The organism is Streptomyces marokkonensis, from assembly GCF_039539045.1.
Classification (GTDB): Bacteria; Actinomycetota; Actinomycetes; order Streptomycetales; family Streptomycetaceae; genus Streptomyces; species Streptomyces marokkonensis.
Genome location: NZ_BAABCQ010000029.1, coordinates 1 through 52,724, shown reverse-complemented (window position 1 = coordinate 52,724; position 52,724 = coordinate 1). Strand labels below are relative to the sequence as shown.

Sequence of the window (52,724 nt, the reverse complement as noted above, 5' to 3'; positions counted from 1 at the left end):
TCTGGCACAGCGAGGCGGAGCCGGTGGGTAGCTCGTACGGGGGCGGGCACGGTGATCTCCTCTACTCGAAGTCGGCGATGCGGACGCCCTGGAGAGGGCCGACCATCGGCTTCGAGGCTCCCGTTGCGGTAGTGGCGTTTCCACGCCGTCGCTACGCCTTTTCCCCGCCGTCTGGACGGCGGAGAAGCGTCGGTCGGACGGCGTGGAGACGCGCTGGAGACAAGCGGAACCTGTGGGTCACACCCTTTCGTACGACCGGAAGAGCGACCGCGATGCTGAACGACTCACGCCCGGCAGTCCACAGTTCTCCCACGCACTGGGCGGCCCTGGCCGGTCGGTGCGAGCCGCTTGCCTCCGCCCGTGACCACGCTCGTACAGTGCTGGCCGGTGTCGTGCCTTGCGTGGACGACGCGGTGCTGGTCGTATCCGAGCTGGTGGGTAACGCAGTGCGACACACGACGGCCGGCCCCGACTGTCTGACCATCGAGATTGACGGAGATCAGATCGTCGTCGCGGTCCACGACCCGGAGCCTGACGACGGTTGTGTGCAACTGCCGGCGACGGCTGCCGATCCGCTTGCCGAGTCTGGCCGTGGGCTGTGGCTGGTGCAGACGCTGGCACGTCGTTGGTACGTGGAGACCACCGCCGTCGGCAAGGCGGTCGTTGCCGTCCTGCCGCGCGGGAAGGCGGCGGTCAGCCGAGCGGCAGGCTCTTGACGACGTCCCACCGATAGGCGCGGTCCTCGCGTCGTAGCTCCACCAACTGCACTTCACGGACGTCCAGATCAACTGGTGCAAGCCTGCGGAGCGGGGTGACGGCCTTGATGACGGGGGCAGCGGGGCGGGGCCGGTTGTTGTAGGCCAGGCTCAGGTGCGGGCGGAACAGCGCGGTCGGCTTGCGGGGAGCCAGTCCCAACGGAGCCATGGACTTGCTGAGGGCCGCGTGCAGCGCCAGTACCGGGCCCCAGGGGGCGACTGTAAGACGTACGGCTCCCCGAGAACCCGCGAGTGGGACCGCCCGCAGGCGGAAGGCCGCCGGGCATAGCGGGGCCGCCGCGCTGATGACGTCATCGAGACGGGGCAGCGGCAGCGCTGCGGTGGAACCGACGCGTGTGAGCGTGATGTGCAACCCGTCGTCGGGGACCGGGTCCAGGCCGAGCGGCGCGAGGTGCTGCTGGCAGCGAAGAGCGAGGTCGGCCAGCGCTGGGCTGTCGGGGAAGGTGAGCATCCAGTAGTACGCCCGGGTCTGTGCCGTCCAGCCGGGGCGGTCCCAGTGATCGACCATGGTCTCCACGGCGTCGAAGGCGGCCTGGTCGTCCGCCGCGATCACCGCCGGGTCACTCAGGTCGGTCGGCGGGTGGGCAGGGAAGGCTGCGGGATCGGCGCTGAGCTGAATGTGCGGCCAAGGCACCCGGCGAACTCCTCCGTGATCACCCCGCCTCGGCAGGCGGGAACTGACGGCCCCAGATGCGGAGCTGTTCGCCATACTCGCGCACCGCCGGCCGAGACCGCCAAGGGGCTGCTCGCTCGTACAAGTCCCGGGAGCGTTGCCGCACCGAGCTGATCGGCAGCGGACTGGCCAGAGTGATCGCCTGTTGCCCGAGGGACATGGCATGCTCCACGTCCGGTGCTCGCTGTTGAAGCACCGCAGTGGCCACGTCGAGGCGGACCAGCGAGCGGCTCCACGCGGAATCGGACTTCTCGACCAGGTCGTCGAGGTCCTCGGCGTCCCGCAACACGTGCCCGGTGTCCTGCAGAGCGACACGGGCGGTCAGCGCATTGGCCAGGGTGCGGGCCCGTCCGTACGGCAAGAAGGAGATGCAGGAGGTCAGGCCGGGGTCAACATCATGTCGGTCGGAGAGCTCCAGCGCCTGTCCGATGGCCCGCTCGGCCTGGTTCCGGTTACTGAGTTTGCCGAGCGCGCGGGCCCTGCCGTTGACCAGGAGCCGGATGGCCTGCGGGTGGTTCGGCGCCCGGTCCACCGCGGCGGCGGCCCGCGCGTCGGCCTCGTCGTAGCGCCCTGCGTAGTACGCCGCGAAGGACTGGGTGCCGCAGGCCCACAGCTCGGTGTCGAGATCGCCGATCGCCCGGCTCAGTTCCAGCGCTTCGGCGCAGTACGCCTCAGCCAGGGGGAACGCGCCGGTGTTCACCGCCATGTAGCCGAGCAGCCCGCCAGCGCGTGCGGTGATCCGGAACAGTTCCCTGCGCGCGGACGGAGGTTGCTGACCGGCGAGCAGGGTGTGCCCAATGCTGCGCAGGCTGCTCGTCTGTCCCCACAGGCCGTCGGGTCCGTCCTTCTCGTACCGCTCGGTGATCACGTTGATCCGGGAGGCGAGAAAAGACAGAGTGGTCTGATCGACGTTGCCGCAGGCCAGCTGGCGGGCTCGGGCGACAATCGCCGCCGGGTCGTCATCGTGGGCCGCCGGGTCGGCCTGAGGAGAAGGTGGAACGTCCGCAGGTAGTGGCTCTGGGGCGGTCGGCGGATAAGCCGAAACCGAAGCGAACAGGTCGCGGGCGGCCCTGCCCAGCAGCTCCTCCAGAATGCGGCACGTGTCGGGGCGGGGAAGCTGCTTCAGTTCCCCACTCATCCACCGGTCGAACTGCCGCGAAGAGACCGCGACCGAGGCCAGCCTAGGGTCACCCGCCTCCTCGGCCAGGTTCCGGGCCGCGCGGGAGAACTGCACCTCGAACGCCGTGTAAGTCGTGAGGTGGCGCTCTTCGAGTAACTGCCGCAGCAGCGTGTTCCGGGGCATGGAAGACCTCCCAACACGTCGGCGGAGCCAAGGACTCCTCGGCGAACGGCACGCACGCCGGACCGTGCGGCGTACGGGATGTCCTACGCAAGAGTGCCGACGCAAAGCGCAACTAGGCAATATGTCTGGCCAAGTTGGCCCGTTCGGGTTGTCCGCCAACGGGTGGATGGACAGACTGCCTCCATGGCACTGAAGAGGAAGCTGGTCCCTCAGTCGGTCTACCGACGCCAGCTTGCCACCCGGCTGCGCGAGTTACGGGAGGCGTCCGGCCTGACCCTCACCGAGGTGTCGGAGCAGATTGAAGTCAACCAGGGGTCCCTCAGCCGGATCGAGACCGGCGAGCGCGGCACCACTCCAGTTCTGGTCCGGGCTCTCCTCGACTGCTACTCCGTCACGGACGCCGAGCTGCGTGACGACATCCTGGACCTGGTGCGTGCCGACAAGGAACAGCAGAAGCCCTGGTGGCGCAAGTACTCCACAGTTCTCACCCCGACCCGCTACGACGGTTACCTCGCCTTGGAGGCAGGTGCCGTCGCGCTGGCCAACTACCAGCCGTTGCTCGTTCCCGGCCTGCTTCAGACGGAGGACTACGCTCGCGCCGTCATCGCCCAGATGCGTCCTGATCTCGGTGCCGATCAGATGGACGCTCTGGTCAAGGTACGCATGGAGCGCCAGGAAAGCTGCTTGTCCGGTGAGCGCCCCGCCGAACTGCGGGCCGTCCTGGACGAAGGCGTCCTCCATCGCGTCATCGGCTCACCCACCGTGATGCGTCAGCAGTTCGCGCGCCTGGTCCAGGTCGGCGAACAACCGAACGTCACCATCCAACTCCTCCCATTCAGCCTTGGCGCCCATCCGGGCCTGTATGGCCCCTTTGTCATCCTCATATTCCCCCAGCCCACAGCTCCGCTGGTCTGGCTGGAGAACCCCAACAACTCCGTGTATCTGGAGTCCCAAAGCGACGTCCAGAACTACACGGACACCTTCGACCAGCTCAGGGCCTCCGCCCTCAGCCCGGCCGAGACCCGAACCCGCCTCATCCGCACTGCCGAGGAGCTCGAACCTTGAGCACGACTTCCACCCGCCGCCCCCACGTCGAGGAACTGCACAACGCGCACTGGCGCAGGAGCTCCTACAGCGGAGGCGCCAACGACTGCGTCGAGATCGCCGACCTCGGTGCGTACGCAGCGGTGCGCGATTCCAAGGCCCTCGACCTCTCACCCGTGATCCTCAGCCGTTCCGCCCTGGGCAATCTGCTGGACCACTACACCGACGGCGAGGCTTGCATCGGTTGAGGCACGGCCCGAGCCGCACATGCGCCGTTTCAGCCGCCAACTGGGAGAGCCCGCGTGAGTGACCAACACGACAAGCCGTTCCTCCAGATCGTGGTCTGCGCGGCCGGGGTCGCCGCCGACGTCGGCCGGCTGATCACCGCCGCGCAGGAACGGCACTGGGACGTCGGCGTCGTAGCCACCCCGCAAGGAGTCGGCTTCCTTGATGTGGAGACGGTCGAGGCCCGGACCGGCCGCCCCATCCGCTCAGCTTGGCGGTCGCCGGGTGAGCCACGCCCGAGCCGGCCTGCGGATGCGATCGCGGTCGCCCCGGCGACCTTCAACACGGTCAACAAGTGGGCCGCCGGGATCTCCGACAACCTCGCGCTGGGCATCCTGTGCGAGGCGCCCGCCATGGGTGTACCGGTCGCCGTGCTGCCGTACCTGAACTCCGCCCAGGCCGCTCATCCTGCATACCGCCGGAGTCTGGATCTGCTGCGAGAGATGGGCGTCCTTATCGGCTCCTACGAGCCCCACCGGCCGAAGGCGGGCGGCGGGGCCGACCACTACCGCTGGGAGGAAGTGTTGGAACTTCTCGCCCCCAGGCTGCCCGCGCGGTCGTGATCAGCGACGGCGTGCTCGCGGCTGCGGGGGTGAGACGGTGGTTACCTCGTGGGCCGAAGTGCCGGGTGTCCCATCGGGCCGTGCTGCGCCGTGGGCCTGTACTGCACGGGCGCGTGCGTTGGGCGTCGGCCGTGCGCTGAAGCGTTGAACTCGCCATGCCAACGTCCCTGCGGGGGAGCGGGCGTCATCCAGGGCACGTTGGTCGGCGGCCTGCCTGAGGAGGCGCTCAGGGTCGTACCCAAGCGCTTCCGCTTCGGCGAGTGCGGCAGTGAGGGCAGCAATCGAGGGATCTGCCAGGACGTGCTCCGAATGCTCGGGTACGGCCCGACGGATGTGGTGGACGTGCCGGTCCACAGTCGGTTGTGGCGGTCGACGCCGGACGAGGGCGGTCAGGGGCGCGGTTGCTGCCTGGTCGTAGGCGGCTTGGAGGTGGAGCAGGGTCTGCTGGGCTGCGGCGACCTGCTGGTCGTGGTGGCGGAGCTGGTGCCAGCGGGAGGCCGCGATGGTGACCAGGATCGCGGCATCGAGGAGCATCGCCAGCGCCGTACCGTCGCTTGGTGCGGGCTCGCGGAGCATCGCACGTGTGGCGCTTCGCAGGGCACGGGCGTGGTGGTGTTCGGCCTCAATGCGGGACCGCGTGGCGCGCTCGAAGGCGTAGATGTGCCTTGGTTGCCTGACGGGAACCCCAGCACACGGCGAGGGGCATCGGCAGATGGTCCGCAGAGCCTGGGTACTCGCCTCGGCATGATGAAGCGCGCGCTGTGGCAGGGACTGGTGGCCGGCACGACCGGGGTACTGGTGATGACGCTCGGCGAGAAGGCGGAGCAACGGCTGACCGGCCGCCGTGACTCCCATGTGCCCGCCCGCACCCTGGAACGCCTCACCGGCATGCGGGAGTATCCCGGCCGTCAGCCTGTGCCGCTGAACCTGGCCATGCACGTGGGGCAGGGCGCCCTCCTCGGCGTGTTGCGGTCGGTGATGGCGCACGCCGGGCTGCGCGGGCCCTGGTCGTCGGGGAAGTTCGCCGTGGTCCGGGTCACCAGTGATCAGATCCTGGAGAACGCCACCGGCGTCGGCGCCCCGCCTCAGACCTGGCCGCGCGGCGAACTGGTCGTCGACCTGCTGCACAAGGCGGTGTACGCCTTCGCGACCGGCGCCGTCGCCGACGCCCTGGCTTCAAGATCGGGCCCAGGTCCTGGACAGCGCCATGCGTCGGTTGGCACCGGGCGACAGGCGGCCATGGGCCCCGTGCCACGCGACCAAGCCCAGGGGCGGTAGCGCCGCCCGAGTACCACTGTCGGTCGTGCCGCCTCGGGGACGACTCCACGGATGCGAAGCACCTTCACAAGGGTTCGTCTCGGTCGAGTGGGCCCCAGCGCCCAGGCTGCTCGGTGATGATGCGGGAGGCTTCCCCGATCACCTGGTCGGCGATCCAGCCGAGGGGTTCGATCTCCGTCACCAGCGGCTCGTTGTCCGGACCGCGTGCCGCCTCCGTGCCGTGCAGGACCCAGGGGCGGGTGCGGGCGTCCTTCACGCGCGGCAGGTGGCAGTAGTCGTACAGACGGCGGGCGACCCAGATGCGTACGGGGCGCTCGCCCCACCAGTCCTCAAGGTCCAGCGGGCTGGCCGACAGGCCCGGCAGTTCGATGCCCGTCAGATCGTCCGTACTGCTCGTCTTCGGCAGGTCGCGCTCCGGCCCGCGGGACCAGCGCACGTAGAGGCCGCGACGGTGGGTGATGAGCCGGGTGAGCTCATCGAGGCTGCTGAACGTCGGCAGGTCGACGGTCTTGGTCATCATTCTGGAGGGACGACGCCGGGGGCAGTCACGTAGCCAGAAGGGAGTCGTCTTCGGCACGCGCTCCGGGCAACTGGTGGCGGGCGGCAACGAGGGCGGTGTCGACATCGCGGGTCCCGGTCGACACGCACAGCGTGTAAGCGACGTCTTCCATACGCCGGCGCGCGTCCTCGGTGCCGGCTTCGGCGTGCAGGGCACGCAGCGTCTCGTACTGCTCGATGAGGTTCTTCAGCACGACGGGGTGTGCCAAGAGCATCGAGAGCCTTCCTTGTCACCATCGCTCACGTGGGTCATACACCGACCCGTGTGCCCCGGCCCCCAGCCGTCATTCCGGTGCGTTCCCGCACCGGCGGCCAGAGGTCAGTAGGGGCCAGTGTCCTGCTCAGTCGGTGGACAGAGCCTGGAGCAGGTCGCCGACCTTGGGGTCGGGCAGGGAGCGGGCGACGTCGGCCTGCGCGACCATGCCGACCAGGTCGTGACCGTCGATCACCGGCAGGCGGCGCACCTTGTGTTCCGTCATGGTGCGCAGGATCTCCTCCACGTCGTCGTCGGCGCCGATGGTCACGGCCTCGCCCTGGGCCAGGTCGCCGGCCGGACAGGTCGCGGGGTCCTTGCCCGCGCCCAGCACCTTCACGACGACGTCCCGGTCGGTCAGCATGCCCTTGAGCTTGTTGTCCGTGCCGCAGATCGGCAGGGCGCCGACGCCGAGGTCCTTCATCTTGCGGGCCGCGTCCAGCACCGTCTCCTCGGCACCGATGCACTCGGCCCCGCCCGTCATGATGTCCCGTGCCTTCGTCATCAGATTCACTCTCCCTGTGTCGTCGGCCGTCCCTGAGCACCGTGTCAGCGGACGATCGCGTTGGGTGGCTGCGGGCGGGGTTCCCCGCGGTCGCCCGCCGTAACGCTTGCCTCGGCGCTGACCTCACCGCCGCTGAAACGGCACGCCGTACCGGCGTGAGCGGTCATCCGCCTCCCGGCACAGGGATGCATGATCACAGGTTGTGACATGCTCCGGTGGGCTGGATGCTGGTACGAAACCGGGGCAGGCGTAAGAAAGCCTCTGCCCGCTGCACACACCGGTGAGCGCCATGACCTCTTCCACGCATCCCAGTCCACAGTCGCTGCCGACAACGACCGATGAGCTGGTGAAGGAGCTGCAGCGGGTGCGGGCGGAGAACAGAGAGCTCAAGCAGGCCCTCGCCTCCCACGCCCTGGTCGACCGGGCCATCGGCGTCCTGACCGTCCTGGGCCAGATCAGCCCCAGTGACGGGTTCACGGTGCTACGGGAAATCTCCCAGCACACCAACGTCAGACTCTCCGTCGTGGCTGAGTACCTCCTCAAGCACGCACAGGGCGCGGCTCTGCCTGCCGTTCTGCTGGGAGAGCTGCACGCGGCCCTGGCCCGCCACGCCGGCCCACGCCCCAGTCCCTGATACAGGTGGCCGGCTGCGACCCGTACGAGGGGCGATGTCAGGCGGCAGCACTTCCGAGGCCGGGTGCGTCCAGGAGGGCTACGCCTACGCTGATGCGTTTGCCGACCGGCTCGCGCCGCGCCTCGAAACTCTGGGCGACAGCCATGACGATCTCCAAACCGTGCTGTCCCACCCGGCCGGCATCCGCGGCGCGGGCCACCGGCAGTACCGGGTCGGAGTCCCACACCGAGACCTCCACCGTCTCCCCCGTGACGCGCAGGGTCATCAGTATCGGGCCCGGTGCGTACTTGCGGGCGTTGGTGACCAGTTCGCTGACCACCAACTGCGTGAGGTCCGTGGCCCGCTGCGACACCGGCAGATCGTGCTCGGCCTGGGCATGGCCGAGGAAGGTCGCGGCCTTGTGACGGGCTTGGGCGATGCACGGTCCGTCAGCCGCCAGCGCCACGGTGAAATGGGCCGATCGGCCGTCCAGCGCTGTCTCGTCTTCCTCCAGCGGATGTGGTCCCGCCACGACTGCCCTCATTTGCTCCCCCGTTCACACTTCTCGCCCTATACCCGGGTTGCCGCAAGCCATGCCACCCGAGTCCTGTCGTCTAAGCCACGCCTCGAAGCGGCCTCTGTCGCGCCGGGCGACGCCTCTGCAGGGTTTGGGTGTGCCAGGATCACTGGCATGGTCGAGGGGAAGAAGACGGGTACTGAACGTGCCGAGAGGGCTGGCCGGTTGTCGGTCGTGGCTACGGCCACCGACGGCATCCACGTGGTGTCACTGGCCGGAGAGATCGATCACGACTCCGGGGACATGCTCCGCCAGGCCCTGGACGCCTGCGATACCCCCTGCCCCCGGATCGTGGTCGACCTGCGTCAGGTCACCTTCATGGACTCCAGTGGCATCAACGTCTTCATTGCCGCTCACCGTAAGGTCGGTGAGGCCGGCGGTTGGCTGCGTCTGGCCGCGCCCGGCGAGGCGGTGATGCGCACGCTGAGCCTCGTGGGCGTCGACGCCGTGATCGACTGCCGCGAAACGCTCCGCCAGGCGCTCCGCGACTGACGTCGTCGGACGCGGGAGTACCACGTTCAGCTCAGGAGTGTTGCACGTATGTCGCGGTGGCCCGGGGTGGAGTCAGGCGCCGAGTTTGTCGACGGCGTCCTGCAAAGACGCCGACAGGCGTGTGACGTCCTCATCGGCGGGTGACGGTGTACCAAGCCGCTCCACGAGCTCTGCGCGGGAAATGAGTACGGCTGCTCCCTGGTACTGCTCACTGGTGAGGGCAGCCTGCTCCACTACCTGAGCACGGCCCTCCAGGAGCACCAGGACGGTGTCGTCCGACGGAGCGTCCAGGAGCTCCCTGATCAGGACCTCGTCGATCTCCATACGCTCTCCCCTTGACAGCGCCGTCCGCAGACCGCGCGCCCCGGGCCCGTGGGCCCGGCCCGGGACGAGGCTGTTGCGGACCTACTTGCCCATGGCCTTGCGGACGGTGTCCTTGGTGCGGTCCATGAGCGCGGCGACCGGCCCGAGGGCCATGTTCTTCGCCCCGGACTCCACGCCCGGGTGGGGGCGAGTGGGCGCCATCGCTTCGGCGGCCTTGATGGCCTTGGCCATCGAGGCGAGGTTGGTGACGTCGGTGCTGCGGCGGATGTGGGTGAACTCGTACCGTTCCTCGGCCCGCGCGTGGGCCTGGACGTCCTTGCGCAGCTTGAGCAGCTGCGGCATGAACTTCGGGTCGTCGGTGTCCAGTTCGTCGAGGGCGGCCAGCGTCTCCTTGGCCGCCTTCTCCTCGGCGAGACGGTCCTTCACCACCTGCTCGCCACCGGGGAAGCCCTTGCGGGCGAAGGGGTGGACGACCTCTTCCTCGGCCGTCTCGTGCACGGCCAGCAACCGCACCAGCCGCCGGAAGGCATCCCGGCGCTCCTCGCCCGTGGCCGCTTCGACCTCGTCGAAGAGGTTGCGGATGTCGCCGTGCTGGCGCATCAGCAGGGAGACGACGTCGTCGTCCTCGGCCATGTCGTCCCCGGCGTGCGGGGTGTGCAGCTCGGACATGTCGGCCTCCCCTACTTCTCGCGCTGCGTGGGGTCGGGGTGCTCGCCCTCGGTCTGGACGCGGTACTCGCGGCCGAACATCTCGTCGTGCTGGGTCATGACCCGGTCGCTGGGAGGCGCCTCGCCACCGTGGATCTGCTCCTGCATCTGCTCGAACCGCTCGTGCGCCTCCCGGACGTATCCGGCACCGAGCGTCGTGAGGTCCATCTGCGTGTCCAGCAGCTCGCGCAGGTAGCCCTTGTTCGGCTCGAAGGTGAGCACGTTGGGCAGCTCGGGGGCCAGCACCGAGGCGGGGTCGCGGCCGTCGTGGCGGCGCATCAGGTCGCAGGCGGCGTGCAGGTGCTCCAGCTCCATGTTCAGGTGCAGCTCCCAGATCGCCTTGACCCTGGGGTCGCTCTCCTGCTCCATGAAGGAGTAGTACAGGTAGCACTCGTTGTACTCGTGGTTGACCAGCTGCTCCCACCACGTCTCCCCCGGGTCCACGAGTGACTCGTAGTGGGTGACGTGCTCCTCCTCGATCAGCCCGATCTCCTGGTAGAGCTGGCGGGCGATCGGCTCCATGTAGGTGGGGCCGGTGTTCATGTAGAAGTTCATGGTCTGCTGTTCCGCCGACATGATCGTCAGCGCGTGCAGCTTGGAGAGCGGGTTCGCCTGGTCCTTGGAGTACGGGTCGCGGACGTTGTCGTACGCGTCCCGGTGGTGGTACCGCGTGGGCCGGCCGGGCATGACCTCGGTCAGGCCGTCGACGATCGACTCCGCCTTGCGGTGCTCGATCATCTCGTACAGGTTCGCGTACCGGTACAGGTGGTCGAAGTCCTCCAGCACACCGAACTGGTACGCCTGCTTCAGGTACGGGTCCGGCTCCATCCGGGCCACCCACGCCGTCAGGTCCACCGCCACCTGCTCGTACGCGATGGTCGTCTCCAGCACCGAGGAGACGCCTGGGAGCAGCCAGTTCACGACCTTCTGCTGCTGCGCCTCGATGTAGCGCACCCGCGCCAGCTGCCGCTTGATCTCGGGGTCGACCGTGTGCCGGGCGAGCTGGTGGCTGAACAGGATCGCCTCCACCTCGATCCCGTTCATCGTGATGATCCGGCAGCGGGTGTACGGGTCGCAGTGGTCCGGGTCGATCGGAGCCACGTTCAGCTCACGCCAGTTGCGAACCTGGCGGTCCAACGGGATACCCCGTTGTTCCAGCGGATTGAACGTCATGGGGCGTGCCTCCTGGGGCCGAGGGGGGACTCGCGCCGCCGGGGTACCCCGTTCTCGGGCGACGAGCGCAGACGTGGCTCCCAGTCTGTTCAGCGTCGGTGCTTTCCAGCCACCGCTCACGCCCGCAGGCCGCATGGTTCCCTCTGGTGGGTCAACCGAGCGAGCGGACCGGCCGCCACCCGGGGCACATCACCCACCCCCAGCAAAACCAATGTGCCCTCAATGTGCCCTGGCCGCCCGACGGCCCCTCCCCGGCAAGCAGAAGGGCGAGGCCCGAAGACCCCGCCCAACCCCTACGAAACCCCAGCTCAGGGCCACACCAGGCAATACGGCTGATGCCCCGCCTCATGCAGCCGGTGCGAGAAGTCCTGCCACTCGTGCAGCAACTGGTAGACGTTGAACGCGTCCCGCGGTCCGCCCCGGTCCGGGACCGTGGACCAGATGAAGGCCGCCGCGCCGACCGACTCCTCGCCGATGCCGCGCAGAGGGTCGACGACCGTCATGGGGAGTTTCACGACCGCGTAGTCGGGGTGCAGGACGACCAGTTCGAGCGGGGGGACCTTGTGCAGGGGCACGCCCTCGATGCCGGTGAGGACCATGGCGGCCATGGTCTCCGGCTTGATCTTGGTGAACATGCCGTTCATCCCGAGCTCGTCGCCGCCGAGCTCCTCGGGGCGCATCGAGATCGGGACGCGGGCCGCGGTCGCGCCGTCGGGCGCGCCGAAGTACTTGTAGGTCACCCCCACCCGACCACCCTTCCCGCTCCCCGTCCCCAGCCGGCCGGCCTGCTCAGCGAACCGGTCGGGTTCGCCGGGAGTGCCGTGTGCCTGACGTGCTTCGGTCGATTCCGCCGCCTCGCGTCGGTGCCTTCCCCGCCGGGCACGTCGAGGACCCAGGTCGTCGGTCCCCTCGCCCAGTCCGCCACCGCGATGCATATCTCCACCCGACTGCTTTTCTAGGACGCGTGGCCCCCGCCGCGCAACCCGATCATCGTGTCAGTGACCTCCCCCGCGGCCGCTCGCCGAAACGTGCGGTGAAACATATGTCCGTCATATGTCCGCAGGACGCCGGCAGCCCTTTCCGCGCCTCCCGCGTGAGCTGCGTGGACGGGTCCCAGTCTGGCAGACGGCACAGCGATCGGGCGGGTTGTCTACCCTGAGGAGGTCACCCTGGGCAACCAGAGGCCGCGCAGGGGCCGAGCAGAGTCCGATACGTCGGAGAAGGTCGAGAAGGTCGGAGAAGTCGCAGGTCATGAGCGAACTGACACATCCATACGAAGCACCGGCCTCGCAGGCTCTGTTCGACCGCGCGTCGGTCGTCACGCCGGGCGGCGTGAACTCCCCGGTGCGGGCCTTCGGCGCCGTGGGCGGCACGCCCCGGTTCATGGTGTCCGGCACCGGTCCGTACCTGACCGACGCGGACGGCCGGGAGTACGTCGACCTCGTCTGCTCCTGGGGGCCGATGATCCTCGGGCACGCCCACCCCGAGGTGATCGCCGCCGTGCAGGAGGCGGTCGCGCGCGGCACGTCGTTCGGCACGCCCGCCGAGGGTGAGGTCGCCCTCGCGGAGGCGATGGTCGAGCGGGTCGCCCCACTGGAGCGGGTACGGCTGGTGTCCAGCGGGACCGAGGCCACCATGTCGGCCATCCGGCTCGCCCGCGGGTTCACCCGGCGGACCAAGGTGATCAAGTTCGCCGGGTGCTACCACGGGCACGTCGACTCACTGCTCGCCGCCGCCGGCTCCGGCGTCGCCACCTTCGCGCTCCCCGACACCCCGGGCGTCACCGGCGCCCAGGCGAGCGACACGATCGTCCTGCCGTACAACGACCTCGACGCCGTGCACGCCGCCTTCGCCGCCCACCCCGGCGAGATCGCCTGCGTGATCACGGAGGCCTCGCCCGGCAACATGGGCGTCGTACCGCCGCTGCCCGGGTTCAACCAGGGGCTGAAGGACGCGTGCGCGGCCAACGGCGCGCTGTTCGTCTCCGACGAGGTCATGACCGGGTTCAGGACCAGCCGCGCCGGCTGGTACGGCGTCGAGGGCGTCGTTCCCGACCTGATGACCTTCGGGAAGGTCATGGGCGGCGGGTTCCCGGCCGCGGCCTTCGGTGGACGTGCGGACGTCATGGCGCACCTTGCCCCCGCCGGGCCCGTCTACCAGGCCGGCACCCTCTCCGGTAACCCCGTCGCCACCGCCGCCGGGCTCGCCCAGCTGCGGTTGCTCGACGACGCCGCGTACGCCAAGGTCAACGCCGTGTCGGAGCAGATCCAGGGGCTCGTCACCGAGGCGCTCGGCAAGGAAGGCGTCGCGCACACGCTGCAGACCGCCTCCAACATGTTCTCCGTGTTCTTCACCGACCGGCCGGTGCGGAACTACGAGGACGCCAAGGCGCAGGAGTCCTTCCGCTTCACCGCCTTCTTCCACTCGCTGCTGGAGAACGGCGTCTACCTGCCGCCGTCCTCCTTCGAGTCCTGGTTCGTGTCGACCGCGCACGACGAGCGCGCCGTCCAACGCATCGCCGACGCGCTCCCGGCGGCGGCCCGCGCGGCAGCGGAGGCGACCGCGTGAGCCACGACACCGACCAGGAGCTGACCGTCGTCCACGTGATGCGGCACGGCGAGGTGGAGAACCCGACCGGTGTCCTCTACGGCCGCCTGCCCGGCTACCACCTCTCCGAGCTGGGCCGGCGCATGGCCGACCGGGTCGCCGAGCACCTCGCCCCCCGCGATGTGACGTACGTCGTGGCCTCCCCGCTGGAGCGGGCGCAGGAGACGGCGACGCCGATCGCCAAGGCGCACGGACTCGACCTCGGCACCGACGCGCGGCTCATCGAGGCCGGCAACGTCTTCCAGGGCAAGACCTTCGGCATCGGCGACGGGGCTCTGCGCCGGCCCGCCAACTGGAGGCACGTGGTCAACCCGTTCAAGCCGTCCTGGGGCGAGCCGTACGTCGACCAGGTCGTGCGCATGATGGGCGCGCTGGACGCCGCGAAGGACCGGGCCCGCGGGCACGAGGCCGTCGTCGTCAGCCATCAGCTGCCGATCTGGACCCTGCGGTCGTACGTCGAGCGGCGTCGGCTGTGGCACGACCCGCGCAAGCGGCAGTGCACGCTGGCCTCGCTGACGACGTTCACGTACCGGGGCGACCGGATCGTCTCCGTCGGCTACACGGAACCCGCCCGAGACCTGGTCCCGGCACATCTCCTCGCGGGAGCGAAGCCGGCCAAGGGTCAGGGCAAGGCCTACGGGGCCTGACGGCCACGTCGGCCTGACGGCCACGCCGCTTTGCCCTGACGCCCGCCGCATACGGTCACGCAACCGGCCGTATGCGGCGCTCGTCACCGAATCCGCACAAATTTCCGGAACCCGAACGTTCGTCGCGTCCTCTGACTGGGTGACCACCCAAGGACGCGACGAACGAGGTTGCGATGCGCACTTCCACCCGCACTCTCACCCGCAGGGGGATGCTCGGACTCGGCGCGGGCGCCGCGGCGGCCGGGCTCGCGGGCTGCGGTACCGGATCCGGCTCATCGTCGGACGGATCCCACCAGGCCGGCGGTTCCGGAGAGCCCTCGCCCTCGGGCAGCGGCAAGGCCCCCGCCCGGCCCATCGGGGACGGCTCCACGTCGTACACCGGCAAGCAGCCGCACCAGCCGGAGGCGCCCGTGCCGCTGGAGCCGGGTCAGACCCCGCCGCAGTTCGTCGTCTTCTCCTGGGACGGCGCCGGGGAGGTCGGCAACGGGCTCTTCCCGCGCTTCCTCGACCTCGCCCGCGAGCACGGGGCGCACATGACCTTCTTCCTCTCGGGCCTGTACCTGCTGCCGGAGTCGAAGAAGCGGCTCTACGACCCGCCGAACAACCCGCGCGGCGCCTCCGACATCGGCTACCTCACCGACGCCCACATCAAGGACACGCTCGAGGGCGTCCGCCGGGCCTGGCTGGACGGCCACGAGATCGGCACCCACTTCAACGGCCACTTCTGCGGCGGCGGCGGCACGGTCGGCAACTGGACGCCGGCGCAGTGGCGCAGCGAGATCGACCAGGCGAGGTCCTTTGTCAAGGAGTGGCGGACCAACACCGGCTGGACCGACCTGCCGTCCCTGCCCTTCGACTACGACAAGGAACTCGTCGGCGGCCGTACGCCCTGCCTGCTCGGCCAGGACAGCCTGCTGCCCACCGCCCGCGAGCTCGGCTGGCGCTACGACGCCTCCTCGCCCGGCGGTCGCCAGGTGTGGCCGGCGAAGAAGGACGGGATCTGGGACCTGCCGTTGCAGCAGATACCTTTCCCCGGACACTCCTTCGAGGTGCTGTCCATGGACTACAACATCCTCGCCAACCAGTCGGTCAACACGACCAAGGCGCCCGCCCACAACTACCCGGGCTGGCGCGAGCAGGCCACCCGGTCGTACATATCGGGCTTCAAGCGGGCCTACGAGTCGAACCGGGCGCCCTTCTTCGTCGGCAACCACTTCGAGGAGTGGAACGGCGGCATCTACATGGACGCCGTCGAGGAGGCCCTGAAGCACATCGCGCGGGAGCGGGAGAAGGGGAAGGGCCAGGACGTCCGGCTCGTCTCCTTCCGTCAGTTCACCGACTGGCTGGACGTGCAGAAGCCCGAGGTGCTCGCCAAGCTCCGTACCGTCGAGGTGGGGCAGCGGCCGCCCGGCGGCTGGAGCGCCTTCCTCGGGGAGACCGGCACGGGTGCCTCGAAGCCCTCGGGGAACGCCGCCTGATATGCGGGTTTCCGCCCGTGAGGGGGGTGCGCAAGATCCCCGGAACGGACATGCGAAACTTTTCACATGAGTGCCGCCAGCCGCGCCCCCCTGCGCTCGAACCTCTCGAACCTCTCGGACCGCTCGGACCGCTCGAACCGCGTCGACGCGACCGCCGGCACCACCGGCCGCGTCCGTCGCCGTGTCGCCCTGACCGCCGGCGCCGCCGCGGTCGTGCTGTTCGCCACCGCCTGCGGCTCCGGCGGAACCTCGGGCGGCGGCGGCCAGACCGGCTTCATCACCGGCTCGGACGGCATCTCCACCGTCAAGGAGGGGGAGCGGGCCGACGCCCCCGACCTGTCCGGCAAGACGGTCGACGGCGGGCAGCTCGACGTCGACGACCACAAGGGCAAGGTCGTCGTCCTCAACGTGTGGGGTTCCTGGTGCCCTCCCTGCCGGGCCGAGGCCAAGAACTTCGAGACGGTCTACCAGGACGTCAAGGACCAGGGCGTCCAGTTCGTCGGCATCAACACCCGGGACACGTCCGTCGGCCCGGCCCGCGCCTTCGAGGAGGAGTTCGGGGTCAGCTACCCGAGCCTGTACGACCCGACCGGCAAGCTGATGCTCCGGTTCGAGAAGGGCACGCTCAACCCGCAGGCCGTCCCCTCCACGCTCATCATCGACCGGGAGGGCAAGGTCGCCGCGCGCACCCTCCAGGCGCTCAGCGAGGAAAAGCTCCGCAAGATGCTCGACCCGTACCTCACGGGCGAGTCGGGGGCGGCGGGCGAGTCGGGCGAGTCGGAGAAGTGACGTGAGCGCACTGTCCACGCTCGCCGCGATGGGCCAGAACGGCACCGTGCTCAACGGCGCCCTGCTGGTGGCCCTTCCCGTCGCACTGCTCGGCGGCCTCGTCTCCTTTTTCTCGCCCTGCGTCCTGCCGCTCGTCCCCGGCTATCTGTCCTACGTGACCGGCGTCACCGGCACCGACCTCGCCGAGGCCCGGCGCGGGCGGATGGTCGCGGGCGCCTCGCTCTTCGTGCTCGGTTTCACCGCCGTTTTCGTCTCCAGCGGTGCGCTGTTCGGCTACTTCGGTCAGACGCTCCAGGAGAGTCAGGGCGTCCTGACCAAGGTGCTGGGCGTGCTCATGATCGTCATGGGCGTCTTCTTCATGGGCCTGATGCCCTGGCTCACCCAGCGCGAGCTCCGCTTCCACAAGAAGCCCGTGAACGGCCTGATCGGTGCCCCCGTGCTGGGCGCGCTGTTCGGCATCGGCTGGACGCCCTGCATCGGCCCGACCCTCTCGTCCGTACTGATGCTCTCCGCCGACCAGGGCACGGCCGGCCGCGGCGCCATACTGACCGTCGCCTACTGCGTCGGCCTCGGACTGCCCTTCGTGCTCGCCGCGGTCGCCTTCCGCAAGGCGCTCGGCGCCTTCGGCTGGGTCAAGCGCCACTATGTGTGGGTGATGCGGATCGGCGGCGTCATGATGATCGCGACCGGACTGCTGCTGCTGACCGGAGTATGGGACAGCATCGTGCAGGACATGCAGACCTGGTCCAACGGCTTCACTGTAGGGATCTGACCGATGAGCAAGACCACCACGGGCAAGACCCCGACGGGCACCCCGACGGGCACCCCGACGGGCACCCCGGCGGGCACCCCGACGGGACCCCCGGAGGGCACCGCGTCCGCTGCCGAGGACCAGGACCTCGGCGCCGCCGGCTCCCAGCTCTCCACCGCCCCAAAGGAGGAGGCACCCAACCTCCCCTCGCTCGGCGTCATCGGTTGGGCCCGCTGGTTCTGGCGGCAGCTCACCTCGATGCGGGTGGCGCTGCTGCTGCTCCTGCTGCTGTCGCTGGGCGCGATCCCCGGCTCGCTGATCCCGCAGAGCGGCGTCGACGAGCTGAAGGTCGAGGAGTTCCGCGAGAACCACGACGTCCTCGGGCCCCTGTACGACAACCTCGGCCTCTTCCACGTCTACAGCTCGGTGTGGTTCTCCGCGATCTACATCCTGCTGTTCGTCTCCCTCATCGGCTGCATCGTCCCGCGCACCTGGCAGTTCGTCGGCCAGCTGCGCGGCCGCCCGCCCGGCGCGCCCCGGCGCCTGACCCGGCTGCCCGCGTACACCACCTGGCGCACCGCGGCAGAGCCCGAGCAGGTCCGTGAGGCCGCGCTCGCCCTGCTGAAGAAGCGCCGCTTCCGCGCCCACACCGTCGGTGACGCCGTCGCCGCCGAGAAGGGCTACGTACGCGAGGCCGGCAACCTGGTCTTCCACATCGCGCTGATCGTGATGCTGATCGCCTTCGCCTGGGGCCAGCTGTTCAAGTACGAGGGCAACAAGCTGATCGTGGAGGGCGACGGCTTCTCCAACACGCTCACCCAGTACGACGACTTCAAGTCCGGCAACCTCTTCGACCCGGACCACGACCTCGCGCCCTTCAGCTTCAGCCTGAAGGACTTCCACGGCACCTACGAGCCGAGCGGCCCCAACCGCGGCACCCCGCGCATCTACGAGGCCAAGGTCGACTACAGCGAAGGCGCCTACGGCGACGAGAAGCCGACCACCATCGAGGTCAACGAGCCCCTGGAGATCGACGGCTCGAAGGTCTACCTCGTCAGCCACGGCTACGCGCCCGTCCTCACCATCAAGGACGCCAAGGGTAACGTCGTCATGGACAAGGAGGCGACCGCCCTGCTGCCGCTGGACTCCAACGTCACCTCCTCCGGCGCCGTCATGGTCCGCGACGGCTACCGCAACGCCGAGGGCGAGAAGGAGCAGCTCGGCTTCAACGCGTTCTTCGTGCCGACCTACGGCGGCGAGGGCAGCGCGATGTACTCGACCTTCCCGGCGCTGCTCAACCCGACGCTCGCGCTCTCCGCCTACCACGGCGACCTCGGCGTCGACGCGGGCTTCGCCAAGAGCATCTACCAGCTCGACAAGACCAACCTGGAGGAGTTCAAGGACTCCGACGGCGAGCTGTTCAAGAAGCTGCTGAAGCCCGGCGAGACCATGACCCTCCCGAACGGCGCGGGCACGGTCACCTTCGACGGCGTGCGGGAGTGGGCCGGCTTCCAGGTCACGGAGCAGCCCGGCAGCGGCTGGGCACTCGCCGGATCCGTCGCCGCCATCCTCGGCCTCGCCGGTTCCCTGTTCATCCAGCGCCGCCGTGTCTGGGTGCGGGCCGTCAAGGGCCCCGACGGGGTGACGGTCGTCGAGATGGCCGGCCTCGGACGCAGCGAGTCCGCGAAGGTCCCCGAAGAGCTCGGCGACCTCGCCGGTGTCCTGTACGAGCAGGCCCCCGACACGCTTGAAATCCCCGACGCGGCGGAAGTGCCCGACGAGGCCGAAGCTCCCGACGCGCCCGACGCGCCCGACGCGCCTCACGACGACGGCGCACCGAAGAACGACGACGGCGCACCGAAGAACGACGACGACACCCCCGATTCCCCCGACACCCACGTCGTACCTGCCGAAGGGGCTGAGAAATGACTCTCGCCGCCGCAACCCATCTGGCCGCCGCGGCCAACGAGGACCTCGCGAACCTCAGCAACACGCTGATCTACTCCGCGATCGCGGTCTACACGTTGGCCTTCCTGGCGTACATCGCCGAGTGGACCTTCGGCAGCCGCAGCAAGGTGGGCCGTACGGCCGCCGCGCTGACCGCCGACACCGACGCCGACGCGAAGGCGAAGGTGAAGACCGCCCCCGCCGTCACCGTGAACAAGGCCGGCGGCACCGCCGTACTGGAGCGGCCCAAGGTCGTCGTGCGCGCCGCGACCGGCACCCGCGACGTGCCCGACGGCCCGGGCGCGCACGGCGGCACCGAGAAGGGCGACCTCTACGGCCGGATCGCCATCTCGCTCACCGTGCTCGGCTTCGCCCTGGAGGCCGGCGGAGTGCTCGCCCGCGCCCTGTCGGTGAAGCGGGCGCCGTGGGGCAACATGTACGAGTTCAACATCACGTTCACGACGGTCGCCGTCGGCGTGTACCTCCTGCTGCTCGCTCTGAAGAAGAACGTCCGCTGGCTCGGCCTCCCGCTGATCACCATGGTCATCCTGGACCTCGGTATCGCCGTCAAGGTCCTGTACACCGCCAGTGACCAGCTGGTCCCCGCGCTCGACTCGTACTGGATGTACATCCACGTCTCGACCGCGATCTTCTGCGGCGCGGTGTTCTACGTCGGCGCGATGTCCACGGTCCTGTACCTCTTCAAGGACAGCTTCGAGAACAAGCTCGCCTCCGGCGGCAAGCCCGGCCGCTTCGCCAACTCCGTCCTGGACCGGCTGCCCGCCGCCGCCAGCCTCGACAAGTTCGCCTACCGCGTCAACGCCGCCGTCTTCCCGCTGTGGACGTTCACGATCATCGCGGGCGCGATCTGGGCGGGCGACGCCTGGGGCCGCTACTGGGGCTGGGACCCCAAGGAGACCTGGTCCTTCATCACCTGGGTCGCCTACGCCGGCTACCTGCACGCCCGCGCCACCGCCGGCTGGAAGGGCCGCAAGGCGGCCTACCTGGCGCTGGCCGCCTTCGCGTGCTGGCTGTTCAACTACTACGGCGTCAACATCTTCGTCTCCGGCAAGCACTCCTACGCGGACGTGGGCCTGGGCGCCCTCCAGTCCGTCGGGTTCTGAACCCGACGCCTCCAGAGGCCGGTTCGCCGCGGCTCACGTCGCGGGGACCGGCCTCTGCCGTCTCCCGCCGGACGGCCTCGGGCGTGCCCGGGCGGTGACGAGGACGTAGCCGAGGTGCTCGTCGGCCCTGGCCACCTGCTCCATGACCGGGGTGATCCGCTCGACCGCGTCGGGTCCGTACGCGGCGGTCAGTTCGGGTCGGCGGCTGTCGAACTCGCGCCGGGTCCGGGGGCCGCTGTGGCACGTGTGCCGGCCCAGGTCCTCGACCTCGAGGACCTCGAACCCGGCCGCTGAGAGGAGTTCGAGGAGTCGCGGCCGGGTGCTCAGGTGCACGGAGGGAACGTCGTCCATCCAGGTCCCGCCCTCCGTCCCGGACGCACCGGCCGGCGGCAGGACCATGTCCACCACGGCCAGCCGCCCGCCGGGGCGCAGGCAGCGAGCCGCTTCGGCGAACGCCGCCGCCTTGCCGTCGGTGACCGTGTCGGGCAGGTGGGAGGCGACCTCCAGCATCAGGGCGCGGTGGAAGGCGTCCGCGGGGAAGGGCAGTTTCCTGGCGTCACCGGTCTCGAAGGAGATCCGGTCCGGGGCCGTCGCGTCCGCCGCCAGTCGCCGTGCGGCGGCCACCTGGCCGGGGGTGGCGTCGATGCCCGTCACGGAGCACCCCGTCTCCTCGGCCAGGAGCACCGCCGGCTGGCCCGCGCCGGACCCGATGTCGAGCAGGGCGTGGTCCGGGCCGAGCCGGAGTCGTCGCCCGGCCGTCCGGGTGAGGCGGTCGGCGGCTTCGGCGTACGTGGCGGGGTCCGCGGCGCCGGTGAAGTAGCCCTTGTGCATGGCACGGGTGCCCAGCACCGCGTGGCCCAGCTCGGCGTGGGAGTCGTAGTAGTCCCCGATGGTGTCCAGCTGGTCCGGTGTCATGTCGGGCGGCTTCCTTTCAGGGCGTGGGTGTGGTCCGCCGTGTTTCCGGACGGCGAGGTGAAGCGGCGGGTGGCCGCCCTGCGGGCGTAGCCGAGGGCGAGGCCGGCACCCGCGGCGGTCACGCAGGCCAGCCGCCCTCTCAGGGCCGGGGTGTGGAAGACGTCGTGGCGGGAGTGGGGGACCTGACGCAGGACGTACCGGGCCATGCTCACGTACTGCCGGGGCAGCTCCCGTGCGTCCGCGTCCGCCCAGCGCCACCAGTCGGCGGCCCGGTCCAGGTAGCCACGCGCACGCTCGGCCTCGAAGCGCACCAGGTCACGCAGCCCGTCCGTCATACGGCGGTCCCGGGCGGCGGCCTCCAGCTCGGCGCGGTCGAGCCCGAACGCCTTGAGGTCGTCGAGGGGGAGGAAGAGCCTGCCGTCCGCGAGGTCCTCACGGAGATCGCGGAGGTTGTCCGTGAGCTGGAGACCGAGGAGGGCGGAGACGGCGTGCTCCCTGGCCTCTTCGCTGTGCTGGGCGCGAGAGCCCAGGAGGGCGTTGAGCAGCAGGTTGTGCTCGCCCCCGGTGCTGCGGATGTGCCGCTCCAGATCCGGGAAGGAGGCGTACTCGGTGACGCGCAGGTCCGCGGTGATGTTCGTCATGGCCAGCTGGACGGAGCTTCGGGGAATCTCCCAGACGCGGCTGAAGTGCGCGAAGGCGCGGGCGAAGGTCCGACCGAGGCGGTCCTGGTGCGAGGACGGCGGCCCGGTCCAGGGGGCGTCCCCGTCCAGGAGAGCGAAGAAGTCGCGGGCGTAGGCGTCGTAGCGGGCGATGCGCTCCGGAGCCGGCACGCGGGCGTCGTCGATGAGGTTGTCGACGTGGATCGAGAACGCGAGTATCGCGTCCCAGTAGGGGCGCCTTCCGGGAGGCAGCAGTTGCCGGAGCAGGAAGTAGTGCTTCACGAAGTTGCGACGGAGGAAGGTCTCGCACGTCGCGTAGGCGCGGCAGAGCTCCGGATCCCCCAGGTTCGCCGCCCGGATCTCCTTGGTGGTCACGCGGTGCCCCGTGTCAGGGTCCAGGTGTCGTACAGCGTGTGCGGGCCGGAGAGTGCCGACGTGTAGTTGTCGTGGACCTCGACTCCGGCGAAGCCGTGCCTCGCGGCCAGGCGGCGGGCGGTGTCGTGGGGCAGCCGGTAGAAGCGGTGCAGGTCCCGGGTACGGACCCAGGACTCCCCGGCCCCGGCGCGGTCCCCGGGCCCGTCCCCGGGCCCGTCCCCGGCACGGTGGAACTGGCTGTAGGCCATGTCGAAGTGGGCGCTGCCGGCCGCCGTGGTGAAGGTCCAGATGTAGGAGGTGTCCTCCATCTCCAGTGCCATGACGCGCGGCGCGGACGGGTCGAAGATCTTGTCGTAGAATCCCGGGCCGTAGACGTCGAAGACGAACGTTCCGCCGGGCGGAAGCAGGCGGGCCACGGCGGCGAGAGTGGCGTCGATCTGCGACTCGGAGAGGTAGTTGAACCCTCCGGCGGCGCTGATGACGGCGTCGAACCGGCCGGCCTCGGCCGGGATGTCGGGCAGCTCGGACCGGAGCAGGGTGGTGTCCTCACCCAGCCGCCGCCGGGCCTGCGCCAGCATCGCCGGTGATCGGTCCAGTCCGGTCACGGCATAGCCGCGCCGGGTCAGCTCGGAGAGCATCAGGCCGGTACCGCAGCAGATCTCCAGCACCCGGTGCACCGGACCGGTTCCGGTCTCCCAGAATGCCTGGAGGAAATCGGCCATGTGGCCGCGTGCGGATTCCTGCTGCTCCGTGATGGCCCATTCGGCCAGCCGGTCGTACGACGCCGCGAGGTTGGCGTAGGGATCGGTGGGTGTGAGTTCCTCGACGCTCATGTACTGCACCTTCCTTTACCGCGTTGTGGTTTTGAGGGCGTGATCGACGGGCCGGATGAGGGCATAGGCCTGCCGTGTCGATACCGCAAGCCGGGTGCGTCTGGAGAAGATCAGGTCGGCGAGCGGAAACGGCCGGTGGTAGAAGGTCAGGGAGGACGGCGCGTCGAAGATGTCCGCGGAGGCGATGAAGAACGGGAGTTCCGCGAGCAGATAGCGCAGTCCCGTCTCGACCTCTTCCTCGACGGGCTCCGTCGCGGGGCGCCGGGACAGCAGCACCTCCCGGCTGGCGGCCCGGCAGGCCGCCCTCAACTCCGGATCCGTGAGCAGGGCCGCCTCGCACTCCGCGAGCGCGTTCCGGTACGCGGCCCGGTCGGTGAGCTCGGACATCAGATGAACACCGTCGCCGCCGCGTGGGCCGCCCGCGGCGGTCCAGGCGCGTTCAACGCGGTTGCGCAGTACGTTGATTTCGGCCCGCACCTTGCCGGCCGCACGGTCGGGTGCGTAGCCGAGCGCGGTGAAGGTGTGAATCAGCGCCGCGTCCGGGACGACGACATCCACCCGCGCGAAACCGCCGCTGAGCCAGCGAAGCAGATCGGTGAGCAGAGCGACCCGGAAATAGCTGTTTCCCGGGCTTACCCCGAGAACAACATGCTCCTTGCGAGCGCAAATCGAAGCACATTGCTCCGTCAGTGGCTCAAGTGAAAACGTTGCAGGTTCCGACACGTTGGAACATTACACAGCTGATGTGATTTGCAAACTCTGGCCGACGCCTGACGGGTGAGGGAGGTAAAAGGAAGGGGGCGGGCGGCAATTCCTAGGGACGCGGACGGGCGACACTCGCGACGATGTCCCGCAGTCGTTCGACGTACAGCCGCAGGTTCTTGTGCGCGATGTCGGTGTCCGGGTAGCGGCTCGCGAACCACAGGCCTTCCGGGAGCCGGGTGACCCACGCGCACACCTGGTCGCCGTACGACACCCTGAGCAGCGCGTACGCCGTCTGGTCCGGCCAGTGGCCGGCGCCGGGGACGTCGCGGGCGTCGACGTACGACACGATCGAGTACATGTCGGGCGAGGTCGGGCGGAAGTCCGTGCCGAGCAGGCGCAGCACCCGGTCGATCGGCATGCGGGCCAGCCGCCGGTTGGCCTGGAGTTCGGCACGGACGGCCCGCAGGGCGCTCGGGAAGTCGTGCGCCCGTGCCACCGGGACCTCGATCGGCGCCCCGCCGACGTACCAGCCCACGGAGTCCGACCACTGGGACCGGGACCTGGTGTGGAACGGGACGACCGTGCGGTAGACGGGCTCCCCGCCGATCTCGTGGACGATGAGCGCGGTGGCGGCCAGGACGCCGACCAGGCTGCCACCGTAGGGACGGCAGTACGCCTCGAAGGCGGCGGCGTCCGCGGCGTCCACCAGCGGCTCGCGCAGCAGCCGTTGCTCGGGCAGCGCGCCACCGGGTCGCACGCCGAGATCGACCGGGAAGGACGGCAGCCGCCCGTCGCACCGCTGGATGAACTTGCGCCAGCGGGCGACGATGTCGTGGGCTCCGTCGATCCGGTCCGCGTCCGCCCGCTCGGCCTCGCAGAAGTCGACGTAACTGCCGACCCGCGGCTGCGGCACGGTCCGGCCCTCGACGCCGGCCGCGTACAACTCGTGGATCTCGGCGGGGATGCGGTAGATGGAGTAGGCGTCCACGTTGCTGTGGTCGAAGGCCATGTAGACGCTGACGCCGTCGTCGCGTACGACCGCGGTGTAGATGAGGTTGGGCCAGCGCAGCGCGTCCGCGACGTGGTCGAAGCGGTCCCGGAGGTGGCGGGCCAGGTCGGTGGCGTCCGGGAAGTCGCCGACATCCGCGCGGTGCAGGGACACCGCGTCCGCGTCGAGGGTGAACCGCCGCACCGCGTCACCGGCCTCACCACTCCAGCGGAAGCCGCTGCGCAGTGTCTCGTGCCGAAGGGTCCAGGTCCGCAGCGCCTCCTGGAGTACGTCGAGGTCGACCGGGCCCGGGATGTCGAAGGCCGCGCCGAGCCACGTCGGCACGGACAGACCGCCCTGGCGAAGCGAACGGGCGGTCCGGATGTGGGACTCCTGGATGTACGCCGGCGGCCTCGTGTCCTCGGGCAGCGACGCCGCGATGTCGAGGGTCTTGGGGCTGAGCGTCCATTCGACGAGGCGCCCGGGCCGGATCTCGCAGCGCTGGATATCGGTCGTTCGCACGAGGGGGGTCTCCGTTCGCAGATGTAGGCAGACCCGACCAAGGGAATGCCGTGCCCGCGACCGCGCACCTGGTGTGTCGGCATGGTTCAACGGAACGGATGGCTCCTCGAACGGCGGTACGGCATCGCTACGGGGTTGCCGTCCCTCCGCTACGGGGTCGCCGTTCCCTCCAGGTAGGTGTGGAGCGCACCCGCCCCCGCGAGCATCGCCCGCGTCCGCGCGGTGAGCGCCCGCCCACGCGCCTCGACCGCCGCCTCCAGGGCCGCACTGCCGCCCTCCCGCCGCAGGCCGTCCAGTACGGGGCGGATCTGGTCGAAGAGATGGTGACCGCGGCGCAGGGTGCGCACGAGCCGGGCGTCGCGGACATCGGCGGGACCGTACACGCGGTAGCCGGTGCCACGTTCCCGCCCCGGAGCGAGCAGCCCCGCCGCCTCCCACACCCGCAGCGCGGACGTCCGTACGCCGATCAGCGCGGCGACCTCCCCGATCCGCAGCCCGCCGTCGTCACCGTCACCGTCACCGTCACCGCCCGACCGGTCCGCCGACGGCGCGGGCTCCTCCCGGGCCAGCGCCTCCAGCGCCTCGCTCGCGGCCCGCAGCGAGACCCGCTCCTCGTGCAGGGCGGCATGCGCGGCGTCGACCAGGGCGAGCGCGCCGGGTACGTCGCCGTCGTGCACGGTCCGCATGACCCGCGTCGCCGTCGACGGCTCGTAGCCCTTCCGCAGGGTGCGGTAGGTCGACAGCGCGTGCCGGTGCCGCTCGCCGAAGACGCGGTACCCGGACTCGGTCCGCCCGGCCGGGGGCAGGACACCGGCGTCCTCGTAGTTGCGGATCTGCTGCGTCGAGAGACCGGCCGACCGGGCCAGGTCGACGGTACGGAGACGGCGGTCGTCTGGCGTCACGGCCCGCAGCCTAGGGCAGCCGTCGCGAGAGCCGGGTACGTACCCGTCCGTCGGATCGGTCCTTCAGATGACCTCCGTCAGATGACCTCCTTCTCCTCGGTGACCATCACGGCCACCGAGCCCATGTCGATGAAGCGCGCTTCGTCCGGGTTGACCAGCGTCCGGTAGTTGTCGGAGGCGAAGAAGGCGTCGTGGTCCTCCCAGTCCTCGAACCAGATCTCCGTCAGGCCGTCGTAGGCCCGGTCCGGGTAGTTCTCGGCGGGGACCGGATGGGACACCGTGTACTTGCGCACGTAGCGCTGTGCCTCCGGGACGGAGGTGAACAGAGGCGCGTGCCGGTCCCGGTGGTGCTCGACGAAACGCTCGTACGACATTCCCTCGACGCGGTTGATCATGAAGATGAGCTTCAGCATGGGGTTAACCTAAAAGCTCACATCAATGTGAGGGTCAAATGGCCGGGAGCATGAGGGAGTCCGGGATGCGGATCGGTGAACTGTCCGCCCGGACGGGAGCCAGCCGCCGGTCGCTGCGCTACTACGAGGAGCAGGGCCTGCTCGTCAGCTCCCGTTCGCCCAGCGGGCAGCGCCACTACGAGGAGGAGCACGTCCAGCGGGTGCGCCTGGTGCGGGCGTTCCTGGCGGCGGGCATGCCCAGCGGCACCATCGCCGAGATGGTGCCCTGCATGTCCCGGCCGAGCGAGGACAGGGCGCGGCAGGCCGTGGAGATCATGGGCCGCGAGCGGGCCCGGCTGTCCGGGGCCATCGACGGCCTCGCCGCCGCCAGGGACGCGCTGGACAGCCTCATCCAGGACAACCAGGCGTACCTGGCACGGTCGGCGGACGACGACGCGTGAACCGGGGCGCCCGGGACAGCGGGCGGACCGGAGGAAGACGCCCACGACGTGGAGTCGGCTCAGGCCGCGGGCCACCTCCGTGTGGCGAACGCGGTCAGCGCGGCGACGTACTTCTCGGGATGCGTGGCATGGGGGACGTGCCCGGCGCCTTCGATGCTCACCCGCCGTACGTCAGGCAGCGCTTCGGCCAGCCGGTCCAGGACGGTGGTGAACCACGGCGGGCTGCCGGTGCCGTGCGTGAGCATGACCGGCAGCGGGCAGCGGCCGAGCGCGTCGAGGTCGAGCGCCGCCCAGTCGGGATCGGCCTGTTCCTCGGCGAAGGTCTCAGCGAGGGCGGCGACGGCACGGCGGTCCTCCTGCGGCATCTCCTCCCAGGTGCCCGGCCCGAGCGCGACCTCGTCCACGAAGACCCGGGCGGCCCGCTCGTGCTCTCCCTCGCGGATCTCCTCGACCACCGAGGCGATGCCTCTGACAGTCGGCCGCAGCAGTTCGACCGCCGCCGGATCGTCGGCCACGATCCCGGTCAACGGCGGCTCGTGGACGCTGATGCTGAGGAAGAGCTCGGGCCGTCGGACGGCGAGCCCCAGCGTCACCGATCCGCCGAACGAGTTCCCGACGACGTGCGCGGGCTCCTTGACGACCTCCTCCAGCACGGCACCGAGGTCGTCCTCGTCCTGCCGCCGGCTGCCCGGTCCGGGCGCCGCCCCGCTCCTGCCGTGGCCACGCCGGTCGTACGCGAACACCCGGAACGACTCCGGCAGGCCGGCGCCGAGTGCGGGCGCCCAGTCGGTGCGGTCCGCCCACGAGCCGTGTACGAGCACCAGAGGCTCGCCCTCGCCGTGTCCTTCCCAGTACAGGTCACCGCCGTCGCCGCGTTCCAACCGCATGCCGTGTCTCCTCGTCCGTGGTCCGTGGTCCGTGGTCCGTGGTCCGTGGTCCGTCGGGCTCGGGTGGCCTCCGGCCCGGGCGCGCGCAGTCTTCCACGGGTTTCGGCACCGTGACCATGCGTGGCGCGCACACGGGATCCGTATCGCCCCGGGCGGTGTGACCTCCACGCCGTCCGGCTCAGGCGCGGCACTCCAGTACCGCGTAGTCGGCGAAGCTGCGCCGGTAGCGGGTGTGCCGGGTCTCCTGGGTGTGCCCGCGCTGCCACTCCTCGACATCCGCCGGGGCGGCGCACGGGCCGGACGTGGCGCCGCAGTCGGCGTCGTCGCCGGACACGCAGTGCGCCTGGTACTCGGGGAGTGCCGTCGGGTCCTGGACGATCGTGAACGGTACGTAGCGGAAGAGCCGACGCCCACGGTGGTCATGGCGCTGGTGCCGGGCCAGCAGCACGTCGGCGTCGGTCTCGGCGCTGCCGTCGCCGGCGGCACGTGCGTGTGCGCGCCGCTCGGCCAGCCGGGCGCAGGTGGCGCAGCCGACGACCGGCTCGGGCGGCGGTCCGACCTTGACCAGCGGCTCAGCCGTCAACGCGCCGTTGGTCGAGCGGTCGTTGGCCGCACGCACGCCGGCGCTCAGCCGTTCCTCGGCCGTGGCCGCCCGGATCAGCGCCGGGTCCGCCTGCCACTCCAGACCGCCGCCGACGGGACGCAGTACGGCGCAGGGGCCCACCGTTCCCCGGTACTCGCCGACCCTGCGGGTGCGCGGGTCGTAGACGAGTGTGCCTGGATCCACCCGTTCCATCCTCATCCTCCGTCACTCTGGGTGTATAGATGTTCGCCGGGGGGAATTGTCGGTATCAATGCTTGACGCGTGACACTCGTCCACTGTCACGAAGGGGGAGACCGTGAGCCGACGCAACTCCGGGGGCGCGGGCGCGAGTACGGCCGCTGTCTTCGGCGAGGTGCTGCGGCACTTCCGGGAGGCCGCGGGGCTCACGCAGGAGGGGCTGGCGGTCCGCATCCCCTGCGACCGGTCGCACATCGCCCGGGTGGAGGCGGGGACGCGGGTGCCGCAGGACACGTTCGCGAAGACCTGCGACGAGTTGCTGGGCACGGGCGGGGTGCTGGCGCGGTTGTGGGGGCGGATCGACTGGTATCCGGAGGTGGAGCATCCGGACTGGTTCGAGCGCCGGGCCCACATGGATGCCGAAGCGGTGGCCGTCCGTGCCTATCAGACCCAGGTGATGCCGGGGTTGTTGCAGACACCCGCCTATGCGACCGCCCTGTTCGCGCGACGCCTGACGGATGGTGACGAGGTGGAGGAACGAGTACGGGCACGGTTGAGTCGACAGCAGCGCTTCTACGGTGTTGGAGGACCGTTCTACTTCGTCGTCCTGGACGAGACATGCCTGCGTCATGTGGTGGGCGGCCCGGCGGTGATGCGAGACCAATGCGCTCACTTACTGACCGTGGGCAGACTTCCCAACATTCGTGTGCAGGTGGCACCGTTGAGCCGCTCGGACATTGACCGCCCGGACACCTCACTGTCGTTGATCGAACTGCCCGGCGGGGAGCGATGGGTGTACTCGGAATCGCTGGACCGTGGTCATTTCGGCGACAATCCGACCATCTTTGCTCGCCACAGTGCGACCTATGATGTTCTGCGGGCGGACGCTCTGTCAGCCCCTGAGTCTGCCGCACTGATCAGCGACGTGATGGAAGGGTACGAGCATCATGAACAGTCACGATCTCAGCGCGGTCAATTGGATCAAGAGCAGCTACAGCGGCGCCAACGGCGGAGATTGCATCGAAATCGCCCCCGGTTTCCCCGGCGCCGTCCCCGTCCGGGACAGCAAGAGCCCTGACGGCCCCGCCCTGTTCGTCACCCGAGCGGCGTGGTCCGCGTTCACCTCAGCGCTGCGCTGACACCGGAACTCGGGTTCCCGCGTTACGGGGATTCGGTCGCTCTCCAATAAGAACCACTTGGAGAAAAGAACCCCACCAAGCCCCACCCCTCCCGCCCTCGGCGTCGAATCACTCGCCTGGGTGAACATCGCCGGTTGGGCTGGCTTTCGGGGCCCCCAACTCCCTTACGCTCAGCGCATCGACCGCTGACATATGTCAGCCCTCGACGGGGACTAGCGATCCCCGCGAGGGCCTGACCAACGAGGAAGAAAGCCGCTTCCTGATGGGTACCCAAAACCTTAGCGTGCCCCTGCGCGCCCAGTCCGCCGATGGCGACAACCCACCCCGTTCGGGCGTCATCCACGACAACGTCCGACACACCGCCAACTTCACCGTGGTCGGCAATCACCTCGCCCAGCACCCGGACCTCTCCCTGCTGGCGAGGGGCCTGGGCCTGTACATCCAGTCGGTGCGCGTCGGCACCCCCGTGGACATCAAGAGCCTCACCGCTCGCTTCAAGGAGGGCGCGGTCCGCATCAGCGCGGCCCTGCGCGAGCTGGAGGCCCATGGCTACCTCCGCCGCGAACGCGAACGCGCCGCCGACGGCCGTGTCGTCACCCGCACCGTCTCCTGCAACAACCCTCGCGCCCGGCGCCGAGCAGCAGGCCTCGCCTGTCCCGCCCGACCGGCGGATCCGGCACGGCCCGAACGCACGGCACCGCAGCGAGCCACGTCCCGCCCGCGCGGCACGGGCGTCCGCAAGGCGCTCCCCGCCGTACCGCAGCCCAGCACCAAGGCGCCCACGCTGCACCAGGCGGCCGTCGACCTCCTCGCCGACCTGCGACGACACGACTCCCGGCTGCTGCTCTCCGCGACCGACACGGCCCACCTGGCACCCGGCGTCGCCGCATGGCTGGAACGGGACATCCGCACCACAGCCGTACGCCACGCCCTCACCACCGGCCTGCCCGACGACCCTCTGCGCCGCCCGGCCGCCCTCCTCGCCCACCGCCTCACCGACGGACTGCCGCCCCCGGCCCCGTACCGCGCCCCGGCGGCTGTCTCACCGCCTCCCGGCCGACACCCGCTCCAGAACTGCGAGGACTGCGACCGAGGCTTCCGAGCCCCCGAGACGGAACCCCGCTGCCGTGACTGCCGAGACCTGGCCGCAGCCCAGGCCTGAACCAGTAAGGAAACCCATGGTCAGCCCGCCCCACGAGGCGATGCACCGCATCTTTCAGCACGATCCCGGCCTGTTCAGCCGTGTCTCGTGCTTCCTCGGGATCGACATCCCCAAGCCCATCGGAGCGACCGCTCTGCCGACAGACCTCACCGAGGCCAGCCCCGTCGAACGCCGCGTGGACACGCTCCTGCGCTTCGAGACGGAAGAGCAGGGCGCGTTCCTCCTGGCCGTGGAGGCCCAGGGCAAGAAGGACCCGGACAAGCCCGCGAGCTGGGCGTACTACGTCTCATACCTGTGGACGAAGTACCGACTGCCCACCGCTCTTCTGGTCGTCTGCCAGGACCACCGGACGGCGAAGTGGGCCCAGCAGGCGGTGAGCAGCGGACCGCCCCAGCTGCCCACCCTCACTCTGCGGCCCCTTGTCGCCGGCCCGCACAACATGCCGGTGATCACCGACCCGGACGAGGCCCGCGCCGACCTGATGCTGGCCAGCCTGGCGGCCGTCACACACGCCGCCGAACCGGTCATCAATGGGATACTGAAGGCCCTGTCCACCGCGTTGCAGGACGCGCCCGAAGACGTCGCGTCCGCCATCATCGAATTCACCGCTCAGGGCATGGGCAACCGCCCGGCCAAGCACCTCTGGAGGAACCTGGTGGCCGTGGACCTCTCCTTCTACAAGTCGTACATCTCCGAAGAAATCCGCGACGAAGGCCGTGAGCAGGGCCGTGAGCAGGGCCGTGAACAGGGCCGTGAGCAGGGCCGCGCGCAGCAGGGCGCCCTGGATGTCCTGCTGGTCCTGGAGCAGCGCGGTCTCGACGTCTCCGACGACGTGCGCACGCGCATCACGGAATGCGGTGACCCCGAGGTCCTCCGGCACTGGCTCGCTCGCGCGGTCACCGTGTCAGCGGCCGAAGCGGTCTTCCAGGACGGGTGACCGGGCGTCCCGGTCGAGGGCCGGGCACCGGAGGCAGCGCAGGGTGCCGTGGTGGTGCCTGGCCGCATCCGTCAGCCGCCGGGCGGGGTGCGCCGGGCGGCGTCCATGAGCCGGCCGGCGAGGGCCGCGACGAGGTCGCGCAGCTCGTCCGGCCGCTCGACGACGAACGGGAGGTCCAGCGATGCGAGTACGCCGGGCAGCCAGTCGAGCCGCTCGGCGCGGATCTCGACCCGCGACCAGCGCCCGGTCTCCGCTTCTGTCCCCGCCCCTGTCTCCGGACCCGTACCGCTCGCCGGTGGCGCCTCCGTCACGGTCGCGAGGCTGCCCGGGAGGCGGGTGCGGATCTGCTCGGCGGTTCCCTGGACCCGCAGAGTCACCTCGTGCCGGTACGGGGCGGTGGCGAGCGCCGTGAGGACGCGCTCCGCCGGGTCGTGGCCGGCCGGCGGTTCGAACGAGCCCGGCAGGACCCGGGCGTCGGCGACGCGGTCCAGCCGGAACGTCCGGTCCTCGCCGACCGAGAGGTCCCGTCCCGTCACGTACCACCTGCCCGAGTGCGCGACGAGCCCGTACGGGTACAGGACGCGTTCGCTGCGCCGACCACCGGAGGCGGTGTACCGGATCGAGACCGGCCGGTGATGGCGCACCGCGTCGGCGATGGGGAGCAGGACGGCGGTCTCCGGGGCGGCCGTCCCGCCCGACGGGGCGGTGAAGGTGAGTGAGCCGAGTACGGAGTCCAGCCGGCGACGGAGCCGCTCCGGCAGCACTCGCCGGACCTTGGCCGCGGCCGTCTCGCCCGCGGTCCCCGCCGCCGCCGTGATCCCGGTCCGTCGGCCGGCGACCAGGCCGAGCAGCACGGCCAGCGCCTCGTCGTCGGTCAGCATGAGCGGAGGCATGCGGTGGCCGGGGCCGAGCCGGTAGCCGCCGTAGCGGCCGCGCACCGACTCCACGGGGATGTCGAGGTCGACGAGATGCTCGACGTAGCGGCGCACCGTTCGCTCGCCGACGCCGAGCCGGTCGGCGAGTTCGGCCACGGTCCGGGTACCTCCCGCCTGAAGGAGTTCCAGCAGGGTGAGCACACGGGACACGGGACGGGACATGTCTGGAAGTCTGCCTCGGATACCGGTCGGATTCTGTCCGGTATCGCTCGTAGCGTGAGGTCATCAGCGACGACCGGCCGAACGGCCGAACGGCCGGACGAACGAACGATCAGGAGCGCATCCATGAACCTCGTCTCGATCCGCGTCATCACGGACGACGTCACCCGCCTCGTCGAGTTCTACGAGCGCGCCACCGGAGTGCGGGCGAGCCGGCCCACCGAGGACTTCGCCGAACTCCGGACCGCCTCGGGCACCCTCGCGATCGGCAGTACCCGGACCGTTCCGCTGTTCGCGCCCGGCTCCGCCGCCCCGGCCGACAACCGCAGCGTCATCATCGAATTCCTCGTCGACGACGTGGACAGCGTGCACCGGCAGCTGACCGGGTTCGTGGCGGACTTCGTCAAGGAGCCCACGACGATGCCCTGGGGCAACCGTGCGCTCCTGGTCCGCGACCCCGACGGCAATCTGGTCAACTTCTTCACCCCGGTCACCCCGGAGGCCATCGAGAAGTTCGCCGCGTACGCCCGCTGATCCGGCGGCCCGCCACCCCCGTCGGCGGGCCGCCAGGAGCGGTCGGCTAGGCGACGCCGCCGTACGTGCAGCCGGTCGCGCCCTTCATCGCCCAGTTCATGTACTGCGACGTCTGCGGCCCGAACACGCCGTCCGCGGCGATGCCCTTGCTGCGCTGTGCCTCCTTCACCTTGTTGACGGTGGCAGGCCCGTACATGCCGTCCACGTCCAGGTTCGCGCCGGGGAAACACCTGTTCAGCGACCGCTGGAGTTGCTTGACGGCCGTGTTCTGGCTGCCACCGTTGAAGCCGTCGCCGCTGGAGAGGAGACAGTTGACGTTGCGGCTGCCGTTCGCCGTGGTCGGCTTGAGGTACTCGCCGTACTGGTTGGAGTACGTCGAGGTTCCCTGGCAGTGGGTGGCGGCCTGGGCGGTTCCCGCCGTGCCGACGACCGCGCCGGTGGCGACCAGTCCGAGGGTGGCGAGGGATGCCGCGGTACGGCGAATGTTCATGGGGTCCTTCCATGGGGAACGGAATCGGTGCGGCCCGCCTCGCGGTGGGCGAGGCCGCGGTGGTGGACGGCCCGTGCGGGCGGCCCCGTCAGCTACGGCACGCGTCGCCGCCACTGCCGAAGTTCTCCGACCACCAGCGCATGGCGTCACGGGTGTTCGGCCCGTACACGCCGTCCACCGCGACGCCGTACTTCGCCTGCGCGTACCTCACGGCCTGTGCGGTCTTCGGTCCGTAGATGCCGTCCACGACGACGTTGTTCTGCGTCCACGAGTTCACGCACCGCTTCAACGACCGCTGGAGGGCTTCCACCGCGTAGCCCTGGTTGCCCTGGGACAGGAGGCAGTTCGTGGACCAGCTGTTCGTGGACGGCTGGTTCGCGTAGTAGTGGCTGCCCATGTTCGTCAGCACCGCCGTCGTACAGGTCGAAGCGGCGTGCGCGGCGGGCGCGGTGACGATGCCTGCTCCGAGGAGGCCCGCGGAGACCGCGAGGACACTGGCGGCACCGATGAGTTTCTTTCTGACGTTCATTCGTCTCCAGACTCCTGCTCCTGTGTCGAGGGCCCGGCCGGTGGGTGGGGCCCTCGCCCGGCGGTGTCGATCCTGGGTTCGCACCCACCGATGAGCAAGCACTCCGGGAGGTCCCGGGAGACTCCGGGACGTCCCAGGAGACCTCAGAGACGTCCCGCCCGGTGACCTGCGCCGATTCCACCGGAGCTGGGACGGGGGACGATGTCCGGTTCGGGGACCGAGGTACGCCTGCCCCTGTGCTTGGTCTGCCCGTACGGGGAGAGGACGGGCAGTAAACGCACGCCGGGAGACATCTGTGCCCGGGTCCGGCTCTCCACCGTGCCGGATGTCTTCGCCACCACCGTCAGCCAGGACGGCGGTACCGCCGGTGGTTTCCACCTCTGATCTCGCGCGGTGCTCCGTTCTTCAGGGCGGAGGTGAGGTGCGTCCTTCGTCCCGGCCTGCGCGCCGTCGGCCGGACCGAGCCCGCCCCCGGCGTCTGGACCCACCTGACCGGCGTCTGCGACGGCCGGGCCCCGCAAGCTGCGGCTGTACGTCAACGGAGTCCAGGAGGCGGTCGTCGACGACACCGGCCCGATCCCCGCCACCGGCGCCTTCATGATCGGCCGGGCGTCCTGCGACGGGCAGCCCGCCGACTTCTTCCCCGGCGCCGTCCGGGACGTACGGGCCTCCGACCGGGCGCTCACCTCCGCCCGGGCCAAGTCGCCGGCGCGACGTATCTGACGGTCACTCACCAAGTTTCCCCAGAGCTTTACTTGGGGTGACCATGCTAAAGATGTAGCTTTCGATCTGTGGCCGTGACGGCCCACACTGGAGCTCGCGGCAGCCGGTGAACGGGGAGAGAGTGTTGAGCGGGGAAGCCGGATTCGGCCTCACGGGCAGTGGCGCCGAGCCGCTGGAGAACGACGACCCACGCCGGATCGGACCGATCCCGCTGCTGGGACGGCTCGGGGTCGGCGGAATGGGACGCGTCTATCTCGGCGTCCACGAGGGCCGGTACGCGGCCGTCAAGCAGGTGCTGCCCTCGGTGGCCGGCGAGGACGAGGACTTCCTGCGCCGCTTCGGACACGAGCTGGACAATCTCTCCCGGCTGCCCGCCGAGGCCACCGCGCCGCTGCTCGCGGGGGACCGGGACGCCCGGCCGCCGTGGTTCGCCACCGCCTACGTGCCCGGCATCACCTTGCGCGAGGCCGTCGACCTGCACGGGCCCCTGCCCGCCCAGGCGCTCTGGCTCATACTGCGGGACGCCGCCACCGCGCTGGCGTCGGTGCACGCGCTGGACATGGTCCACCGCGACCTCAAACCGTCCAACGCCATGCTCACTCTCGAAGGTCTCACCCTCATCGACTTCGGTGTCGCCCGGGCCGCTGAGCAGAGCCAGCTGACCAAGACCGGCATGGTGGTGGGCACGCCCGCCTACATGTCGCCCGAACAGGCCTCCGGGAAACGGGCGTCGAGCGGTGTCGTCGACGTCTTCGCGCTCGGCTCGGTGATCGCGTACGCGGCCTCCGGCCGGCCGCCCTTCGGCGACGAGTCCGGGCACGCCGTGCTGTACCGCATCGTGCACGAGGAACCCGACCTCCAGCCGCTGCGGGAGCTCGACGCCGAACTCGCCGACGTCGTCGAGTCCTGCCTCGACAAGGACCACGAGGGCCGGCCGACGGCGGCCGAGCTGGTGGAGATCGCGGAGCGGCACGGGCCGTTCACTCCGCCCCTGTGGCCCGAGGCGGTGAGCGGTCCGCTGGCCGAGCGGGCGGCCTTCGCCGCGACGGTCCCGGAGCCCGGGCAACTGCCCGAGCCGCGGGAGGCGGCCCCTTCCCTGCCGTCCGTCCCCGTGGTCGCGGGCGGGCGACCGGAGAAGAGCGAGCGGCGTGGCCGTACGAAGGTGCTGGCGTTCGTGGTCCCGGTCGTCGTGACGGGGGCCACGCTCGGGTTCACGCTGCTGCCGTACGTGATGAACGATTCGGACAAGGGCCGGGCCGCGGGCGCGCCGCCCGCGGCCGCCGGAACAGCCACTCCGGGCCCAGCGGACTCCGCCACCGGCTCGACCGGCCCGAGCGCCTCCGCTTCCGGCAGTCCTGACGACGGGAAGAAGGACGGGCAGGACAAGGACAAGGACAAGGACAAGGACGAGGACGAGGAAGGGGAGAAGGGCGCAGGGCAGGACGGGAACGGCACCGCGCCCGGCGGGTCCGGGGACGCGGCTGCCGGGGAAGAGGCATCCGGCGGCGACTCGGGATCCGGCGGTTCCTCCGACTCGGGAGGGTCGTCCGGTGCGGGAGGGTCCGCCGGCTCCGGAACCGGGTCCGGGTCCGGGTCCGGCTCCGGGTCGAGTGGGCCGGCCCCTGGCGACTCGGGAGACGGCGGGTCCGCGTCGGGCAGCTTCATGCTGAAGAACGGATCGAGCGGAAAGTGCATGTACGTCGGCATGCCCATCGATGACGGCAACTGCTCTGGCGACAACGCCGTCTTCCGCTTCCAGAGCACCTCGGGCGGCGACTTCCGGATCCTCAGCGTGGGAGCGGCCCAGTGCATCCACGCCAGGAGCGCGAACGCCTGGCTCGTCAGGGCCGCATGCGGCCAGGCGGGAGGAGAGTGGCGGGAGGGGGCGAACGGCTCGCTCAGGAACCTCACCACGGGTGGCTGCCTCGATCTCAACCGCCGGGCTTCCATGATCGGCCTGACGACCACGGCGTGCACCGGCTCAGCCTCCCAGCGCTGGACCAGGATCTGACCAGGCTTCGATCGGAGCCTGTCCAGGCCCTGACCAGGGCCTGACGGGAAGGAGCGTCAGGTCTCGTCCCGCCTGCCGCCCTTGCGGTCCTCGTCGTCCTCGGGGCCGCTGTGGCCGGAGTCCTGCGGGTCGGGGTCACCCTGGCCCCGGCCCTTGTCCGCGTCACCGGACTGGTCGCCCAGGGACTTCAGGAAGTCGGGGTTGTCGTCCGGCGCGATCCACTGCCGCTGCCCGCCGCGTGCAGCCCCCGGCGCTCCGGCCGGCTGCCGCTTCTTGCCGGCGATGAGCCAGGAGATCGAGCCGACCAGCGGGAACAGCAGCACGAGGATCGCCCACAGCGGCTTGGGCATGTGACGGATGTCGGAGTCCTTCGTGCTGATGCAGTCGATGAATGCGTAGACGCTCAACGCCAGTGGCACGAGGAACATGAGCACCCGGAGCATGGGGCCTCTCTCCAGCGGAAGCGAGGGGTGGGGGACGCGTCGCGGCCCCCAGGTACAGGGTCAGGGTAGCCGCTCGGGGATACTGGACGGCATGGCTTACGACGATCTTCGCTCCCTGCTCAGGGCTCTGGAGCGCGACGGTGACCTCAAGCGCGTCAAGGCCGAGGTGGATCCCCGCCTGGAGATCGGGGAGATCGTCGACCGAGTGAACAAGGCCGGCGGTCCCGCCCTGCTCTTCGAGAACGTGAAGGGCTCCGACATGCCCCTCGCGATGAACGTCTTCGGCACCGACCGGCGCCTGCTCAAGGCCCTCGGCCTGAAGTCGTACTCCGACATCTCGGACAAGATCGGCGGGCTGCTCCGTCCCGAGCTGCCCCAGGGCTTCGTCGGCATGCGCGAGGCCTTCGGCAAGCTCGGCGCGATGACGCACGTACCGCCGAAGAAGGTGAAGGGCGACAGCGCGCCCGTACAGGAGGTCGTCCTGCACGGCGACGACGTGGACCTGGACCGGCTCCCCGCCCTCTTCACCTGGCCGGACGACGGCGGCTCCTTCTTCAACCTGGGCCTCACCCACACCAAGGACCCGGAGACGGGCATCCGGAACCTCGGCCTGTACCGGCTCCAGCGCCACGACAAGCGCACCATCGGCATGCATTGGCAGATCCACAAGGACAGCCGGAACCACTACCAGGTCGCCGCCCGGCGCGGCGAGCGCCTGCCGGTGGCCATCGCCTTCGGCTGCCCGCCCGCCGTGACGTACGCCTCCACCGCCCCCCTTCCCGGCGACATCGACGAGTACCTGTTCGCCGGGTTCCTGCAGGGCAAGCGGATCGAGATGGTCGACTGCAAGACGGTCCCGCTCCAGGTCCCGGCGCACGCCGAGGTCGTCATCGAGGGCTGGCTGGAGCCCGGCGAGATGCTCCCCGAGGGTCCCTTCGGCGACCACACCGGCTTCTACACACCGCAGGAGCCGTTCCCCGCGCTGAAGATCGACTGTGTGACGATGCGGAAGCGTCCGCTGCTCCAGTCGATCGTCGTCGGCCGGCCGCCGACGGAGGACGGCCCGCTGGGGCGGGCGACGGAACGCTTCTTCCTCCCGCTCCTCAAGATCATCGTCCCGGACATCGTGGACTACCACCTCCCCGAGGCCGGCGGCTTCCACAACTGCGCGATCGTCTCGATCGACAAGAAGTACCCCAAGCACGCCCAGAAGGTCATGCACGCCATCTGGGGCGCGCACATGATGTCCCTGACCAAGCTGATCGTCGTCGTCGACTCCGACTGCGACGTCCACGACCTGCACGAGGTCGCCTGGCGGGCGCTGGGCAACACCGACTACGCCCGCGACCTGACCGTCGTCGAAGGCCCGGTGGACCACCTCGACCACGCCTCCTACCAGCAGTTCTGGGGTGGCAAGGCGGGTATCGACGCCACGAGGAAGCTGCCCGAGGAGGGGTACACGCGGGACGGGGGCTGGCCGGACATGGTGCTGTCCGACCCCGAGACGGCGGCGAAGGTCGACCGCCGCTGGAAGGAGTACGGACTGTGACGTCGGCTTCCGCCGCGCTACCGCAGCAGCCGGGGCGCACCAAGGCCTTCCTGCGCCTGGTGATGATCGAGCACTCGGTCTTCGCGCTGCCCTTCGCCTACATCGCCGCCCTCACCGCGATGTACGAGTGGGACGAGAACATCCACTGGGGCCGGCTGCTCCTGGTCACCGTCGCGATGGTCGGCCTGCGCACCTTCGCGATGGCGGTCAACCGGATCATCGACCGCGAGATCGACGCCCGCAACCCGCGCACCGCCCACCGCGAACTGGTCACCGGCGCCATGTCGGTCAAGCACGCCTGGACCGGCGCGCTGGTCGCCCTCGTCGTCTTCCTGGGCGCTGCGGCCCTGCTCAACCCGCTCTGCCTCGCCCTCGCCCCCGTCGCGGTGATCCCGATGGTGGTCTACCCGTACGGCAAGCGGTTCACGAACTTCCCGCAGGCCGTCCTGGGCCTCGCCCAGGCGATGGGCCCGATCGGCGGCTGGCTGGCGATCACCGGTGAGTGGTCCTGGGAGGCCGTGATCCTCGGCCTCGCGGTCGGCATCTGGATCGGCGGCTTCGACCTGATCTACGCCTGCCAGGACGTCGAGACCGACCGGCAGGTCGGCGTGAAGTCGGTGCCGGCCCGCTTCGGCATCCCGGCGGCGATCTGGGGCGCCCGCGCCTGCCACACGGTCACCACCGCGCTCTTCGCCTGGTACGCGGTCGCCACCGACGCCGGCGTCTTCCTCTGGCTCGGCCTGCTGATCGTCGCGGGCGCGTTCGTCTACGAGCACACCATCGTGCGCCCGCACGACCTGACCCGCCTGAACAGGGCTTTCTTCTCCGTCAACGGCTTCATCGGCATCGCCCTGTTCGTGTGCGCGCTGCTGGATCTGCTCGTGCGGGGCCTGACGGTGTGAAGGCCTGGCCGTGTGATGGTGCGACTCAGGTGACGGGTGAGGCCCAGGCCGCCTGCCAGGTGGCAGGTCCGACGATGCCGTCGGTTGTCAGCCCCTTCTCCCGCTGGAAGTCGAGGCACACGGTGCGGGACTGCGGGCCGTACACACCGTCGGTGCCGATGTTCCAGCCACGCGCGGCCATTCGCTGCTGCCAGGTGCGGACGCCGGGATGGACGGTGGCCGGCGGATAGCTGAACAGAACACCGGGCCACGCCGGGGCCGCGGACGGATCGGAGCCGCCGCTCGTGACGGGCGTGTTCCAGGCCGCGTACCAGGTGCGGGCGCCGACCACGCCGTCGACGGTCAGTCCCTTTTCCTGCTGGAAGGCCAGGCAGACCCGGCGGGACTGCTCGCCGTAGACGTCGTCCACCGATATCGACCAGCCGCGGGCCGCCATGCGTTGCTGCCACGTGCGGGCGCTCGAGTGCACCGTTGCGGGCGGGTAGTGCAGGAACACACCGGGGAAGACGGGGGCCGAGGGGTACGAGGAGTCCATGGGCGGGGGAGGCTTGGGCACCCAGCCGCCGCTGCCCTTGCCCGGTCCGGGTTCCATGTCGGGCATGAGGCTGTACAGGCGCGACCCCGGGCAGTCGGTCGAGACGAAGATGCCGTGCGGTTCCGTGCCGGTGCCGGCGTTGCCGACGCTGCGCAGGTGGGCGATGGCGCTGCGGAAGCCGTAGACGAGCTGCGGAGTGATCTCGTCGTAGACGATGAAGCCGCCGACCAGGCCGCAGATGGCGTAGTACCGCTGATTGCCGAAGTCGGAGCCGTTGGCGGCGGAGCGGAGCCCCACGCCCCGGCCCTCGAACACGTAGCCGTGGTTGCACACCAGGTAGGTGTAGGCGATGTCCCACCAGCCGTTGCCGTCCATGTGGTCACGCTGGATGCCCCGGACCTGGCCCGCGCAGTCGCGGTGGTCGGCGGCGGCGAAGCGGAACCCTCCGGTGTGATGGATGGCGACGCCGCCGAGCTCCGGGGAGATGTTCGTGCTGATCTTGGTGGCCGACCGGGCGCCCCAGGAGGAGCGAGGGACGAAACGGGGGATGCTCACGCGCCCTCACCTCCAGGCAGCGCGCAGCCGCACGTCGCGTTCAGTGGCTCGCGGGAGACGCCCGCCGCGTAGTCGGCGTCGGACACGTCGGGGATGATCGCGTCGGGGTGGTCGTGGCTCAGGACGAAGGAGAGTTCGTCCTCGCCGACCGCGTGGGCCGGACCGGTGCAGATGACCGGCAGGGCGGCCGCCGCGGTGACGGCCGCGGCCGTCCGGCCTGCCATGCCGATGAAACCTCGGCGCGTGGTGTGCTCTGGGGGCACGCTGTCTCCTCTTCGGTTCGTCGGCTCTTCGGTGGTGGCGCGACTTCTGCGGCGGGGCGGGAGTGCGGCCGGTCGGCCGGCGGACCGCACTCCCGCGCCGCCTGCTGGGTGCCGGGTGTCGGGTGCCGGGTGCGGGTCGGGGATGGGGGTGCTGTGCCTGAGGTGCGGTCAGCGGTCGCCGTAGCGCAGTTCGTCCCATGTCCGGGGGCCGACGATGCCGTCGGAGGCGCTCACGCTGATGTAGTACCACTGGAACCAGGTGACGGCGGACTCAGTGGCGGGCCCGTAGACCCCGTCCACGGCCAGCTCGCCGCCGCCGGCTTGCGGGTAGCGGGTGGTTTCGTTGATCAGCGCCTGGATCTCCTTCACATGGGCGCCGGTGCTCCCGCGCTCGGCCCAGGCGGTCCCCGTGTGATAGCCGCAGTAGAGGCCGACCGTGCTGACGCCGCGGCAGGAGTCGGCCAGGGCGGTCGCCCGCGGGGTGTGGCCCGTCGCGGCGTGAGCGTTGCCGAGGGGGAGCAGGACCAGTGTGGCGGTGGCCGTCGCACCGGCCAGCGCTGTCGTCCATCGACATCCGCGGAGGCTGCTTCGAATGAGGTGCACGGGTCACTCCAGTGTCGTCGTGGTGGGGGAGGGGCACGCGTGGGCGGGTGGCGGATGTCGTGGAGCCGCGCGGCCTGTCGGTCGCGCGGCTCGCGCCAGGTCCTTGGCCCGACGATCTCCTCGGCCTCCGCCGCGCCCGTGTACGTGCGCTGGAACCAGCGCACGTACACGGGCGGGTGCGGTCAGGTCAGGTGCGGTAGCCCCGCAGGGCCTTCCAGGTGTTGGGGCCGACGATGCCGTCGACCGACCCGGCCTTCATGTGCTCGCGCTGGAACCAGCGCACGGCGCGCTCGGTGGCCGAACCGAAGATCCCGTCCACCGTGAGCCGTGACCCGCCCGAGGAGTAGCGGTAGTCCGTCGTGCCGTTGATCAGCCCCTGGATCTCCGCGACGTGGTTGCCGGTGCTGCCGTACTCGGCCCAGTCCTGCCCGTAGTAGTAGTGGCACGTGAGGCCGATCGTGCTCTGCGTGTAGCAGGCGTCGGAGGCTGCCACGGCGGCCGGCGCGGCGACCGCGGCCGTTCCGCCGACCAGCGCCGTGGCCGCGACCAGTAGAGCCACCTTCTGGTGAGTGCGCATTGCAATCGCTTTCTGTGCGAGAAGAGCTGACGGCCCGTCGGATCGGTCGGACGGGGAGTTCGGACACGAGCCAGCCTGTCGGCTGTTTTCCCGGCAGCGCTATGATCCGGGACGTCCCGGGTATCCCCGGGACGTCCCCGCCGCTCACCTGCGGGGACCGGGCCGGGGCGCTTTGTCCCGGGGCACGGCCCGGGACGCTTCTGCTGGAAGCGGTCACCACGGGAGAGGACGCAAGGGAAGAAGGCCCTGGAGCACGCCCGCAACGAGAGGATTTCCTCCTGTCATGGCGCCGTGGAGATCTCTGCCCGAGGAACTCAGCCCGCCCGCCCGGCGCCTGGTGACCGGGCTTCGCGAGCTGAAGGACCGCACCGGGATGAGTCTGGCCGCGCTGGAGCGGCGCACCCGGTACAGCAGGTCGTCCTGGGAGCGGTACCTCAATGGCAAGAAGCTCCCGCCACGCGAGGCGGTCGCGGAGCTGGCCGCGCTGGCGGGCGAGGACGGCGAGCGGCTGTGGGCGCTGCACAGGCTCGCGGCCGGTGACTGGCTCCGTGCCCCTCCACCGAGTGCCTCCTTACCGACCGCACCGGGCCGGGACGAGGCCGACGGGGCAGCGCCCGCCGACGGCCCGGCTCCGACAGGCGGGGCGGCCCGGCAGGGCGGGGCGGCCCGGCAGGGCGGGCGAGGACCTGGGGCGTGGGCCCGGCGCCGGGCGCCCTACCTGGTATCGCTGCTGATCTTGGCCAGTACGGCCGTCACCGTCGCCGCGACCTGGGACCGCGGCGGGACGAGCCACCGGGAACGGCCGGACGACTTCGCCTTCGAGCCCGGCACCACCTACGACTGCCCGGTGGAACGGAAGGGCGCCTCGCTCACCGCCGGTTACAGCGACACCCGGCGGACCTACCTGCACCAGTTGGTGATCAGCTGGGACGTGGTGGAGGCCCAGTGCCTGCTGGAGTACCACGGCTACCCGGTGGCCGAGGTCGACGGCGCCTACGACGCGATGACGGAACGCGCCGTCAAGCGTTTCCAGGAGGACCGCGGCGGTCTGGTGGTCGACGGGATCATCGGCGAGCACACCTGGGAGGTGCTGCGCCGATGAGCGGGCGGCGTACGGAGCTGGCCGGGCTCGCGGCGGAGCTGGTGGCGCTGAAGAAGCGGACCGGGCTCAGCCTGGGAGCGCTGGCCGACCGGACCTCGGCCAGCAAGTCGGCCTGGCACCGCTATCTCACCGGGCGCAATCTGCCGCCGCGCGAAACGGTCGCCGAGTTCTGCGCCCTCGCCGACGAGCCGCCCGCCCACCTGATGGCCCTGTGGGAGGTGGCCGAGACCGAGTGCAGCGGCAGGCAGCGGGGCGGTGACGGGGCCGAACCGGGCACCGGCGCGCCGGAGACGCGCCGCCCACCGCAGCGGGCGGCCGACGAGGAGCCGGACCGTACGCCCCTGACGTCCCCGACTCCCCGCACTCCCCTGATGCCTGCGATGCCTCCGACGGGGGCGACACGGACTGCGCGGGCACCGGAACGCTCCGGGGCCGGCTCGTTGACGGCCCCGGGCCCGAGCGCGGTGGCGCTCCGCCAGTGGCACCACGGGCACCACTGGCGCCGGATCGTGAAGCGTTGGTGGCCGGTCGGGCTCTCCACCCTGTTGTCCGCCGTCGTACTCGCCGCCGTCCCGCTGGTCCGGGGGCCCGCCGAGCCGGCTCCGGCACCTCCAGGCTGCCGGGGCACGGCGTGCGACGGGGAGAATTCCGAGTCCCAGGGCTGTACCGAGCCGGGCTCCGCGTTCGGCGCCGTGGCGCAGGCGAACCTCCGCGGCGGGGCCCGCATGGAGATCCGGCACAGTGAGCACTGTGACGCGTTCTGGGCGCGGGTCTGGCTGGGCCAGGTCGGGGACCGGATCGAGCTGAGGGTCCCGGGCCGTCCCACCCGGCACGCGGTGATCCGGGACCGGCACGACGCCGAGGGCTACGTCTACACCCTGATGACCGGCGGCGAACCGACGGCGGCGCAGGCCTGCCTGCTGCCCGCAGACGGTGGGCCGGAGCAGTGCTTCGGCACCTGACCCCGGACCCGTCTCGGAACGGCGGAAGGCACAGCAGGGCGACCCGGTCCGGTACGGCCGGGCACCCTGGGCGGGTTCACACCCCGCGACGCCGGATAGGCTCGGTGCCGTGAACCCAGTCAAGCCAGGAAAGACGCCGCGCAAGCCTTGGATCGTGGGGGTGTCCGGCGCTTCCGGCACCCCGTATGCCGCCTCGGTACTGCGCGCGCTGCTCGACGCTGATGAAAGCGTCGACCTGGTGGTCAGCCGGGCCTCGCGGCTCACCCTGCTCGACGAGACCGGCATCTCCTTCCGGGACGCCCACTGGCGGACCGACCTGCACGCATGGCTGTCCCGGGGCGCCGACGGCAAGCCCGGCACCTTCGACGTGGACCTCGACCTCGCCGGCGACCGGGTTCGGTACTGGAGCGCGGGCGACCTCGCGGCAGGGCCGTCCTCGGGGTCGTATCCCGTCAAGGGCATGCTGATCGTGCCCGCGTCGACGGCCTGCGTGGCGGGCGTCGCGCTCGGGCTGTCGAAGGACCTGCTGCAGCGGTCGGCCAGCGTGATCCTGAAGGAGCGTCGCAAGCTGGTCGTGGCCGTACGGGAGACCCCGCTGGACGGCCGGACGCTGCGGCACCTGGTGACACTGGACGACGCGGGCGCGACCGTGGTGCCCGCCTCGCCGGCCTTCTACGCGGGGGCGACGCACATCCAGGACCTGGTGGACTTCGTCGCCGGACGCGTCCTCGACGCGGCGGGGGTCGGGCACGACCTCTACCGCCGCTGGCGCGGTGACCTCGGCGGGGCACGCCCGACCGGCTGAGCCCCGTCAGAGCACCACCCGAGCAGTACGTATGCGAGTACCACCTCCCCCCACACGTTTGTTACCCACATCTTCAGAACTCTTCAGTGGAAGGCTTCGATCGCATGGACGCGGTGGACAGGCAGCTCATCCAGGCCCTGAGGGAGAACGGCCGGGCCTCGTACGCGGAGTTGGGGCGCCTCGTCGGACTGTCGGGACCCAGCGTCACCGACCGCATCAACCGGCTGGAGGCGGCCGGCGTCATCACCGGTTACCGGGCCACCGTGGACGCCGCCTCGCTCGGCCTCGGCGTCACGGCCCTGATCGGCGTCTCGCTCTCCGACGCCGCCGACCACGAGGACGTGGCACAGCGGCTCAAGGAGCTGCGGGAGATCGAGGACTGCTGGTTCATCGCCGGCGAGGACTCCTACATGCTCAAGGTGCGCGCGGCCGACGTGGACGGCCTGGAGAGCATCATCCGCCGGCTGTCCGGCACGAAGGGCGTGTCCAGGACCCGTACGACCATCGTGCTCTCCACCAAGTGGGAGAACCGGGTGGGCGAGCTGCCGGAAGAGGTCCTGTAGCAGGGGCGTACGGTTTACGAGTCAGTCTCAGAAAGAGGTATCGCATGGACGCCGGGCTCAAGCGGGAGCTGGAGCAGAAGGTCCGCTCCGGGGAGCGGCTGACCCGCGAGGACGGCATCGCGCTGTACGAGTCGGACGATCTGGCCTGGCTCGGCGGCCTCGCGCACGAGGTGCGGACGCGGAAGAACGGCGACGTCGTCCACTTCAACGTCAACCGCCACCTCAACATGACCAACGTGTGTACGGCCTCCTGCGCGTACTGCTCCTTCCAGCGCAAGCCGGGGGAGAAGGACGCGTACACGATGCGCATCGAGGAGGCGGTGAAGCTCGCCAAGGCGATGGAGGGCGAGAACCTCACCGAGCTCCACATCGTCAACGGCCTGCACCCGAACCTGCCGTGGCGCTACTACCCGCGCTCGCTGCGGGAACTGAAGGCCGCGCTGCCCGACGTCTCGCTGAAGGCCTTCACGGCCACCGAGATCCACCACTTCGAGACCATCTCCGGGATGTCCGCCTCCGACATCCTCGACGAGCTGATCGACGCCGGTCTGGAGTCCCTGACCGGCGGCGGCGCCGAGATCTTCGACTGGGAGGTGCGGCAGCACATCGTCGACCACCGCACCCACTGGGAGGACTGGTCGCGCATCCACCGCCTGGCGCACGAGAAGGGGCTGAAGACCCCGTGCACCATGCTCTACGGTCACATCGAGGAGCCGCGCCACCGCGTGGACCACGTGCTGCGGCTGCGTGAGCTCCAGGACGAGACGAACGGCTTCCAGGTCTTCATCCCCCTGCGCTACCAGCACGACTTCGTGGACATGAAGGACGGCAAGGTGCGCAACCGCCTCCAGGCCCGCACCCAGATGGCGACCGGCGCGGAGGCGCTGAAGACCTTCGCGGTGTCGCGACTGCTCTTCGACAACGTCCCGCACGTCAAGGTCTTCTGGGTCATGCACGGTGTGCAGACCGCCCAGCTGGCCCTCCAGCACGGCGCCGACGACATGGACGGCTCAGTCGTCGAGTACAAGATCACGCACGACGCGGACGACTTCGGCACGCCGAACAAACTGACCCGCGACGACCTGCTGGACCTCATCCGCGACGCCGGTTTCCGGCCGGTCGAGCGCAACACGCGCTACGAGATCCTCCGGGAGTTCGAGGGCCCCGACGCGGCGCGCAGGGACTCGCCGCAGCCGATGCGGGTGTGAAGGATCGCGGATCGCGGCCCCTTCGGCCCTCCAGGGGCTCCATCCCCGGAGGGCCGTCCTCGTCCACCCGTCACTCGACTCGGTCGGTGAGGAGCGGGTACCCGGCGATCCGTGACCCCAAGGACGACTGCCCCGGAGGACCGCTACACCGCAGAGCCCTTCGTGCCCGCGCGGGGCGGCCTGCCCGCGCTGCGCAAGGCCGCCGCCGACTGTCACGGCTGCCCGCTGCACAGGGACGCCACCCGGACGGTCTTCGGCGCCGGAAAGGCGGACGCCCGTGTGATGCTGGTCGGCGAGCAGCCGGGTGACCAGGAGGACCGGCAGGGCGAACCCTTCGTCGGGCCCGCCGGGAAGCTGCTCGACCGGGCCCTGGCGGAAGCCGGCATCGACCCGGCGGACGCGTACGTCACCAACGCCGTCAAGCACTTCAAGTTCACGCGGACCGAGCCCCGCAAGCGCCGGATCCACAAGGCGCCCACCCTGCGCGAGATGACCGCCTGCGGCCCCTGGCTGGCCGCCGAGCTGGCCCGGGTGGAACCGGAACTGATCGTGGTACTCGGCGCCACGGCCGGCAAGGCGCTGCTCGGCTCCTCCTTCCGCGTCACACAGGTGCGCGGCACGGTGCTGGAGGAGGAGATCCACGGACACCCGCAACGGCTGGTGCCGACCGTGCACCCGTCGGCGGTACTGCGGGCGGCGGCCGAGGGCCGGGACGGCGCGTACCGGGGCCTGGTCTCGGATCTGCGGGTGGCGGCACAGGCACTCTCGTAATGGCTACGATGAGGGGGTGTGCCTTACATTCACCTTCGACCCGCCCGTCACCCCGGACCTGCGCGACGGCGTACTCGACCTGTGGACCGACGTCTCCAACGCGGGCGGCTCCGTGGGATTCGTGCCGCCCGTGACCCGGGAGGACATCCGTCCCGAACTGGTCAGACACATGGTGGGCATGGCCGAGGGCCGTACCCGGCTGCTCGTCGGCCGCGACGAGGAGGGGCGGGTGGCCGCCACCGCGTTCCTCACCCTCAACGCGCACCGGCTGATGACCCACTGGCTGTGGCTCTACACGGTGATGGTTCACCCCCGCCACCAGGGCCGGGGCTACGGCCGGGACCTGATGGCCGCCGCCGCGGACGCGGCCCGCACCGTCGGCGGCGTCGAGGCGATCCGGCTCACCTGCCGGGGCGGTCTCGGCCTGGAGCGGTTCTACGAGTCCTGCGGCTACAAGGAGGTCGGCCGGGTGCCCGGCGCGATCCGGGTGGCGCCGGGCGACGACCGGGACGACGTCTTCATGCTGCTGTCATTGGCCTGAGCTCCGTCCGCGATCCGAGGGCCCGACCCGAGGACCCGACCCGACTGCGGGGCCGGCGAACCGGCATGTTTCACTGGGCAGTGCCTCTTTGTGCCAGAAACGGAAGAGTGGATTGAGATGCTCCGCTACACGCTGATGCGCCTCGGGATCTTCGTGGGCTGCCTCGTGGCCGTCTGGGGGCTCGTCTACGCCGGCGTGTTCCCGCGCGGTCTCGGCGACTCCAACGGCATTTGGATCCTCCTGCTCTCCCTGCTGCTCTCGGCCCCCATCAGCTACGTCGCGCTCCGCAAGGAGCGGGACCGGGCCTCGGTCCAGGTCGTCGGCCGCGTGGAGCGGATGAAGGCCAACCTCGAGGCCAACCGCGGCCAGGAGGACACCGCCGACGACGCGGCACGCGCCCAGGGCCAGACCTCATGACGCAGTAGCGCAGAAGCGTAGTAGGGCACGTCACACGCACGCACGCCCCGGTTTCCCCATCCACAGGAAACCGGGGCACTCTGCGTTTTACGGGCAATAGGCACTCCACACCTCTCAAAGTGAGGCTTTGGGGGTCTCAAAGCACAGGTGTTAAAGTCGTGTGCATGAAGCACGCAGCCGCGCCCCACACGCCGCCGAGCCTCGCGCTCGTGGCGCGCCTGCACGTGGACCTCTGTCGGTGCGCGTCCGCGAACTGTCGCCCCTGACGTTCCCCCCCTCATCCGTCGTTCTCCACGTCAGCCCCGCGCGTCCGTCCCCGCGTCCCGTCCCCCTTTACGGAGCCCGTCCGTGTCTTCCCTCACGAAGTACTTCAAGGTGCCCTTCTGGGCCCAGATACTCGCCGGTCTCGTCCTCGGCGTCCTGCTGGGCTGGCTGGCCCGCAGCCAGGACGTCTCCTGGCTGGTCACCACCCTCGAGAAGGTCGGCGGCACCTTCATCGGCCTGCTGAAGCTGGCCGTCGCACCGCTCGTCTTCTTCGCGATCCTGGTGTCGATCACCAACCTGCGGAAGGTCAACAACGCGGCCCGCCTGGCGTCCCGCACCCTTCTCTGGTTCATGGTCACCTCGCTGATCGCGGTGGCCATCGGCCTGACCATCGGCCTGGTCACCAACCCCGGCGCCGGCACCGGCCTCACCCCGGCCGACGGCGCGGCGCCCGAGAACACCGGGTCCTGGATCGACTTCCTGACCGGCATCGTGCCGACCGACGTGATCACGCCGTTCACCGAGCTGAACGTGCTCCAGATCGTCTTCATGGCCGCCGTCGCCGGTATCGCCGCCCTCCAGCTCGGCGAGAAGGCCCAGCCGATCCTGAACCTGAGCGAGTCCGTCCTCGAGCTCCTCCAGAAGGCCCTGTGGTGGGTCATCCGCCTCGCCCCGCTCGGCACCGTCGGCCTCATCGGCAACGCCATCGCCACCTACGGCTGGGACCTCATCGGCAAGTACGCCACCTTCACCGCCGACATCTACGTCGGCTGCGCGATCGTGATGTTCGTGGTCTACCCGCTGCTGCTCGCCACCGTCGCCAAGGTCAGCCCGCTGCAGTTCTTCAAGGGCGCCTGGCCCGCGATCCAGCTGGGCTTCGTCTCCCGCTCCTCCGTCGGCACCATGCCGCTGACCCAGAAGGTCACCGAGCGCCTCGGTGTGCCGAAGGAGTACGCGTCCTTCGCCGTGCCGTTCGGCGCGACGACCAAGATGGACGGCTGCGCCGCGATCTACCCGGCGATCGCCGCGATCTTCGTCGCGCAGATCTTCGGCATCGACCTCGGTGTCGGCGACTACCTGCTGATCGCGTTCGTCTCGGTGGTCGGCTCCGCCGCCACGGCCGGTCTCACCGGCGCCACGGTCATGCTGACCCTGACCCTGTCCACCCTGGGCCTGCCCATGGAGGGCGTCGGCCTGCTCCTCGCGATCGACCCGATCCTGGACATGATCCGCACGGCGACCAACGTGGCCGGCCAGGCGCTGGTCCCGGTCATCGTCTCGGCCCGCGAGGGACTGCTGGACCACAAGGCCTACGACGCGGCGCACAGCTCGCCGATCGACGAGCCGGAGCCGTCGGAGTCGGAGAAGGAGTCGGAAAAGGGTCCGGAGAACGAGAAGCAGACGTCGGAGCCGGTTCCGGCCGCCGTCTGACCGACGTGTTCCGGGTGCCGGCGTCGCGCTGACGTCCTGATCACCGCCGCACGGACCGTACGCTGATTCGCATGGGTGCAGGGAAGACCAAGCGGATGCCGCGTGCGGTCCGTGAGCAGCAGATGCTGGACGCCGCCGTGCGCGTCTTCGGTCAACGCGGGTACATGGCGGCGTCGATGGACGAGATCGCCGAACTGGCGGGAGTCTCCAAGCCGCTGGTGTACCTCTACCTGAACTCGAAGGACGACCTCTTCACCGCCTGCATTCGCCGCGAGGCCCGGGCCCTCACCGAGGCAGTCCGGGCGGGGGTGCTTCCGGGGCTGGCCCCCGACGGACAACTCTGGTCGGGACTGCGGGCGTTCTTCACCCACACCGCGCGAAACCCCGATGCCTGGCGGGTGCTGCACCTCCACGCCCGTACCCACGGCGAGCGGTTCGCGGTCGAGGTCGCGGCGATGCGTGCGGAGATCGTCGCCTTCGTGACGCAGCTGATCGCCGCGGCGGCGCGGGACGCGCACCGGGACCCGCACCTGCCCGCCGGTGAGGTCGCCGGGCTGGCCGAGGCACTGGTCGGCGCCGCCGAGTCACTCGCCGACTGGGCGGGCGCCACGGACGGCGTCACCGCGAAGCAGGCGGCGGCGACCCTGATGAACTTCGCCTGGGCAGGCCTGGGCGACCTGATGACGGGCCGGCCCTGGTCCCCGCCGGAGGAACCCGAGCCCGGGCCGGGGGAGGCGGCGCCGGTGGCACAGGCGGCGCCGATTCAGACCGGGTAGGGCCCGACCTCGCCGGACAGGTGCGGCCGCCGCCCCTCCCCGCCGCGCAGCTCGAACCGCACGCCCCGCGCCCCGTACGTCACCGTCCCCGGCAGCGGCACCGGCGCCCGGAACTCCGCGTGCACCGCGGCCGCGTCCGGCGTCCCGTGCTCGGCGAGGCATCGGGCCACGGTCCACATGCCGTGCGCGATGGCCCGGGGGAAGCCGAAGAGGCGGGCGGTGAGCTGATGCAGGTGGATCGGGTTGCGGTCACCGGAGGCGGCACCGTAGCGCCGCCCGACGTCACCGGCGATGCGCCATTCGGCGCGGGCGGGCAGCGGCTCGCGGTCCTCGTGCTTGCCCTGGTCCTTGCCCGGGTCCGCGCCCCGGTCCTTGTCCTGGTTCTTGTCCTTGCCCCGGTCCTGGCCGGAGGCCTCGGTGGGGGTGGGCCCGGCCGTCCGGTGCCGCGCCAGATATGTGCTGCGCGACTCCCACACCGGTTCCCCGCCGGCCCGTGTCTCCGTCACCTCCGTCACCACCGACGCCTCTGTCCCGCGTCGGTGCGGCGCCAGGCCCTCGACGTACGTGGTGAGGTCGTACACCCCGGTCGCGGGCATGGCGGCCCGCCGGGTGATGCCGATCGACGTGTGGACGAGCCCCAGCAGCGGCAGCGGGAAGTCCCGGCCGCTCATCAGACGCATGGCCGTCGGGAAGCCCAGCACGTGCGGATACGTCACCGGAAGCGCGTCCGCCCCGGTCGGGAACCCGCACACCCGCTCGTACGCGGACAGCCGCGCGAGGTCCACGCGCAGGCCGGGGAACACCAGCCGGGTACGGGGGAAGTCCGCGTCCGGGCGGGGCCGCTTGAGCGGCGACAGCAGGGCGCCACGCGCGAGGAGCGGCGGGAGGGCGGGGGCACCGGTCAGCGTGTGCGTCGTGTGCGTCGTGGGTGACATGGGTGACTCCCAGCTC

General features: G+C 70.4%; 64 protein-coding genes and 1 pseudogene. 36 read left to right on the top strand and 29 right to left on the bottom strand.

From position 1 onward, the window contains the following. Positions 1 to 77 precede the first annotated feature (77 nt). Positions 78 to 716 carry an ATP-binding protein gene (locus ABEA26_RS36570; protein ID WP_345591269.1) on the top strand — a complete coding sequence of 213 codons (639 nt, stop codon included), beginning with the start codon at positions 78 to 80 and terminating at the stop codon, positions 714 to 716. On the opposite strand, the gene ABEA26_RS10305 is transcribed toward ABEA26_RS36570, so the two are convergent. Next, complete coding sequence (locus ABEA26_RS10305) at positions 694 to 1,410, bottom strand: 2'-5' RNA ligase family protein (protein WP_345591253.1); 717 nt, start codon at positions 1,408 to 1,410, stop codon at positions 694 to 696. The two genes, ABEA26_RS36570 and ABEA26_RS10305, sit on opposite strands and share 23 nt — an antisense overlap. A gap of 19 nt (positions 1,411 to 1,429) precedes the next feature. Then, a complete protein-coding gene (locus ABEA26_RS10300; RefSeq protein WP_345591251.1) occupies positions 1,430 to 2,752 on the bottom strand; it encodes an NsdA family TPR-like regulatory protein in 1,323 nt (440 codons plus the stop codon). 183 nt (positions 2,753 to 2,935) lie between these two features. Between ABEA26_RS10300 and ABEA26_RS10295 the strand changes: the two genes are divergently transcribed. From ABEA26_RS10295 to ABEA26_RS10285, 3 genes are read left to right on the top strand one after another with little or no spacing between them, the layout of a single operon-like run. Further along, a complete protein-coding gene (locus ABEA26_RS10295; protein WP_345591249.1) occupies positions 2,936 to 3,817 on the top strand; it encodes a helix-turn-helix domain-containing protein in 882 nt (293 codons plus the stop codon). Further along, a complete protein-coding gene (locus ABEA26_RS10290) occupies positions 3,814 to 4,044 on the top strand; it encodes a DUF397 domain-containing protein (protein WP_345591247.1) in 231 nt (76 codons plus the stop codon). Before ABEA26_RS10295 ends, ABEA26_RS10290 begins: the two co-directional genes overlap by 4 nt. Before the next feature lie 54 nt (positions 4,045 to 4,098). After that, positions 4,099 to 4,644, top strand: coding sequence for a flavoprotein (locus ABEA26_RS10285; RefSeq protein ID WP_345591245.1), 546 nt, complete (start codon positions 4,099 to 4,101; stop codon positions 4,642 to 4,644). Here the strand turns inward: ABEA26_RS10285 and ABEA26_RS10280 are convergent. Continuing rightward, positions 4,645 to 5,298 (bottom strand): annotated as a pseudogene (locus tag ABEA26_RS10280) (mobilization protein); the annotation flags it as partial. It lies immediately after the preceding gene. 147 nt (positions 5,299 to 5,445) lie between these two features. Between ABEA26_RS10280 and ABEA26_RS10275 the strand changes: the two are divergent. Next, positions 5,446 to 5,922, top strand: coding sequence for a hypothetical protein (locus ABEA26_RS10275; RefSeq protein ID WP_345591243.1), 477 nt, complete (start codon positions 5,446 to 5,448; stop codon positions 5,920 to 5,922). 64 nt (positions 5,923 to 5,986) lie between these two features. On the opposite strand, the gene ABEA26_RS10270 is transcribed toward ABEA26_RS10275, so the two are convergent. The 3 genes from ABEA26_RS10270 to ABEA26_RS10260 all read right to left on the bottom strand — a co-directional run bounded on the left by ABEA26_RS10270 (position 5,987) and on the right by ABEA26_RS10260 (position 7,238). Beyond that, on the bottom strand, positions 5,987 to 6,439 hold the full coding sequence (locus tag ABEA26_RS10270) for a DUF6098 family protein (protein ID WP_345591242.1): 453 nt from the start codon (positions 6,437 to 6,439) through the stop codon (positions 5,987 to 5,989). A gap of 28 nt (positions 6,440 to 6,467) precedes the next feature. Continuing rightward, a complete protein-coding gene (locus ABEA26_RS10265) occupies positions 6,468 to 6,695 on the bottom strand; it encodes a DUF5133 domain-containing protein (protein ID WP_345591241.1) in 228 nt (75 codons plus the stop codon). A 126-nt stretch (positions 6,696 to 6,821) separates the two neighbouring features. After that, complete coding sequence (locus ABEA26_RS10260; RefSeq protein ID WP_179350585.1) at positions 6,822 to 7,238, bottom strand: CBS domain-containing protein; 417 nt, start codon at positions 7,236 to 7,238, stop codon at positions 6,822 to 6,824. A gap of 289 nt (positions 7,239 to 7,527) precedes the next feature. On the opposite strand from ABEA26_RS10260, the gene ABEA26_RS10255 reads away from it, so the two are divergent. After that, the gene (locus ABEA26_RS10255; protein WP_345591237.1) at positions 7,528 to 7,872 is read left to right on the top strand and encodes an ANTAR domain-containing protein; all 345 of its coding nucleotides are present in this window, start codon (positions 7,528 to 7,530) and stop codon (positions 7,870 to 7,872) included. 37 nt (positions 7,873 to 7,909) lie between these two features. Here ABEA26_RS10255 and ABEA26_RS10250 read toward each other — a convergent pair whose 3' ends face one another. Then, entirely contained in the window at positions 7,910 to 8,395 is a 486-nt protein-coding gene (locus ABEA26_RS10250; RefSeq protein ID WP_425587810.1) for an ATP-binding protein, read from the bottom strand. 147 nt (positions 8,396 to 8,542) lie between these two features. On the opposite strand from ABEA26_RS10250, the gene ABEA26_RS10245 reads away from it, so the two are divergent. Further along, positions 8,543 to 8,920, top strand: a complete 378-nt coding sequence (locus tag ABEA26_RS10245; protein WP_100049747.1) for an STAS domain-containing protein — start codon at positions 8,543 to 8,545, stop codon at positions 8,918 to 8,920. A 72-nt stretch (positions 8,921 to 8,992) separates the two neighbouring features. On the opposite strand, the gene ABEA26_RS10240 is transcribed toward ABEA26_RS10245, so the two are convergent. The 4 genes from ABEA26_RS10240 to ABEA26_RS10225 all read right to left on the bottom strand — a co-directional run bounded on the left by ABEA26_RS10240 (position 8,993) and on the right by ABEA26_RS10225 (position 12,059). Continuing rightward, entirely contained in the window at positions 8,993 to 9,244 is a 252-nt protein-coding gene (locus ABEA26_RS10240; protein WP_345591233.1) for a hypothetical protein, read from the bottom strand. An 81-nt stretch (positions 9,245 to 9,325) separates the two neighbouring features. Beyond that, positions 9,326 to 9,913, bottom strand: coding sequence for a hemerythrin domain-containing protein (locus ABEA26_RS10235; RefSeq protein WP_345591232.1), 588 nt, complete (start codon positions 9,911 to 9,913; stop codon positions 9,326 to 9,328). Between the two features lie 11 nt (positions 9,914 to 9,924). Continuing rightward, the gene (locus ABEA26_RS10230; RefSeq protein ID WP_345591231.1) at positions 9,925 to 11,124 is read right to left on the bottom strand and encodes a hypothetical protein; all 1,200 of its coding nucleotides are present in this window, start codon (positions 11,122 to 11,124) and stop codon (positions 9,925 to 9,927) included. 308 nt (positions 11,125 to 11,432) lie between these two features. Beyond that, the gene (locus tag ABEA26_RS10225) at positions 11,433 to 12,059 is read right to left on the bottom strand and encodes a hypothetical protein (RefSeq protein WP_345591230.1); all 627 of its coding nucleotides are present in this window, start codon (positions 12,057 to 12,059) and stop codon (positions 11,433 to 11,435) included. Between the two features lie 316 nt (positions 12,060 to 12,375). Here ABEA26_RS10225 and hemL point away from each other — a divergent pair, with 316 nt between their 5' ends. The 7 genes from hemL to ccsB all read left to right on the top strand — a co-directional run bounded on the left by hemL (position 12,376) and on the right by ccsB (position 20,467). Then, positions 12,376 to 13,692, top strand: a complete 1,317-nt coding sequence (gene hemL / locus ABEA26_RS10220) for a glutamate-1-semialdehyde 2,1-aminomutase (protein WP_345591229.1) — start codon at positions 12,376 to 12,378, stop codon at positions 13,690 to 13,692. Between the two features lie 38 nt (positions 13,693 to 13,730). Continuing rightward, complete coding sequence (locus tag ABEA26_RS10215; protein WP_345591266.1) at positions 13,731 to 14,378, top strand: histidine phosphatase family protein; 648 nt, start codon at positions 13,731 to 13,733, stop codon at positions 14,376 to 14,378. A gap of 173 nt (positions 14,379 to 14,551) precedes the next feature. Then, positions 14,552 to 15,856 carry a polysaccharide deacetylase family protein gene (locus ABEA26_RS10210; protein WP_345591227.1) on the top strand — a complete coding sequence of 435 codons (1,305 nt, stop codon included), beginning with the start codon at positions 14,552 to 14,554 and terminating at the stop codon, positions 15,854 to 15,856. 66 nt (positions 15,857 to 15,922) lie between these two features. Next, positions 15,923 to 16,645, top strand: a complete 723-nt coding sequence (locus ABEA26_RS10205) for a TlpA family protein disulfide reductase (protein WP_345591225.1) — start codon at positions 15,923 to 15,925, stop codon at positions 16,643 to 16,645. A gap of 1 nt (position 16,646) precedes the next feature. Then, positions 16,647 to 17,417, top strand: a complete 771-nt coding sequence (locus ABEA26_RS10200) for a cytochrome c biogenesis CcdA family protein (RefSeq protein WP_345591223.1) — start codon at positions 16,647 to 16,649, stop codon at positions 17,415 to 17,417. 3 nt (positions 17,418 to 17,420) lie between these two features. Beyond that, positions 17,421 to 19,325 (top strand): cytochrome c biogenesis protein ResB, encoded by a 1,905-nt coding sequence (gene resB, locus ABEA26_RS10195; RefSeq protein WP_345591221.1) that lies wholly within the window; start codon positions 17,421 to 17,423, stop codon positions 19,323 to 19,325. Continuing rightward, positions 19,322 to 20,467: a c-type cytochrome biogenesis protein CcsB gene (gene ccsB, locus ABEA26_RS10190; RefSeq protein ID WP_345591219.1), complete on the top strand. Its 1,146-nt coding sequence runs from the start codon at positions 19,322 to 19,324 to the stop codon at positions 20,465 to 20,467. The genes resB and ccsB overlap by 4 nt, the downstream gene beginning before the upstream one ends. 33 nt (positions 20,468 to 20,500) lie before the next feature. Here ccsB and ABEA26_RS10185 read toward each other — a convergent pair whose 3' ends face one another. The 7 genes from ABEA26_RS10185 to ABEA26_RS10155 all read right to left on the bottom strand — a co-directional run bounded on the left by ABEA26_RS10185 (position 20,501) and on the right by ABEA26_RS10155 (position 26,779). Further along, on the bottom strand, positions 20,501 to 21,382 hold the full coding sequence (locus ABEA26_RS10185) for an SAM-dependent methyltransferase (protein ID WP_345591218.1): 882 nt from the start codon (positions 21,380 to 21,382) through the stop codon (positions 20,501 to 20,503). After that, positions 21,379 to 22,416, bottom strand: coding sequence for a squalene/phytoene synthase family protein (locus ABEA26_RS10180; RefSeq protein ID WP_345591216.1), 1,038 nt, complete (start codon positions 22,414 to 22,416; stop codon positions 21,379 to 21,381). The genes ABEA26_RS10185 and ABEA26_RS10180 overlap by 4 nt, the downstream gene beginning before the upstream one ends. Then, positions 22,413 to 23,249, bottom strand: coding sequence for a class I SAM-dependent DNA methyltransferase (locus ABEA26_RS10175; protein ID WP_345591214.1), 837 nt, complete (start codon positions 23,247 to 23,249; stop codon positions 22,413 to 22,415). The genes ABEA26_RS10180 and ABEA26_RS10175 overlap by 4 nt, the downstream gene beginning before the upstream one ends. A 15-nt stretch (positions 23,250 to 23,264) precedes the next feature. Beyond that, positions 23,265 to 23,972: a tRNA-dependent cyclodipeptide synthase gene (locus tag ABEA26_RS10170; protein ID WP_345591213.1), complete on the bottom strand. Its 708-nt coding sequence runs from the start codon at positions 23,970 to 23,972 to the stop codon at positions 23,265 to 23,267. Positions 23,973 to 24,063: 91 nt separating this feature from the next. Next, positions 24,064 to 25,464 (bottom strand): condensation domain-containing protein, encoded by a 1,401-nt coding sequence (locus ABEA26_RS10165; RefSeq protein WP_345591211.1) that lies wholly within the window; start codon positions 25,462 to 25,464, stop codon positions 24,064 to 24,066. Positions 25,465 to 25,613: 149 nt separating this feature from the next. Beyond that, positions 25,614 to 26,366, bottom strand: a complete 753-nt coding sequence (locus ABEA26_RS10160) for a TioE family transcriptional regulator (protein WP_345591210.1) — start codon at positions 26,364 to 26,366, stop codon at positions 25,614 to 25,616. 77 nt (positions 26,367 to 26,443) lie between these two features. Then, positions 26,444 to 26,779, bottom strand: coding sequence for an EthD domain-containing protein (locus ABEA26_RS10155; protein ID WP_345591208.1), 336 nt, complete (start codon positions 26,777 to 26,779; stop codon positions 26,444 to 26,446). 65 nt (positions 26,780 to 26,844) lie between these two features. Here ABEA26_RS10155 and ABEA26_RS10150 point away from each other — a divergent pair, with 65 nt between their 5' ends. Next, a complete protein-coding gene (locus tag ABEA26_RS10150) occupies positions 26,845 to 27,219 on the top strand; it encodes a MerR family transcriptional regulator (protein ID WP_345591206.1) in 375 nt (124 codons plus the stop codon). Between the two features lie 59 nt (positions 27,220 to 27,278). Here ABEA26_RS10150 and ABEA26_RS10145 read toward each other — a convergent pair whose 3' ends face one another. Together ABEA26_RS10145 and ABEA26_RS10140 are read right to left on the bottom strand one after the other, a co-directional pair. Then, positions 27,279 to 28,106 carry an alpha/beta fold hydrolase gene (locus ABEA26_RS10145; protein WP_345591205.1) on the bottom strand — a complete coding sequence of 276 codons (828 nt, stop codon included), beginning with the start codon at positions 28,104 to 28,106 and terminating at the stop codon, positions 27,279 to 27,281. A 178-nt stretch (positions 28,107 to 28,284) separates the two neighbouring features. Further along, positions 28,285 to 28,902 carry a DUF7848 domain-containing protein gene (locus tag ABEA26_RS10140; protein WP_345591203.1) on the bottom strand — a complete coding sequence of 206 codons (618 nt, stop codon included), beginning with the start codon at positions 28,900 to 28,902 and terminating at the stop codon, positions 28,285 to 28,287. 103 nt (positions 28,903 to 29,005) lie between these two features. Between ABEA26_RS10140 and ABEA26_RS10135 the strand changes: the two genes are divergently transcribed. The 4 genes from ABEA26_RS10135 (at position 29,006) to ABEA26_RS10120 (ending at position 32,125) form a co-directional block, all read left to right on the top strand. Continuing rightward, positions 29,006 to 29,965: a helix-turn-helix domain-containing protein gene (locus tag ABEA26_RS10135; protein WP_345591202.1), complete on the top strand. Its 960-nt coding sequence runs from the start codon at positions 29,006 to 29,008 to the stop codon at positions 29,963 to 29,965. Next, on the top strand, positions 29,913 to 30,026 hold the full coding sequence (locus ABEA26_RS10130) for a DUF397 domain-containing protein (RefSeq protein WP_345591264.1): 114 nt from the start codon (positions 29,913 to 29,915) through the stop codon (positions 30,024 to 30,026). The genes ABEA26_RS10135 and ABEA26_RS10130 overlap by 53 nt, the downstream gene beginning before the upstream one ends. A 262-nt stretch (positions 30,027 to 30,288) precedes the next feature. After that, positions 30,289 to 31,188 carry a helix-turn-helix domain-containing protein gene (locus ABEA26_RS10125; protein WP_345591201.1) on the top strand — a complete coding sequence of 300 codons (900 nt, stop codon included), beginning with the start codon at positions 30,289 to 30,291 and terminating at the stop codon, positions 31,186 to 31,188. A 16-nt stretch (positions 31,189 to 31,204) separates the two neighbouring features. Beyond that, the gene (locus ABEA26_RS10120) at positions 31,205 to 32,125 is read left to right on the top strand and encodes an RpnC/YadD family protein (RefSeq protein ID WP_345591199.1); all 921 of its coding nucleotides are present in this window, start codon (positions 31,205 to 31,207) and stop codon (positions 32,123 to 32,125) included. Positions 32,126 to 32,196: 71 nt separating this feature from the next. Here ABEA26_RS10120 and ABEA26_RS10115 read toward each other — a convergent pair whose 3' ends face one another. Continuing rightward, positions 32,197 to 33,222 (bottom strand): helix-turn-helix transcriptional regulator, encoded by a 1,026-nt coding sequence (locus tag ABEA26_RS10115; protein ID WP_345591197.1) that lies wholly within the window; start codon positions 33,220 to 33,222, stop codon positions 32,197 to 32,199. 123 nt (positions 33,223 to 33,345) lie between these two features. Here ABEA26_RS10115 and ABEA26_RS10110 point away from each other — a divergent pair, with 123 nt between their 5' ends. Further along, complete coding sequence (locus tag ABEA26_RS10110; protein ID WP_345591196.1) at positions 33,346 to 33,753, top strand: VOC family protein; 408 nt, start codon at positions 33,346 to 33,348, stop codon at positions 33,751 to 33,753. A 46-nt stretch (positions 33,754 to 33,799) separates the two neighbouring features. On the opposite strand, the gene ABEA26_RS10105 is transcribed toward ABEA26_RS10110, so the two are convergent. After that, positions 33,800 to 34,243 (bottom strand): peptidoglycan-binding domain-containing protein, encoded by a 444-nt coding sequence (locus tag ABEA26_RS10105; protein WP_345591194.1) that lies wholly within the window; start codon positions 34,241 to 34,243, stop codon positions 33,800 to 33,802. Between the two features lie 88 nt (positions 34,244 to 34,331). Next, the gene (locus ABEA26_RS10100) at positions 34,332 to 34,772 is read right to left on the bottom strand and encodes a peptidoglycan-binding domain-containing protein (RefSeq protein ID WP_345591193.1); all 441 of its coding nucleotides are present in this window, start codon (positions 34,770 to 34,772) and stop codon (positions 34,332 to 34,334) included. 201 nt (positions 34,773 to 34,973) lie between these two features. On the opposite strand from ABEA26_RS10100, the gene ABEA26_RS10095 reads away from it, so the two are divergent. The 3 genes from ABEA26_RS10095 to ABEA26_RS10085 all read left to right on the top strand — a co-directional run bounded on the left by ABEA26_RS10095 (position 34,974) and on the right by ABEA26_RS10085 (position 37,506). Next, positions 34,974 to 35,156: a hypothetical protein gene (locus tag ABEA26_RS10095; RefSeq protein WP_345591192.1), complete on the top strand. Its 183-nt coding sequence runs from the start codon at positions 34,974 to 34,976 to the stop codon at positions 35,154 to 35,156. Positions 35,157 to 35,294: 138 nt separating this feature from the next. Further along, positions 35,295 to 35,495 carry a LamG-like jellyroll fold domain-containing protein gene (locus tag ABEA26_RS10090; protein ID WP_345591263.1) on the top strand — a complete coding sequence of 67 codons (201 nt, stop codon included), beginning with the start codon at positions 35,295 to 35,297 and terminating at the stop codon, positions 35,493 to 35,495. A 124-nt stretch (positions 35,496 to 35,619) separates the two neighbouring features. Further along, on the top strand, positions 35,620 to 37,506 hold the full coding sequence (locus ABEA26_RS10085) for a serine/threonine-protein kinase (protein ID WP_345591190.1): 1,887 nt from the start codon (positions 35,620 to 35,622) through the stop codon (positions 37,504 to 37,506). A gap of 56 nt (positions 37,507 to 37,562) precedes the next feature. Here the strand turns inward: ABEA26_RS10085 and ABEA26_RS10080 are convergent, their stop codons facing one another. Further along, entirely contained in the window at positions 37,563 to 37,949 is a 387-nt protein-coding gene (locus ABEA26_RS10080; protein ID WP_345591188.1) for a PLD nuclease N-terminal domain-containing protein, read from the bottom strand. Positions 37,950 to 38,040: 91 nt separating this feature from the next. Here ABEA26_RS10080 and ABEA26_RS10075 point away from each other — a divergent pair, with 91 nt between their 5' ends. Both ABEA26_RS10075 and mqnP read left to right on the top strand, forming a co-directional pair. After that, entirely contained in the window at positions 38,041 to 39,498 is a 1,458-nt protein-coding gene (locus ABEA26_RS10075; RefSeq protein WP_345591186.1) for a menaquinone biosynthesis decarboxylase, read from the top strand. Next, positions 39,495 to 40,400, top strand: a complete 906-nt coding sequence (gene mqnP / locus ABEA26_RS10070; RefSeq protein WP_345591184.1) for a menaquinone biosynthesis prenyltransferase MqnP — start codon at positions 39,495 to 39,497, stop codon at positions 40,398 to 40,400. Before ABEA26_RS10075 ends, mqnP begins: the two co-directional genes overlap by 4 nt. Positions 40,401 to 40,425: 25 nt before the next feature. Here the strand turns inward: mqnP and ABEA26_RS10065 are convergent, their stop codons facing one another. The 4 genes from ABEA26_RS10065 to ABEA26_RS10050 all read right to left on the bottom strand — a co-directional run bounded on the left by ABEA26_RS10065 (position 40,426) and on the right by ABEA26_RS10050 (position 42,933). Then, the gene (locus ABEA26_RS10065) at positions 40,426 to 41,490 is read right to left on the bottom strand and encodes a peptidoglycan recognition protein family protein (protein WP_345591183.1); all 1,065 of its coding nucleotides are present in this window, start codon (positions 41,488 to 41,490) and stop codon (positions 40,426 to 40,428) included. Continuing rightward, positions 41,487 to 41,753 carry a twin-arginine translocation signal domain-containing protein gene (locus ABEA26_RS10060; RefSeq protein WP_345591181.1) on the bottom strand — a complete coding sequence of 89 codons (267 nt, stop codon included), beginning with the start codon at positions 41,751 to 41,753 and terminating at the stop codon, positions 41,487 to 41,489. Before ABEA26_RS10060 ends, ABEA26_RS10065 begins: the two co-directional genes overlap by 4 nt. A gap of 168 nt (positions 41,754 to 41,921) precedes the next feature. Then, positions 41,922 to 42,356, bottom strand: coding sequence for a peptidoglycan-binding domain-containing protein (locus ABEA26_RS10055; protein WP_345591179.1), 435 nt, complete (start codon positions 42,354 to 42,356; stop codon positions 41,922 to 41,924). A gap of 187 nt (positions 42,357 to 42,543) precedes the next feature. Then, positions 42,544 to 42,933, bottom strand: coding sequence for a peptidoglycan-binding domain-containing protein (locus tag ABEA26_RS10050; protein ID WP_345591178.1), 390 nt, complete (start codon positions 42,931 to 42,933; stop codon positions 42,544 to 42,546). A gap of 283 nt (positions 42,934 to 43,216) precedes the next feature. Here ABEA26_RS10050 and ABEA26_RS10045 point away from each other — a divergent pair, with 283 nt between their 5' ends. The 11 genes from ABEA26_RS10045 to ABEA26_RS09995 all read left to right on the top strand — a co-directional run bounded on the left by ABEA26_RS10045 (position 43,217) and on the right by ABEA26_RS09995 (position 51,773). Then, positions 43,217 to 44,035 carry a peptidoglycan-binding protein gene (locus ABEA26_RS10045; protein ID WP_345591176.1) on the top strand — a complete coding sequence of 273 codons (819 nt, stop codon included), beginning with the start codon at positions 43,217 to 43,219 and terminating at the stop codon, positions 44,033 to 44,035. Next, complete coding sequence (locus ABEA26_RS10040; protein WP_345591175.1) at positions 44,032 to 44,997, top strand: helix-turn-helix domain-containing protein; 966 nt, start codon at positions 44,032 to 44,034, stop codon at positions 44,995 to 44,997. The genes ABEA26_RS10045 and ABEA26_RS10040 overlap by 4 nt, the downstream gene beginning before the upstream one ends. Before the next feature lie 109 nt (positions 44,998 to 45,106). Next, positions 45,107 to 45,802, top strand: a complete 696-nt coding sequence (locus ABEA26_RS10035) for a UbiX family flavin prenyltransferase (protein ID WP_345591173.1) — start codon at positions 45,107 to 45,109, stop codon at positions 45,800 to 45,802. 104 nt (positions 45,803 to 45,906) lie between these two features. Next, positions 45,907 to 46,365, top strand: a complete 459-nt coding sequence (locus tag ABEA26_RS10030) for an Lrp/AsnC family transcriptional regulator (RefSeq protein ID WP_345591171.1) — start codon at positions 45,907 to 45,909, stop codon at positions 46,363 to 46,365. A 44-nt stretch (positions 46,366 to 46,409) separates the two neighbouring features. Continuing rightward, entirely contained in the window at positions 46,410 to 47,573 is a 1,164-nt protein-coding gene (gene mqnE / locus ABEA26_RS10025) for an aminofutalosine synthase MqnE (RefSeq protein ID WP_279564930.1), read from the top strand. Between the two features lie 111 nt (positions 47,574 to 47,684). Continuing rightward, positions 47,685 to 48,344, top strand: a complete 660-nt coding sequence (locus ABEA26_RS10020) for a UdgX family uracil-DNA binding protein (RefSeq protein WP_345591167.1) — start codon at positions 47,685 to 47,687, stop codon at positions 48,342 to 48,344. A 16-nt stretch (positions 48,345 to 48,360) separates the two neighbouring features. Further along, positions 48,361 to 48,885 carry a GNAT family N-acetyltransferase gene (locus tag ABEA26_RS10015; RefSeq protein WP_345591165.1) on the top strand — a complete coding sequence of 175 codons (525 nt, stop codon included), beginning with the start codon at positions 48,361 to 48,363 and terminating at the stop codon, positions 48,883 to 48,885. A 117-nt stretch (positions 48,886 to 49,002) separates the two neighbouring features. Beyond that, entirely contained in the window at positions 49,003 to 49,302 is a 300-nt protein-coding gene (locus ABEA26_RS10010; protein WP_279565028.1) for a DUF4229 domain-containing protein, read from the top strand. A gap of 164 nt (positions 49,303 to 49,466) precedes the next feature. After that, complete coding sequence (locus tag ABEA26_RS10005) at positions 49,467 to 49,568, top strand: putative leader peptide (protein ID WP_328287003.1); 102 nt, start codon at positions 49,467 to 49,469, stop codon at positions 49,566 to 49,568. An 82-nt stretch (positions 49,569 to 49,650) separates the two neighbouring features. Next, positions 49,651 to 50,997, top strand: coding sequence for a dicarboxylate/amino acid:cation symporter (locus ABEA26_RS10000; protein ID WP_345591160.1), 1,347 nt, complete (start codon positions 49,651 to 49,653; stop codon positions 50,995 to 50,997). A 71-nt stretch (positions 50,998 to 51,068) separates the two neighbouring features. Continuing rightward, entirely contained in the window at positions 51,069 to 51,773 is a 705-nt protein-coding gene (locus tag ABEA26_RS09995) for a TetR/AcrR family transcriptional regulator (protein ID WP_345591158.1), read from the top strand. Here the strand turns inward: ABEA26_RS09995 and ABEA26_RS09990 are convergent. Further along, complete coding sequence (locus ABEA26_RS09990) at positions 51,761 to 52,708, bottom strand: MaoC family dehydratase (protein ID WP_345591262.1); 948 nt, start codon at positions 52,706 to 52,708, stop codon at positions 51,761 to 51,763. The genes ABEA26_RS09995 and ABEA26_RS09990 overlap by 13 nt on opposite strands. Positions 52,709 to 52,724 lie beyond the last annotated feature (16 nt).

Bases quoted from the DNA above. Each gene is read 5' to 3' on its own strand.
- ABEA26_RS36570 (WP_345591269.1), top strand. From the start codon at position 78: ATGCGGACGCCCTGGAGAGGGCCGACCATCGGCTTCGAGGCTCCCGTT.
- ABEA26_RS10300 (WP_345591251.1), bottom strand. From the start codon at position 2,752: ATGCCCCGGAACACGCTGCTGCGGCAGTTACTCGAAGAGCGCCACCTC.
- ABEA26_RS10295 (WP_345591249.1), top strand. From the start codon at position 2,936: ATGGCACTGAAGAGGAAGCTGGTCCCTCAGTCGGTCTACCGACGCCAG.
- ABEA26_RS10275 (WP_345591243.1), top strand. From the start codon at position 5,446: ATGACGCTCGGCGAGAAGGCGGAGCAACGGCTGACCGGCCGCCGTGAC.
- ABEA26_RS10270 (WP_345591242.1), bottom strand. From the start codon at position 6,439: ATGACCAAGACCGTCGACCTGCCGACGTTCAGCAGCCTCGATGAGCTC.
- ABEA26_RS10265 (WP_345591241.1), bottom strand. From the start codon at position 6,695: ATGCTCTTGGCACACCCCGTCGTGCTGAAGAACCTCATCGAGCAGTAC.
- ABEA26_RS10260 (WP_179350585.1), bottom strand. From the start codon at position 7,238: ATGACGAAGGCACGGGACATCATGACGGGCGGGGCCGAGTGCATCGGT.
- ABEA26_RS10255 (WP_345591237.1), top strand. From the start codon at position 7,528: ATGACCTCTTCCACGCATCCCAGTCCACAGTCGCTGCCGACAACGACC.
- ABEA26_RS10250 (WP_425587810.1), bottom strand. From the start codon at position 8,395: ATGAGGGCAGTCGTGGCGGGACCACATCCGCTGGAGGAAGACGAGACA.
- ABEA26_RS10245 (WP_100049747.1), top strand. From the start codon at position 8,543: ATGGTCGAGGGGAAGAAGACGGGTACTGAACGTGCCGAGAGGGCTGGC.
- ABEA26_RS10240 (WP_345591233.1), bottom strand. From the start codon at position 9,244: ATGGAGATCGACGAGGTCCTGATCAGGGAGCTCCTGGACGCTCCGTCG.
- ABEA26_RS10235 (WP_345591232.1), bottom strand. From the start codon at position 9,913: ATGTCCGAGCTGCACACCCCGCACGCCGGGGACGACATGGCCGAGGAC.
- ABEA26_RS10230 (WP_345591231.1), bottom strand. From the start codon at position 11,124: ATGACGTTCAATCCGCTGGAACAACGGGGTATCCCGTTGGACCGCCAG.
- ABEA26_RS10225 (WP_345591230.1), bottom strand. From the start codon at position 12,059: ATGCATCGCGGTGGCGGACTGGGCGAGGGGACCGACGACCTGGGTCCT.
- hemL (WP_345591229.1), top strand. From the start codon at position 12,376: ATGAGCGAACTGACACATCCATACGAAGCACCGGCCTCGCAGGCTCTG.
- ABEA26_RS10215 (WP_345591266.1), top strand. From the start codon at position 13,731: ATGCGGCACGGCGAGGTGGAGAACCCGACCGGTGTCCTCTACGGCCGC.
- ABEA26_RS10210 (WP_345591227.1), top strand. From the start codon at position 14,552: ATGCGCACTTCCACCCGCACTCTCACCCGCAGGGGGATGCTCGGACTC.
- ABEA26_RS10205 (WP_345591225.1), top strand. From the start codon at position 15,923: ATGAGTGCCGCCAGCCGCGCCCCCCTGCGCTCGAACCTCTCGAACCTC.
- resB (WP_345591221.1), top strand. From the start codon at position 17,421: ATGAGCAAGACCACCACGGGCAAGACCCCGACGGGCACCCCGACGGGC.
- ccsB (WP_345591219.1), top strand. From the start codon at position 19,322: ATGACTCTCGCCGCCGCAACCCATCTGGCCGCCGCGGCCAACGAGGAC.
- ABEA26_RS10185 (WP_345591218.1), bottom strand. From the start codon at position 21,382: ATGACACCGGACCAGCTGGACACCATCGGGGACTACTACGACTCCCAC.
- ABEA26_RS10175 (WP_345591214.1), bottom strand. From the start codon at position 23,249: ATGAGCGTCGAGGAACTCACACCCACCGATCCCTACGCCAACCTCGCG.
- ABEA26_RS10155 (WP_345591208.1), bottom strand. From the start codon at position 26,779: ATGCTGAAGCTCATCTTCATGATCAACCGCGTCGAGGGAATGTCGTAC.
- ABEA26_RS10150 (WP_345591206.1), top strand. From the start codon at position 26,845: ATGCGGATCGGTGAACTGTCCGCCCGGACGGGAGCCAGCCGCCGGTCG.
- ABEA26_RS10145 (WP_345591205.1), bottom strand. From the start codon at position 28,106: ATGCGGTTGGAACGCGGCGACGGCGGTGACCTGTACTGGGAAGGACAC.
- ABEA26_RS10140 (WP_345591203.1), bottom strand. From the start codon at position 28,902: ATGGAACGGGTGGATCCAGGCACACTCGTCTACGACCCGCGCACCCGC.
- ABEA26_RS10125 (WP_345591201.1), top strand. From the start codon at position 30,289: ATGGGTACCCAAAACCTTAGCGTGCCCCTGCGCGCCCAGTCCGCCGAT.
- ABEA26_RS10120 (WP_345591199.1), top strand. From the start codon at position 31,205: ATGGTCAGCCCGCCCCACGAGGCGATGCACCGCATCTTTCAGCACGAT.
- ABEA26_RS10115 (WP_345591197.1), bottom strand. From the start codon at position 33,222: ATGTCCCGTCCCGTGTCCCGTGTGCTCACCCTGCTGGAACTCCTTCAG.
- ABEA26_RS10110 (WP_345591196.1), top strand. From the start codon at position 33,346: ATGAACCTCGTCTCGATCCGCGTCATCACGGACGACGTCACCCGCCTC.
- ABEA26_RS10105 (WP_345591194.1), bottom strand. From the start codon at position 34,243: ATGAACATTCGCCGTACCGCGGCATCCCTCGCCACCCTCGGACTGGTC.
- ABEA26_RS10100 (WP_345591193.1), bottom strand. From the start codon at position 34,772: ATGAACGTCAGAAAGAAACTCATCGGTGCCGCCAGTGTCCTCGCGGTC.
- ABEA26_RS10095 (WP_345591192.1), top strand. From the start codon at position 34,974: ATGTCCGGTTCGGGGACCGAGGTACGCCTGCCCCTGTGCTTGGTCTGC.
- ABEA26_RS10080 (WP_345591188.1), bottom strand. From the start codon at position 37,949: ATGCTCCGGGTGCTCATGTTCCTCGTGCCACTGGCGTTGAGCGTCTAC.
- ABEA26_RS10075 (WP_345591186.1), top strand. From the start codon at position 38,041: ATGGCTTACGACGATCTTCGCTCCCTGCTCAGGGCTCTGGAGCGCGAC.
- ABEA26_RS10050 (WP_345591178.1), bottom strand. From the start codon at position 42,933: ATGCGCACTCACCAGAAGGTGGCTCTACTGGTCGCGGCCACGGCGCTG.
- ABEA26_RS10045 (WP_345591176.1), top strand. From the start codon at position 43,217: ATGGCGCCGTGGAGATCTCTGCCCGAGGAACTCAGCCCGCCCGCCCGG.
- ABEA26_RS10040 (WP_345591175.1), top strand. From the start codon at position 44,032: ATGAGCGGGCGGCGTACGGAGCTGGCCGGGCTCGCGGCGGAGCTGGTG.
- ABEA26_RS10030 (WP_345591171.1), top strand. From the start codon at position 45,907: ATGGACGCGGTGGACAGGCAGCTCATCCAGGCCCTGAGGGAGAACGGC.
- mqnE (WP_279564930.1), top strand. From the start codon at position 46,410: ATGGACGCCGGGCTCAAGCGGGAGCTGGAGCAGAAGGTCCGCTCCGGG.
- ABEA26_RS10010 (WP_279565028.1), top strand. From the start codon at position 49,003: ATGCTCCGCTACACGCTGATGCGCCTCGGGATCTTCGTGGGCTGCCTC.
- ABEA26_RS10005 (WP_328287003.1), top strand. From the start codon at position 49,467: ATGAAGCACGCAGCCGCGCCCCACACGCCGCCGAGCCTCGCGCTCGTG.
- ABEA26_RS09995 (WP_345591158.1), top strand. From the start codon at position 51,069: ATGGGTGCAGGGAAGACCAAGCGGATGCCGCGTGCGGTCCGTGAGCAG.
- ABEA26_RS09990 (WP_345591262.1), bottom strand. From the start codon at position 52,708: ATGTCACCCACGACGCACACGACGCACACGCTGACCGGTGCCCCCGCC.